50 protein-coding genes (2 of these 50 only partly in view) are annotated in these 57,671 nt (G+C 34.9%); 28 read left to right on the top strand and 22 right to left on the bottom strand.

The genetic code is table 11. From position 1 onward, the window contains the following. On the bottom strand, positions 1-1,489 hold the beginning of the coding sequence (locus ND855_RS02735) for a nitrate reductase (protein WP_265357088.1). The gene continues 2,030 nt to the left of window position 1, outside the view; only the first 1,489 of its 3,519 coding nucleotides appear in the window; the start codon lies at positions 1,487-1,489; its stop codon lies beyond the left edge, outside the window. 419 nt (positions 1,490-1,908) lie between these two features. On the opposite strand from ND855_RS02735, the gene nirB reads away from it, so the two are divergent. The 7 genes from nirB (at position 1,909) to ND855_RS02700 (ending at position 11,525) form a co-directional block, all read left to right on the top strand. Continuing rightward, the gene (gene nirB / locus ND855_RS02730; protein WP_265357087.1) at positions 1,909-4,428 is read left to right on the top strand and encodes a nitrite reductase large subunit NirB; all 2,520 of its coding nucleotides are present in this window, start codon (positions 1,909-1,911) and stop codon (positions 4,426-4,428) included. A 13-nt stretch (positions 4,429-4,441) separates the two neighbouring features. Beyond that, positions 4,442-4,822 carry a nitrite reductase small subunit NirD gene (gene nirD, locus ND855_RS02725; RefSeq protein ID WP_265357086.1) on the top strand — a complete coding sequence of 127 codons (381 nt, stop codon included), beginning with the start codon at positions 4,442-4,444 and terminating at the stop codon, positions 4,820-4,822. Beyond that, on the top strand, positions 4,819-5,610 hold the full coding sequence (cobA, locus tag ND855_RS02720) for a uroporphyrinogen-III C-methyltransferase (RefSeq protein ID WP_265357085.1): 792 nt from the start codon (positions 4,819-4,821) through the stop codon (positions 5,608-5,610). The genes nirD and cobA overlap by 4 nt, the downstream gene beginning before the upstream one ends. Before the next feature lie 9 nt (positions 5,611-5,619). Further along, entirely contained in the window at positions 5,620-6,534 is a 915-nt protein-coding gene (gene moaCB / locus ND855_RS02715) for a bifunctional molybdenum cofactor biosynthesis protein MoaC/MoaB (protein ID WP_265357084.1), read from the top strand. Next, positions 6,531-7,721 (top strand): molybdopterin molybdotransferase MoeA, encoded by a 1,191-nt coding sequence (locus ND855_RS02710; protein WP_265357083.1) that lies wholly within the window; start codon positions 6,531-6,533, stop codon positions 7,719-7,721. The genes moaCB and ND855_RS02710 overlap by 4 nt, the downstream gene beginning before the upstream one ends. Before the next feature lie 198 nt (positions 7,722-7,919). Next, entirely contained in the window at positions 7,920-9,275 is a 1,356-nt protein-coding gene (locus tag ND855_RS02705) for an MFS transporter (RefSeq protein ID WP_265357082.1), read from the top strand. A gap of 93 nt (positions 9,276-9,368) precedes the next feature. Next, positions 9,369-11,525 (top strand): molybdopterin-dependent oxidoreductase, encoded by a 2,157-nt coding sequence (locus ND855_RS02700; protein WP_265357081.1) that lies wholly within the window; start codon positions 9,369-9,371, stop codon positions 11,523-11,525. Here ND855_RS02700 and ND855_RS02695 read toward each other — a convergent pair. Next, positions 11,522-12,598 (bottom strand): HesA/MoeB/ThiF family protein, encoded by a 1,077-nt coding sequence (locus ND855_RS02695; RefSeq protein ID WP_265357080.1) that lies wholly within the window; start codon positions 12,596-12,598, stop codon positions 11,522-11,524. The genes ND855_RS02700 and ND855_RS02695 overlap by 4 nt on opposite strands. A gap of 127 nt (positions 12,599-12,725) precedes the next feature. On the opposite strand from ND855_RS02695, the gene ND855_RS02690 reads away from it, so the two are divergent. From ND855_RS02690 to ND855_RS02670, 5 genes are read left to right on the top strand one after another with little or no spacing between them, the layout of a single operon-like run. Then, entirely contained in the window at positions 12,726-13,667 is a 942-nt protein-coding gene (locus ND855_RS02690) for a GTP 3',8-cyclase MoaA (RefSeq protein WP_265357079.1), read from the top strand. Continuing rightward, a complete protein-coding gene (locus tag ND855_RS02685; protein WP_265357078.1) occupies positions 13,668-13,910 on the top strand; it encodes a MoaD/ThiS family protein in 243 nt (80 codons plus the stop codon). It abuts the gene before it with no gap. A gap of 11 nt (positions 13,911-13,921) precedes the next feature. Next, entirely contained in the window at positions 13,922-14,347 is a 426-nt protein-coding gene (locus ND855_RS02680; RefSeq protein WP_265357077.1) for a molybdenum cofactor biosynthesis protein MoaE, read from the top strand. After that, a complete protein-coding gene (gene mobA, locus ND855_RS02675; RefSeq protein ID WP_265357076.1) occupies positions 14,328-14,960 on the top strand; it encodes a molybdenum cofactor guanylyltransferase in 633 nt (210 codons plus the stop codon). The genes ND855_RS02680 and mobA overlap by 20 nt, the downstream gene beginning before the upstream one ends. Beyond that, the gene (locus ND855_RS02670; protein WP_265357075.1) at positions 14,957-15,547 is read left to right on the top strand and encodes an HAD family hydrolase; all 591 of its coding nucleotides are present in this window, start codon (positions 14,957-14,959) and stop codon (positions 15,545-15,547) included. Before mobA ends, ND855_RS02670 begins: the two co-directional genes overlap by 4 nt. Before the next feature lie 6 nt (positions 15,548-15,553). Here ND855_RS02670 and ND855_RS02665 read toward each other — a convergent pair whose 3' ends face one another. Then, positions 15,554-16,492, bottom strand: a complete 939-nt coding sequence (locus tag ND855_RS02665; protein ID WP_265357074.1) for a sensor histidine kinase — start codon at positions 16,490-16,492, stop codon at positions 15,554-15,556. A 369-nt stretch (positions 16,493-16,861) separates the two neighbouring features. Then, positions 16,862-17,851: a M14 family zinc carboxypeptidase gene (locus tag ND855_RS02660; protein WP_265357073.1), complete on the bottom strand. Its 990-nt coding sequence runs from the start codon at positions 17,849-17,851 to the stop codon at positions 16,862-16,864. 182 nt (positions 17,852-18,033) lie between these two features. On the opposite strand from ND855_RS02660, the gene ND855_RS02655 reads away from it, so the two are divergent. Continuing rightward, complete coding sequence (locus tag ND855_RS02655; RefSeq protein ID WP_322113514.1) at positions 18,034-19,062, top strand: alpha/beta hydrolase; 1,029 nt, start codon at positions 18,034-18,036, stop codon at positions 19,060-19,062. Positions 19,063-19,143: 81 nt separating this feature from the next. Here ND855_RS02655 and ND855_RS02650 read toward each other — a convergent pair whose 3' ends face one another. Continuing rightward, on the bottom strand, positions 19,144-19,524 hold the full coding sequence (locus tag ND855_RS02650; RefSeq protein WP_265357072.1) for a nuclear transport factor 2 family protein: 381 nt from the start codon (positions 19,522-19,524) through the stop codon (positions 19,144-19,146). A gap of 77 nt (positions 19,525-19,601) precedes the next feature. Then, positions 19,602-20,039, bottom strand: a complete 438-nt coding sequence (locus ND855_RS02645) for a MarR family winged helix-turn-helix transcriptional regulator (protein ID WP_265357071.1) — start codon at positions 20,037-20,039, stop codon at positions 19,602-19,604. A gap of 242 nt (positions 20,040-20,281) precedes the next feature. Between ND855_RS02645 and rnk the strand changes: the two genes are divergently transcribed. Continuing rightward, complete coding sequence (gene rnk / locus ND855_RS02640; RefSeq protein WP_265357070.1) at positions 20,282-20,698, top strand: nucleoside diphosphate kinase regulator; 417 nt, start codon at positions 20,282-20,284, stop codon at positions 20,696-20,698. A gap of 35 nt (positions 20,699-20,733) precedes the next feature. On the opposite strand, the gene ND855_RS02635 is transcribed toward rnk, so the two are convergent. Beyond that, positions 20,734-21,354: a glycosyltransferase family protein gene (locus ND855_RS02635; protein WP_265357069.1), complete on the bottom strand. Its 621-nt coding sequence runs from the start codon at positions 21,352-21,354 to the stop codon at positions 20,734-20,736. Between the two features lie 43 nt (positions 21,355-21,397). Further along, positions 21,398-22,168, bottom strand: coding sequence for an OmpA family protein (locus tag ND855_RS02630; RefSeq protein WP_265357068.1), 771 nt, complete (start codon positions 22,166-22,168; stop codon positions 21,398-21,400). 394 nt (positions 22,169-22,562) lie between these two features. On the opposite strand from ND855_RS02630, the gene ND855_RS02625 reads away from it, so the two are divergent. The 4 genes from ND855_RS02625 (at position 22,563) to ND855_RS02610 (ending at position 30,004) form a co-directional block, all read left to right on the top strand. After that, a complete protein-coding gene (locus tag ND855_RS02625) occupies positions 22,563-22,727 on the top strand; it encodes a hypothetical protein (RefSeq protein WP_265357067.1) in 165 nt (54 codons plus the stop codon). Positions 22,728-22,924: 197 nt separating this feature from the next. Continuing rightward, the gene (locus ND855_RS02620; RefSeq protein ID WP_265357066.1) at positions 22,925-24,136 is read left to right on the top strand and encodes an NAD(P)/FAD-dependent oxidoreductase; all 1,212 of its coding nucleotides are present in this window, start codon (positions 22,925-22,927) and stop codon (positions 24,134-24,136) included. 255 nt (positions 24,137-24,391) lie between these two features. Further along, complete coding sequence (locus tag ND855_RS02615) at positions 24,392-26,254, top strand: sensor histidine kinase (RefSeq protein ID WP_265357065.1); 1,863 nt, start codon at positions 24,392-24,394, stop codon at positions 26,252-26,254. A 57-nt stretch (positions 26,255-26,311) separates the two neighbouring features. After that, complete coding sequence (locus tag ND855_RS02610) at positions 26,312-30,004, top strand: LamG-like jellyroll fold domain-containing protein (RefSeq protein ID WP_265357064.1); 3,693 nt, start codon at positions 26,312-26,314, stop codon at positions 30,002-30,004. A gap of 50 nt (positions 30,005-30,054) precedes the next feature. Here the strand turns inward: ND855_RS02610 and ND855_RS02605 are convergent, their stop codons facing one another. Beyond that, on the bottom strand, positions 30,055-30,780 hold the full coding sequence (locus ND855_RS02605; RefSeq protein WP_265357063.1) for a DUF4386 domain-containing protein: 726 nt from the start codon (positions 30,778-30,780) through the stop codon (positions 30,055-30,057). Between the two features lie 9 nt (positions 30,781-30,789). Beyond that, positions 30,790-31,272, bottom strand: a complete 483-nt coding sequence (locus tag ND855_RS02600; RefSeq protein WP_265357062.1) for a hypothetical protein — start codon at positions 31,270-31,272, stop codon at positions 30,790-30,792. Positions 31,273-31,394: 122 nt separating this feature from the next. On the opposite strand from ND855_RS02600, the gene ND855_RS02595 reads away from it, so the two are divergent. Further along, entirely contained in the window at positions 31,395-32,483 is a 1,089-nt protein-coding gene (locus ND855_RS02595) for a helix-turn-helix domain-containing protein (protein ID WP_265357061.1), read from the top strand. 58 nt (positions 32,484-32,541) lie between these two features. Here ND855_RS02595 and ND855_RS02590 read toward each other — a convergent pair whose 3' ends face one another. Both ND855_RS02590 and ND855_RS02585 read right to left on the bottom strand, forming a co-directional pair. Then, positions 32,542-33,678, bottom strand: coding sequence for an MFS transporter (locus ND855_RS02590; protein ID WP_265357060.1), 1,137 nt, complete (start codon positions 33,676-33,678; stop codon positions 32,542-32,544). A 17-nt stretch (positions 33,679-33,695) separates the two neighbouring features. Then, positions 33,696-34,196 (bottom strand): DUF2938 domain-containing protein, encoded by a 501-nt coding sequence (locus ND855_RS02585; RefSeq protein ID WP_265357059.1) that lies wholly within the window; start codon positions 34,194-34,196, stop codon positions 33,696-33,698. A gap of 155 nt (positions 34,197-34,351) precedes the next feature. Here ND855_RS02585 and ND855_RS02580 point away from each other — a divergent pair, with 155 nt between their 5' ends. Continuing rightward, positions 34,352-34,945 carry an ArsR/SmtB family transcription factor gene (locus tag ND855_RS02580; protein WP_265357058.1) on the top strand — a complete coding sequence of 198 codons (594 nt, stop codon included), beginning with the start codon at positions 34,352-34,354 and terminating at the stop codon, positions 34,943-34,945. A gap of 76 nt (positions 34,946-35,021) precedes the next feature. Here the strand turns inward: ND855_RS02580 and ND855_RS02575 are convergent, their stop codons facing one another. The 4 genes from ND855_RS02575 to ND855_RS02560 form a co-directional block, all read right to left on the bottom strand. After that, the gene (locus ND855_RS02575) at positions 35,022-35,285 is read right to left on the bottom strand and encodes an RNA recognition motif domain-containing protein (protein WP_100716636.1); all 264 of its coding nucleotides are present in this window, start codon (positions 35,283-35,285) and stop codon (positions 35,022-35,024) included. 260 nt (positions 35,286-35,545) lie between these two features. Beyond that, positions 35,546-37,426 (bottom strand): 7TM-DISM domain-containing protein, encoded by a 1,881-nt coding sequence (locus ND855_RS02570; protein WP_265357057.1) that lies wholly within the window; start codon positions 37,424-37,426, stop codon positions 35,546-35,548. Between the two features lie 32 nt (positions 37,427-37,458). Continuing rightward, positions 37,459-38,118, bottom strand: coding sequence for a response regulator transcription factor (locus ND855_RS02565; protein ID WP_265357056.1), 660 nt, complete (start codon positions 38,116-38,118; stop codon positions 37,459-37,461). Further along, the gene (locus ND855_RS02560; RefSeq protein ID WP_265357055.1) at positions 38,108-41,719 is read right to left on the bottom strand and encodes an adenylate/guanylate cyclase domain-containing protein; all 3,612 of its coding nucleotides are present in this window, start codon (positions 41,717-41,719) and stop codon (positions 38,108-38,110) included. The genes ND855_RS02565 and ND855_RS02560 overlap by 11 nt, the downstream gene beginning before the upstream one ends. Before the next feature lie 196 nt (positions 41,720-41,915). Here ND855_RS02560 and ND855_RS02555 point away from each other — a divergent pair, with 196 nt between their 5' ends. Then, positions 41,916-43,445 (top strand): hypothetical protein, encoded by a 1,530-nt coding sequence (locus ND855_RS02555; RefSeq protein ID WP_265357054.1) that lies wholly within the window; start codon positions 41,916-41,918, stop codon positions 43,443-43,445. Positions 43,446-43,616: 171 nt separating this feature from the next. Then, entirely contained in the window at positions 43,617-45,875 is a 2,259-nt protein-coding gene (locus ND855_RS02550; protein WP_265357053.1) for a fatty acid desaturase, read from the top strand. Between the two features lie 33 nt (positions 45,876-45,908). Here the strand turns inward: ND855_RS02550 and ND855_RS02545 are convergent, their stop codons facing one another. Further along, a complete protein-coding gene (locus ND855_RS02545; RefSeq protein ID WP_265357052.1) occupies positions 45,909-46,475 on the bottom strand; it encodes a TetR/AcrR family transcriptional regulator in 567 nt (188 codons plus the stop codon). A gap of 312 nt (positions 46,476-46,787) precedes the next feature. Here ND855_RS02545 and ND855_RS02540 point away from each other — a divergent pair, with 312 nt between their 5' ends. Next, entirely contained in the window at positions 46,788-48,272 is a 1,485-nt protein-coding gene (locus ND855_RS02540; protein WP_265357051.1) for an NADP-dependent isocitrate dehydrogenase, read from the top strand. Positions 48,273-48,345: 73 nt separating this feature from the next. On the opposite strand, the gene ND855_RS02535 is transcribed toward ND855_RS02540, so the two are convergent. Then, positions 48,346-48,942: a hypothetical protein gene (locus ND855_RS02535; RefSeq protein ID WP_265357050.1), complete on the bottom strand. Its 597-nt coding sequence runs from the start codon at positions 48,940-48,942 to the stop codon at positions 48,346-48,348. Positions 48,943-49,114: 172 nt separating this feature from the next. Between ND855_RS02535 and ND855_RS02530 the strand changes: the two genes are divergently transcribed. Beyond that, positions 49,115-50,332, top strand: coding sequence for an FAD-binding domain-containing protein (locus ND855_RS02530; protein ID WP_265357049.1), 1,218 nt, complete (start codon positions 49,115-49,117; stop codon positions 50,330-50,332). 3 nt (positions 50,333-50,335) lie between these two features. Here the strand turns inward: ND855_RS02530 and lsa20 are convergent, their stop codons facing one another. From lsa20 to ND855_RS02515, 3 genes are all read right to left on the bottom strand, one after another. Then, positions 50,336-50,944 carry an LIC11469 family lipoprotein adhesin Lsa20 gene (lsa20, locus tag ND855_RS02525; RefSeq protein ID WP_265357048.1) on the bottom strand — a complete coding sequence of 203 codons (609 nt, stop codon included), beginning with the start codon at positions 50,942-50,944 and terminating at the stop codon, positions 50,336-50,338. A gap of 23 nt (positions 50,945-50,967) precedes the next feature. Next, a complete protein-coding gene (locus tag ND855_RS02520; protein ID WP_265357047.1) occupies positions 50,968-52,440 on the bottom strand; it encodes an NADase-type glycan-binding domain-containing protein in 1,473 nt (490 codons plus the stop codon). 64 nt (positions 52,441-52,504) lie between these two features. Then, entirely contained in the window at positions 52,505-53,416 is a 912-nt protein-coding gene (locus ND855_RS02515; RefSeq protein ID WP_265357046.1) for a thioredoxin domain-containing protein, read from the bottom strand. 102 nt (positions 53,417-53,518) lie between these two features. On the opposite strand from ND855_RS02515, the gene ND855_RS02510 reads away from it, so the two are divergent. The 3 genes from ND855_RS02510 to ND855_RS02500 all read left to right on the top strand — a co-directional run bounded on the left by ND855_RS02510 (position 53,519) and on the right by ND855_RS02500 (position 55,531). Further along, on the top strand, positions 53,519-54,016 hold the full coding sequence (locus ND855_RS02510; RefSeq protein ID WP_265357045.1) for a DUF3592 domain-containing protein: 498 nt from the start codon (positions 53,519-53,521) through the stop codon (positions 54,014-54,016). A gap of 100 nt (positions 54,017-54,116) precedes the next feature. After that, positions 54,117-54,932 (top strand): ankyrin repeat domain-containing protein, encoded by an 816-nt coding sequence (locus ND855_RS02505; protein WP_265357044.1) that lies wholly within the window; start codon positions 54,117-54,119, stop codon positions 54,930-54,932. Between the two features lie 215 nt (positions 54,933-55,147). Further along, positions 55,148-55,531: a hypothetical protein gene (locus ND855_RS02500; protein WP_265357043.1), complete on the top strand. Its 384-nt coding sequence runs from the start codon at positions 55,148-55,150 to the stop codon at positions 55,529-55,531. A gap of 83 nt (positions 55,532-55,614) precedes the next feature. On the opposite strand, the gene ND855_RS02495 is transcribed toward ND855_RS02500, so the two are convergent. Next, positions 55,615-56,283: a DUF2461 domain-containing protein gene (locus tag ND855_RS02495; RefSeq protein WP_265357042.1), complete on the bottom strand. Its 669-nt coding sequence runs from the start codon at positions 56,281-56,283 to the stop codon at positions 55,615-55,617. Between the two features lie 532 nt (positions 56,284-56,815). On the opposite strand from ND855_RS02495, the gene ND855_RS02490 reads away from it, so the two are divergent. After that, positions 56,816-57,671, top strand: partial view of an Lcl domain-containing protein gene (locus ND855_RS02490; protein WP_265357041.1) — the 5' portion only. Its footprint extends 545 nt past the window's final position; the window shows 856 of its 1,401 coding nt (coding positions 1-856); the start codon lies at positions 56,816-56,818; its stop codon lies beyond the right edge, outside the window.

Below are 57,671 nucleotides of genomic sequence, written 5' to 3'. Positions count from 1 at the left end.
CAAACCCCATCCTGGTTGCAAATTTTTGGATGATCCAAGTATCAGCCATCGCTTCGCCAGGAGGTTCTATAATTTTGGATAAGTAAGTCACTCTACGATCTGAATTTGTCATTGTACCTTGTTTTTCTGCCCATCCTGCTGCTGGTAAAACATAGTCTGCATATGGGATGGCCGCAGAACTCATCGAGATATCCTGTACAATTACAAGTTCTGCCTCACGTAACCCTTGTTCTACCATCCTAGCATCTGGCAAACTCGTAGTTGGATTTGTGCATACGATCCAAACTGCTTTCATTTTACCTGTTTTTAGGTTTTCAAACATTTCAACTGCAGTAAAACCTGGTTTACTTTGGATTGTATCTTCAGCGATGTTCCAGAATCTTTCTACTTCCTTCCGATGAAGAGGATTACTCAGGTCACGGTGTGCAGGTAATAAATTACAAAGGCCTCCTACTTCTCTTCCACCCATTGCATTTGGTTGGCCAGTTAAAGAAAATGGACCTGATCCTGGTTTTCCGATTTTGCCTGTGATCAGAGATAAATTGAGCAAAGCTAAATTTTTATTCACACCAATCACACTTTGATTCAAACCCATTGCCCATAATGACAAAAATCCTTTTGCCTCATGGATGTACTTGGCTGCCAACTCGATCTCTAACAAAGGAATGCCACAGGTATTGGCAGCTTCTTGTAAATCAAACGTTCTTAGAAAAATACTTAACCCATCAAAACCTTCTGTGTGAGATTCGATAAATTCATGATCAATCCAATTGTTATCGATTAAAATTTTGGCAATTGCGTGGAAGAGATAAATATCAGTCCCAGGATGGATTTGTAAATGTAAATCAGCATCCTCGCAAGTATCAGTTTTTCTAGGATCTACAACTATGAGTTTTGTATTGGGAAAATTCTTTTTTTGTGCTTCTATCCTTCTAAATAAAATCGGATGGCACCAAGCTGGGTTTGCACCCGCAATGAGGAAACAATCCGCAAGTTCAATGTCTTCATAAGAAACTGGCACACTATCTTCACCTAACGCCATCTTATATCCCACAACGGCAGAACTCATACAAAGCCTAGAGTTTGTATCGATGTTATTACTTCCGATAAACCCTTTGATCAACTTATTGATAATATAATATTCTTCTGTTAATAATTGACCTGATACATAAAACCCAACTGAATCTGGACCATGTGCTCTGATGATTTGTTTGAACTTATCACTGATTGCATCCAATGCCTCATCCCAGGAAATTCTAGAGAGATCCGAAGTTCTGTTTACCCTCTGCATCGGAGTCAAAATCCGATCACTTCGATCCATCACAGTGTAATGTAGGTTTCTCCCTTTCGAACAAAGTAAACCCAAATTGGCTGGATGGTCTTTGTCCCCTTCGATTCGAATTTCATTTTTTTCTAATTTTTCGACAAGGACACCACAACCAACACCACAATAAGAACAAGTAGAAGGATAGGTTTCTGTAGTTTGCACAAAAGAAAGTCAGCAATATTTATGCCAAATGCTGAAAATTTCATAAAAATGCTTATTCAAAGAAGAATATTCTTAAAATCTCATTAAACCCCAACCAATTGGAACAGTCCTCGGCAGAATCAAACGATCATATCGTACGCATTGTACACATTTTGCTACTAGATTCATGAAACAATCTAACTCCAAATCCGAAACTCTCGAATCATTCGGCCAAAAAAGGAGATTGTTTTTCCTTCGTTTATAATGGAATTCGAATATTCTAACAAATTATGGACATTTTGTATAAATAACTTACGAATCTTCTCTCATTTAGGCTTTTTTTAAACTAGATGCCTTTCTTAGGTACACTTCGTGCATGAATGGATAGTAAGTTATCGTGATCGGTAACTTTAGTTTCGATTCTTGGATTAGGTACAGTCATGATCAAGCGGAAGTTAGTTGTTATTGGAAATGGAATGGTGGGTCACAGATTCTGTGAAAAACTCGTGGAATATGGTGGGACTGACAAATTTGAAATTACAGTGCTCGGTGAAGAACCAAGACGCGCTTATGATCGTGTACATCTTTCGGAATACTTTGCCAACCGTTCTGCCGATACATTGTATCTTTCTGCCCCTGATTGGTATAGAAGTAACGGAATCAAATTATTATTATCAGAACCTGCTGTATCATTGGATACCGTACGTAGAAAACTGGTCACAAGTTTAGGAACGGAATTAGAATTTGATGAATTGATTTTTGCTACTGGTTCGTCTCCATTTATTCCACCTCTCGAAGGTTTAGACAAAGAAGGAGTTTTTGTATACCGAACCATTGAAGACTTAGAAGAAACATTAGAATACAGTAAAAAAATAAAAAAGGCAGCAGTGCTTGGTGGAGGTTTGCTAGGTTTAGAAGCAGCGAAGGCACTTGTTGATTTAGGAAAAGAAACTCATGTCATCGAATTTGCACCAAGACTTATGCCACGCCAATTGGACGATGGTGGAGCTGCCATCTTAAAATCAAAAATTGAAGAAATTGGTGTTGAAATCCATTTAAACAAACAAACAGAAAGAGTTTTGGGAGACAAAAAAATTGAAGGTTTTGCTTTTAAAGATGGGGGAACTTTAGATTTCGATTTATTAATTGTGTCAGCGGGGATTCGTCCAAGAGATGAATTGGCAAAAGAAGCAGGTATCACAGTTGGTGAACGCGGTGGTATCATTGTTGATGATGGCATGGGAACCAATGTCTATGGAATTTATGCCATCGGTGAAGTTGCACTCCACAGAAACTTTATCTACGGTCTTGTGGCTCCTGGTTATGAGATGGCAGAAACATTGGCGTTTAATCTATGCAGTCCAGGGAATAAACCAAAGGTATATTCTGGATCCGATCTCTCCACTAAACTAAAGTTAATTGGTGTGGAAGTGGCTTCATTTGGAGATGCACTAGGACAAAATGAACATTTACCAATCGTGTTTAAAAATCCAAGGAGTGGAGTTTATAAAAAACTTGTTATATCTCCTGATGGAAAGTATTTACTCGGAGGAATCCTTGTTGGGGATGCAAAGGCGTACGGTAATTTATTATCTTTTTATCTCAACAAAATGGAATTACCGGAAGAACCAGAAACATTAATTGTTGGATCTGTCTCTTCTGAAAATCTTTTTGGAGCTGATACCCTTCCTGATGAAGCAAAAATTTGTTCCTGCAATAATGTATCCAAAGGAGATATCTTAACGGCAATCCGAGAGAAGGAATGTTTCGATATCACAAGTCTTAAAAATTGTTCCAAAGCAGGGAGTGGTTGTGGTGGCTGTTTGCCCCAAGTGAATTCTATACTCAAAGCAGAATTAAAAACACAAGGAAAAGTAGTAACAGAACACCTTTGCGAACACTTTAAATTTTCAAGAAAAGAACTTTACCAAGTCATCAAAGTAAAATCATTAAAATCGTTTCCAGATGCGATCAAAGAAATAGGGAAAGGGAATGGTTGTGAAATTTGTAAACCAGCAGTTGCTTCCATCATTGCTAGTATTTGGAATGAACCGATTTTAAAACACAGAGAAATCCAAGACACAAACGATAAGTATTTAGCCAACATCCAAAGAGGTGGTACATATTCAGTAGTACCAAGGATTCCAGGTGGAGAAATTACTCCGGATAAACTCATAGTCATTGGCGATGTTGCAAAAAAGTACAATTTGTACTGTAAAATCACTGGTGGGCAAAGAATTGATTTATTAGGTGCAAGGATTGACCAACTTCCTTCTATCTGGAAAGATTTGGTGGAACATGGATTCGAAAGTGGACATGCCTATGGAAAATCAATGCGGACAGTTAAAAGTTGCGTTGGTTCTACTTGGTGTCGATTCGGAGTTCAAGACAGTACATCGTTTGCCATAAAACTAGAGGAACGTTACAAAGGAATACGTGCACCACATAAATTAAAATGTGGGGTATCTGGTTGTATTCGTGAATGTGCAGAAGCTCGTGGAAAAGATTTTGGAATCATCGCAACCGAAAGAGGATGGAATTTATACATCGGTGGGAATGGTGGTGTCAATCCAAAACATGCAATTCTCTTTGCAGAAGATTTGGATGAAGATACATGCATCAAGTACATTGATCGTTATATGATGTTTTATATCAGAACAGCTGATAAATTAATGAGAACTTCAACATGGCTAGAACAATTAGAAGGTGGAATTGAGTATTTAAAAGACGTCGTGATCAACGATCGTCTTGGTACCAATTCACAGTTAGATGAAGAAATGAAACATCTAGTAAATACCTATCATTGCGAATGGAAAGATGTTGTTGAAGATCCTGAAAAACAAAAAAAATTCAAACACTTTGTCAATAGTAGCGAAACAGATCCAAACATACAATTCACAGAAGAACGTGGACAAATTAGACCAGTAGATTGGATTGAAAAAGACCTCGTAAAATCATAAAGGAGACGATATCATGTTAGCAAATCAAAGTACAAAAGAAAAAGTATTCATTGGTCCAGTTTCAGACTTTGAAAAAGAAGGTGGAGTCAGTGCAAAAATCGGGAACAAACAAATTGCCATTTTTTACTTTGAGTCAAGAAATGAATGGTATGCTTGTGATAATGCATGCCCCCACACCGGTGATATGGTTTTATCTAGAGGTTTACTTGGAGATAGCAATGGAGAAGCAAAAGTTGTTTGCCCACTTCACAAACGGAACTTTTCACTTCAATCAGGTGAGTGTTTGAATGACGAAAACTTAAAAATTAATTTATACAATGTCATTCTAGAAAATGGTTCTGTTTATTTAGAAATGGAATCAACCCTGCTTCGTGAGCTTGGTGTCTCATCATGAAAGCCACTTTTCCAAATGAAAAACGTGGTAAGGTATTCCTTGTGGGAGCTGGACCTGGAGACCCAGAGTTACTCACCATCAAAGCATTAAAAATTCTTCGAAAAGCAGATATTGTTTTTTATGATGATTTGGTTTCACCTCGGATCTTAGGAGTGTGTAGGAAAAGGATTCAGATGGTTTATGTAGGAAAACGATCGGGAATTCATAGTTGTCTACAAGATGAAATCAATCAAAAACTCATCCAAGCAACTCATGATCATAATACTATTGTTAGATTAAAAGGAGGGGATCCTTTAATTTTTGGTAGAGTTGGAGAAGAAGTTGCATCCCTTCTCCAAGAAGGAATCCAATGTGAAATAGTTGCAGGTATCACAGCAGCTTCGGGTGTTGCAGCTTCACTTGGATTTCCTTTAACACATAGAGATTATGCAAGGGAAATTTTATTTTTATCAGGCCACAAAAAAGACGGAGTCAATTCTGATTCCTTTCAGAACGTAAACTGTATCGGGAAAACCATTATCATTTATATGGGTTTAAATTCGCTTGGAACGATTGTTTCCGAACTGATCAATTCAGGGAATCCAAAAGATACAAAAATGGCTGTGATTCAAAATGCCACCTTAGAATCAGAACGAGTTTTTACAGGGAATCTGGAAACAATGGAGACCATTGTAGAAGAAAACAATGTGAAGTCACCTGCGATCATCGTCGTTGGAGAGATTGTTCGATTATATGAAGAATTAAAAACATTAAAAAATGGCTGTGCTTCAATTCTATCTCCAATATAAGGGATAGGAATGAACGATATCACGGGAAAAAGAACCACACTCCGGTATGCAGAAGCCGAAGGTTTTGTCTACTGCCAAAAAGAAACTATACAAAGGATCAAATCAAATACTTTACCTAAAGGTGATTTGTTTGGAGTGGCAAAAGCAGCGGCTCTGTTAGGCGCAAAAAAAACATCAGAACTCATTCCACATTGCCATCCTGTTCCCATTGATTCTTTTTCGATCCAATTTGAAATCATTGAAGATAAAAATGCAGTTCGTATCACAACCCAAGCGAAATCCATAGGAAAAACAGGAATCGAAATGGAAGCATTAACAGGTGTGACTGTGGCAACACTTGTAATTTATGATCTATTAAAACCGATTGATAAATCATTAGAAATTTCAAATGTTCGGCTCTTGGAGAAAAAAGGTGGGAAAACCGACAAACAAATTTCAAAGTTTGCAGATGGTTCAACTGCAAAGATATTAGTGTGTTCGGACTCATGTTTTTCTGGAAAAAAAGAAGATGGATCTGGTAAAATCATCGCCGAACTTCTAAATAACGAAGGTGTTCAAGTTTTAGAAATCAAAATTGTACCCGATGAACCAAAAGAAATTGAACAAACTATATCTACTTGGACAAAAGAAAAAATAGATCTTATCATTACCACTGGAGGAACGGGTCTTGGCCCAAGAGATAACACAACCGATACCATCCAACCAATGTTTGAAAAAGAAATTCCAGGTATTGCAGAAACCATGAGATCCTTCGGACAAGATAGAACTCCTTTTGCCATGTTATCAAGATCAGTTGCAGGTAGTATTGGAAAAACGGTTATTATCGCAGTACCTGGGAGTAGCAACGGAGCACGAGAGAGTATAACAGCAATTTTACCAGCTGTTTTCCATGCAAAAAAAATGATGAGAGGGGAAGGTCATTGATCTCCTATTCAGAAGCAATCGATTTGATACTCAATGAATCAAAATCCTTTGGTTCAGAACTTATACCACTTAACCATGCATTAGGTAGAGTTTTGTCTGAAGAAATTTTTGCAGATCGCGATTATCCACCTTTTCATCGTTCTGCGATGGATGGATTCGCAATTTCTTACAAAGAATATTCGAAAGGAAAACAATTTCAGTATAATAGAGAACTACACGCAGGTTTCACCCTTTCTAAACTTCCGAATGAGTCGGTGATCCGCATTATGACTGGTGCCCCAGTCCCGGACGGGTACGATGTTGTGATCAAAATAGAAGATGCCAACCTTTCAGAAACAAATGGGATTCGATACGTCTCCTTTCCAATGGAACAGGTATTTCAATGGCAAAATATCGCAAAACAAGGTGAAGATGCAAAAAAAGGGGATTCGCTCCTATCGATTGGAACTCAACTACGTCTTTCTGAAATTTCTTTGCTCGCGAGTGTAGGTAAAGCGAATGTTTCTGTGTTTTCGTTCCCTAAAGTACGAATCATTTCAACAGGGAATGAAGTTGTTCCTATACATGAAAATCCACTTCCCCATCAAATCCGTGATTCAAATTCAGTAACGATTTCGACCTCGTTATTAAAATTCGGAATCATCCCCGATCAAATTACTCATGTACCTGATGATCAAATCCAAATGGAAAGCACCATAAAAGATGGATTGGAATCCGATGTATTAATTTTATCTGGTGGTGTTTCGATGGGAGAAAAAGATTTAGTCCCTAATTTACTAACGAAGTTAGGAGTGAAGAATATCTTTCACAAAACTGCCATTAAACCGGGAAAACCAATTTGGTTTGGCAAAAAAGATAACACGATTGTTTTTGGGCTTCCCGGTAATCCCTTTAGTGTACAAACATGTTTTCGCATTTTTATCGATCCTTATTTGAGAGCTTCATTTTCTCAACAACGAGAATCAAGTTTGAAGTTCCCAGTCCTTGATTCAAAAAAGAAAAAACATAACCTAACAGAGTTTTTTCCCGTTCAATTGGTAACAAAAGAAAAAACATATTTGGTTTCTATTCCCTTTAATGGAAGCGGAGATATCAAAGCAGGTAGAAACTCAGATGGACTTGGCATCTTTCCAAGTGAATCAAAAGAATTGAACTCCGAACAAGTAATCGAGTTTTTGCCTTGGTAAATTAAATCTCATCAAATTGTACGTTCCGTACACATATATTTCGTATTTTATACAATTCTTATTTTCTTAAGTGATTCATCTCCTTTCTCATTCTTTATGCTTAAAAAACACTAGTTTTTAAGCTTTTTACAAGCCATACCAAAATGGACATTTGGTACACTTTTTGCAAAGTAATCTTACATAAGGAGAATCATTCCCGTGACGATTACACCTCATGCGAAAGCAACTAAGATCGATTTATTCAGTTTCAATACTCCCCAAATGAGGACATTCCACCTCACTTGGATTGCATTTTTTCTATGTTTTTTTGGATGGTTTGGAATTGCACCACTTATGGTTTATGTCAGAGAAGAACTTTCTCTCACTAAAGCACAAATAGGAAATATCATTATTGCCTCTGTTGCAATAACAATATTTATGCGACTATTAATTGGATGGTTATGTGATAAAATTGGACCAAGAATCGCATACACTTTTTTGTTAATTTTCGGATCTATTCCCGTTATGTCCATAGGACTAGCTGACAGTTATTTATCAATTCTACTTTTACGTTTGGCAATCGGTGCTATAGGAGCATCATTTGTGATCACTCAGTATCATACATCGGTTATGTTTGCACCTAACATTATTGGTACAGCTAATGCTACAACCGCTGGTTGGGGAAATTTAGGTGGTGGTGTGACACAGATGGTAATGCCAATTATATTTGGCTTTTTTGTCGCATTTGGATTTACGACTGGTGTTTCATGGAGACTTGCCATGGTAGTTCCTGGAATAGCATTATTTGTAATGGGAATTATTTATTACTTCGGTACCCAAGATACACCTGGTGGAAATTTTAAAGACATCAAAGAATCGTATCCTACATTCCAAGGTGGTAAAAAAAATACACTATCTAACTTTCTTTTGGTGATAAATGACTCTAGAGTTTGGCTATTATTTTTAGCATATGGAGCTTGTTTCGGAATTGAACTAACAATTAACAACATTGCAGCTTTGTATTACGTAGATCAGTTTAAATTAACTCCAGCTACAGCAGGACTTATCGCAGGACTTTTCGGTTTAATGAATCTCTTTGCAAGAACGTTAGGTGGAGTTTTTGGAGATAAATTTGGTATCAAATGGGGATTACGTGGGCGAGTGATCTGGTTATCTGCGGCTCTTGCTGGTGAAGGAATTTGTTTGATCTTGTTTTCTCAAATGACATCACTTATCCTTGCTATCTCTTCCATGATTGTTTTCAGTTTATTTGTGCAGATGTCAGAAGGTGCAACATTTTCTGTAGTTCCCTTTGTTAACAAAAAAGCAATCGGTGCTGTATCAGGTATTGTTGGTGCTGGTGGGAACGTGGGGGCAGTATCAGCCGGATTTTTGTTCCGAGGAGAAGTCAGTTACCAAAATGCACTCTTAATCATAGGTGTGATCGTAACTGTCTCTTCCTTTTTTGCCTTATTAGTTCGATTCACAATGGAAGAAGAGAAAGAAGTTGGCGAAGAAATGAACCAAATCATACCGCAGGGAGAGAAAAAAGCGGAATTGGCAACAGCAAACTAACTTCAAAAGCGAACCCAATTTTTGATTGAGAGACAAATTTAAACTTGTCTCTCAAAAATTTCTTTTCTAAACTTTTTGTCTTAGGAGAGAAATATGGATCAAACACATTATCGTTCCTGTAATTTATGTGAGGCCATGTGCGGGCTCCAAATCGAAATCAAAAATGGGATCATTCAAAATTTTAAAGGTGACTCTCTTGATCAGTTCAGTAGAGGGCATATTTGCCCAAAAGGTCCCGAACTAAAAAGTTTATACGAAGATCCTGATCGAATTAAATTCCCTCTCAAAAGAACTAAATCAGGTTGGGAAAAAGTTTCTTGGGTAGAGGCACTTTCCGATATCGCAAAACAAATTGTAGAACTACAATCAAGGTATGGGAATGATGTTGTTGCCATCTACAATGGAAATCCAAATGTTCATAATTATGGTTCGATGTTATATGGACAAAGATTTGTCAGTCGGATCAAAACAAAAAATAATTTCTCTGCAACTTCAGTTGACCAACTTCCCCACCAACTTCTTTCCTATTTGATGTTCGGTCATCAATTACTTGTACCAATCCCAGACATTGATCGCACTGTATACTTTCTTATTTTAGGCGGAAATCCATTTGCATCTAATGGTAGCTTGATGACAGTTCCAGATGTTAAAAAAAGATTAAAAGCAATCCAAGACAGAGGTGGAAAATATGTAGTAATAGACCCAAGAAAAACGGAAACAGCAGAACATGCAAACGAACATATTTTTATCAAACCAGGAACGGATGTTTTTTTCTTACTTTCACTATTAAACGTAATATTTGATAAAAAACGAAACAAACCAAACGCACTAATCAAAGAGAAAGATTTGAATTCTATAATAAGTTTAGCGAAAGAATTCCATCCAAGTGTTGTTTCTAAAATCACTGGGATACCGATGGATACAATCGAAAAAATTGCGTTGGAGTTTGTGAATGCCTCGTCTGCTGTTTGTTATGGGAGAGTTGGTGTTTCCACACAAGAATTTGGTGCTTTGTGCCAATGGCTGATCAATGTCATCAATATTGTCACTGGAAATTTAGACAAAGAAGGTGGTGCCATGTTTACATTGCCTGCCGTTGATTTAGTAGGAGAAGGCTCGACGATGAGATCTTCACCTGGAAGTTTTAATACTTATCAATCACGAGTGAGAAAACTTCCGGAATTCAACGATGAATTACCTGTCTCAGCTTTAGCGGAAGAAATCTTAACGGAAGGAGAAGGTCAAATTCGAGCATTAGCAACATCAGCTGGGAATCCTGTTTTATCCACTCCTAACGGATCCAAACTTGAAAAAGCATTGTCTCAACTTGATCTAATGATTAGTTTCGATTTTTATATAAACGAAACTACAAAACATGCTCATTATATTTTGCCTCCAACATCTACCCTAGAACATGATCATTACGATTTAATATTCAATGTATTTGCTGTCAGAAATACTTCGCGTTATAACCAACCTTTATTCCCTCCTGAAGAAGGAATGTTGCATGATTGGGAAATTTTCTCCGATTTGACAAAACGAATCGAACTCTTACGTACTGGGAAGGAGTTACCAACTGAGTTGATAAGGACAAAACTAACGCCTGCTAGCATCATTGACCATGCATTAAAATCAGGTCCTTACGGAAGCAAAAATAATACTGAAATTCAGATGAGTTTGGAACTGCTAAAAAATAGTCCTCATGGAATCGATTTAGGACCACTCAAAAAATCATTTCCGGATAGACTTTACACAGAAGATAAAAAAATCCAACTCTATCCTCCTTTATTACAAAATGATATTCCTAGATTAAAAACAAAATTCAATGAACACTTAAATATTGGTCATTCGAATTTTCCATTTTTATTAATTGGAAGAAGGCATTTACGAAATAATAATTCTTGGATGCATAATTTACCCAAACTGATGACAGGTAAACCAAGGTGTACGATGATGGTTCATCCAGATGATGCAAGTTTTTTGGGAATCTCAAATCATGAAGAAGTAATCGTTGAATCAAAAGTTGGAAAGTTACAAATACCAGTCGAAATTACAGATGAATTGATGAAAGGTGTCGTGAGTATTCCCCATGGATTTGGACACAATCGAAGTGGTACAAGCCAGAAGGTTGCAACTCAATTTTCTGGTGTTAGCATCAATGACTTAACAGACGATCAGTCGATTGATGAGTTTTCTGGAAATGCTGCGTTTAGTGGGATACAAGTAAAAATTTTGAAAATTTCAAGTTAGTAAGGTTTGTGATCATTCAAATATTGGGACAATACTTTGCGACCTCCGATCAAAGAATATTTACTTTTAAATTTTGAAAGATAAGAAAGAGCTTTTTTGGAACGAACTCCAGTTTCGCATAAGCAAACAATCGTTTGGTCATATTTCAAATCTGGTAACTTTCCTTTTTCTAATACAGAAAGAGGAAAACAAAATGTTTCAGGTATGGGAGATTGTATAATCTCTTCATTTTCTCTTACATCGAGCAGTGTAACAGAAGTATTTAACTTCAGCCTCAAAAAACCTTCCACATCTATCTCTTGGTTCAACCCTTTGTTTTGAATCTGTTTATGATGACTGCCACAAGCAGTACATTCAGGATTTTTTTCCACTTTTGACTGGTAAAAAGAAAGTGGATTCCATTCTAAAAAATAAACAGAATTGAAATCAATTTGATTCGGATTTAACAAATATTGCAATGCCAAAGAAGCTTGGTAAGTTCCTGCTAATGTTGCCTGAATTCCCAATACACCTCCCTCATTACAACTCAATGTATCACCTTCACTTAAATCCGGAAACAAACAACGATAACATGGTTTCCCGACTCCAGAAAAAATAGCAAATTGAGCACTTGTTTTAAAAACAGAAGCAGTTACAAGAGGAATCTTTTTTGATAAACAAATTTCATTGATTGTATACTTTGATAGGATAGTATCTGTGCAATCCAACACTATATCCCATGTATCCAAAAAATCAATGTTAGACTTCGGATTCAAAAATTCCGAATAAATTTCTATCTGTAACCATGGAACGTGATTTTTAAGTACTTCAGTGGCTACCTCTACCTTTTTTCGACCAATATCTTTCCATGTAAACAATGTTTGCCGATGCAGATTGGAAACATCAACCACATCAAAATCCATTAGACCAATTCGACCGATCCCAGACAATGCAAGTTGCAAAGCAGAAGGACATCCTAAACCACCAACTCCAATGATAAGAACTGAAGATTCGTTCCATTTTTTTTGACCCTCTTGTCCAATTTCAGGAACTAAGGTTTGGCGTTGGAAATATTTTTCTTTATCTGTATTCATAAAAATATTGAACTATAACAAGAGGATACTTAAGAAATATATTTTTATCAAAATTTGGTTTTGATCTGCGGAAAAAAATCAATTTTTCTTTCCAACTAATAATTCCTGTATAAATTCGTTTATAACGATGTCCTTGGATACTAGAAAATTTGAAGTTTTGAGAATTAGTATCTTATCCCATTGTAATTTCGCATGTGTATATTGTGCACCCAAAGAAAAAGAAAATCACAATCCAAAAAAAGCATATAACCAATACCTAAGTCCAGAACTTTTAAATACAAATCTCACACGATTACTCCCACATATCGATATAAAAGAAGTACATTTAACTGGAGGAGAGCCTACCCTCCACAAGGATCTCATCCAATTAATCAAAGTTGTAAAACAACATTCGATAAAACAGATTGCTCTCACCTCAAATGGAAATTTTGACAAAGGACTCATAGAAAAAATGAAGTCCGCTGGTCTTACGAGAATCAATTTTTCATTGGATAGCATATCCCAGAAAGGTTTTGAAACTTTAAGTGATCGGAAAAATCCAGTGTTACAAATTTTAGACCAAATTGAAATAGCCAAAAAAATTGGATTCGATATCAAGATTAATTCCACGATCTTACGTGGATTTAACGATTCCGAAATATTGGATTTATTGGAATGGGCAGGCAAACGATCGATACCCATTCGATTTTTAGAATTTATGAAAATGGGTCCCCTCCATAAAGAACACCCATTGTATTTTTATTCTGCAGAAGAAATTCGAAACCAGATTAAAACAAGATACCAAATTAGAGATTATCCAACCGCACCAGACTCTACCGCACAATATTTTAGTACTGGGGAAGGATATATTTTTGGCATGATTGCCAATCATACAGAACCTTTTTGTGAAGGTTGTAATCGATTACGAATGGACAGTCAGGGTAGAATCTATGGTTGTCTGAGTGATGAAACTTCCTTTGAAATACCAAGTTCTAAAGACGAAATTGAATCTACATTAAACCAAGCTATGTTAACAAAAAAAACTAAATTCATTGGTTCTGAATTATCAATGAAATATATTGGAGGTTAGATGAAGGCAGAAATATTATTTTTTGCAGCGTTAAAGGATTTTTTTACAGCGAAACAAATAACAGAAATTGACGATGATATTTCGGTGACTCAATTAAAAGAATTGTTATGCAAACAAAATCCAAATGCATCAAAAATTATAAATGTAAGTAGGGTTTCAATCAATCAGAAAATTGTAAATGATTTTGATATGATTCCTAAAAACTCGATCATCGCAATTTTACCTCCATCGAGTGGAGGATAATTGATTAATCGATGGAACACATAACAGACAACACAATTGAAATAACGAATATAATACCTTCACTTCCAAATATGGGTGGGTATGTACTTTTCACTGGAATCGTACGTGATATCAATGAAGGTAAAATTGTAACCCATTTAGAATATGAAGCATATTCGGAATTGGCAAATCAAATGATCAATTCCATATTGCAAGATTGTAAACAAAAATGGGTACTTCAATATGCAAATTGTATACACCGACTTGGAAAGTTGATCGTTGGTGAAATTGCAGTGATCGTTTCCACTGGTTCAGTCCATCGAGACGAAGCTTACCTAGCAAACCGATACATTATCGATCGAGTGAAACATGAAGTACCAATTTGGAAAAAAGAATACTACCAAGATGGTAGTTCCGAATGGTCAAAGGGATGTCTACATGACTCAAACCACGAGTGATGTCGTCTTTTTACTCTTGGTTGGTGGGAAAAGTTCCAGGATGGGTGAAGATAAAGCATTTTTGCCAATTGGGAAAAATTCAACCTTCATAAAAACTCTCGCAAAAAAAATTTCAATTTTTAAATTCAATCTCTTTTTATCACTTCGAAAAGAACAACTCCCTCTCTATGAATCATGGTTTCCAAATAACTCTTTTATTTTTGACCAATTTGAAAACATACAAGGACCATTGTGTGGGTTAATTTCGGCACATCATTTCCTAAAATCGAATCACATTCATTACAAAGCAATTTTCACGATTGCAGTGGATACTCCTTCCATCAAATTAAAATCAATCAAACGACTGATTGATAGATATCATGAAAATCCAAATTTATCTGGTGTTTTCTATCAGACGAAAAATGGAATCGAACCATTATGTGCAATTTATAACAAATCAACATTAGAAGAATGGATTCAAGCTTACTATCTCAATCCAAAGATTGAATTATCTTTACAAAAAAAAATAAAGGCTTTAGAAAATACTTCAATCTTTCTAAATTTACCAATGGAAGAAGAAATTTTTTTGCAAAATATTAACTCAAAATCAGACTTTGAATTGTATCATAGATGAAACTTCACCAAAGAAAACAGTTTTGGATTTTTGATATGGATGGCACGTTAACAGTTGCACAACATGATTTTTTAGCGATTAAACAAGAACTCGGTATCCCAACGGATGTTGATATATTAACTTCACTCTCATCCCTTCCACCTAACGTAAAGAAACAAAAAGATATAGAATTAGATAATATCGAATACAAAATTGCACAATTAGCAAAAGCATCACAAGGTTGTTTTGAATTTTTACAAACAATTCACTCACAAACGAAAACATTAGGGATATTAACGCGCAATAATTTTGTAAATTCATTAGAAACATTAAGTGCAGCAGGGATTTCAAGTTTTTTCAATGAACAGAATATTATCTGCCGAGATCGTGCCATTCCAAAACCAAACCCTGATGGAATTTTGTATCTGATGAAACAATGGAATGCAAAACCAGAAGAAACGATAATGATCGGAGACTATATATATGATTTAGAAGCTGGTAAAAGAGCAAATGTTGAGACAATCTACATTGATCCAACTGGATTGTTCCCTTTCCAAAAGGAAGCGAGTTACAAAGTTAGGAAATTAGATGAAATCTTGTATCTATAAGCAAAATTAAATTTTTATCGGATTCATATTTTTGATTGGAAATCTAATTTCGAATGTTAACCCTTTTTGAGTTCCAATCAAAATTGTTCCCTGTAATTGTTTTACTAAATTTCTGACTAACATCAAACCTATACCCTTTTCCTCCGATTCAACATTCATTCCTATTCCATTATCTCGAATAACCAAAACAAATTCCTCTTCCAATTTTCCTAAACTCACTTCAATTATTCCCTTATTTTCTATCGTAAAAGCATGACGAAAACAATTGGAAACCAATTCATTTAAGATCAATCCAATCGGAATAGAACGATCGAGATCCATTTCAAAACCTTCTTCCACTAACTCTCGCAATTCTATATCTACATTTTCTTTCAAATAAGTTATTTTTAAGTTACTTAAGATTAAAGAAAATATTTGATTCAAATTTACATAAAGTAAGTTTGGTGAACCATAAATAATCTTATGAACTGATGCAATAGCTTGAATTCGGTTTTGTATCAAGTTGAGTGATGATGTCAATTTTTCATCTTTTTCAGATTCAATTTGTAAGGCCATAAGCCCAGATATGATTTGTAAGTTATTATTTACTCTATGGTGTATTTCGGTTAGAAGTTTTGACTTTAATTTTAGGTCTGATTTAATTTGGTGTTCATGAGCCAGTCTCGTTTTTTGCTCTTTTTTGATAGAACTGATGTATAGAAAAATCAAAAGAATCATTGCATACAAATCTTTAAAAAAACCTTCATACTCATCAAAATAATCAATCAACAAACCATGTTCAAAAATATTGGAAATATTTACATAACAAGGAATCAAAGCAAGTAGTATCAAAAAAGTCCCTTCCCCGCGAAAAGAAGGTCTTTTCATAAAATAAACAATAATAAAGCAAAATGACACCAAACAAAAGAATAGCGATAAAACATTTAAGAGAACGATTAAATTCATATCAATGTTGGCTAACCAATATTTCTCTTTTCACGCTTACGAAAAAACAAACGGAAGAAAAAAAATAAAATGAATGTTCTAAAAAATTGAAAAAATCGTGGAAATAATATCCTTCGAGAACTGTAAAAACATTACTGAACCAAATCAAAAGAAATGCTGTGAATAAAAAATTATATTTTGGAATTAGCTGAAGGATCAATAGTCTTGAAATAATTAAGATACCAATGCTATCGAAAATCAGATTTAGTACTTCACTTAATTGATACATTGGCTTCACCCAAAGAAATTAATTTCCTTAGCTGGGTAAATTTACCAGAAAATCAAAAAAAGGTAAAGTGAATAATTACAAAATTCGGAACATAATTTTATCTAGTATATGTCCGAAGGGTTCATTTTTGCAAGCCGTATAACATCGGATAAAAATTTCCGATGGCTGATGATTGATTTTTGTTTTAATTCGCGTGTTGGATTAAAAATACCTCTTTTGCGAAATATTTTCAATGGATCTAAATTGATATCCGACCATGTACCAATTTCCAATGTTAGGGGGAGAAAATGCCTAGAAATAGGAGATTGTGTCTCTTTTATATTTGATTGGAATTTATCATACAATCGATCCCAAAGATCACCATGGCTTGTATAAGTTTCACTTTGTGGCCCAAATCGATATAAGAAATGATTTAAATGATTTGTAAAATTTGAACCAATTTTCTGAAATAAATCTTCATCAGCACATGGTTCATGTGTACTCGCATAAGGCCACCATACATGATCCACAGTACCAAAACCAGAATGAATATCTACAACTGGGATTAATTGATTTTCAGCTTTAAGAAAATATTCCTTGAAGTATCGATCTAAAACCCTTGACTCAGTTTGTAACACCTTACCACGATAATACGGAAAAAAATTTGAATACTTATGCCCCCCAAAAAAAAATGGAGCTTTAACCGCTTCTACACCTGAATTTCGCATCAAATCGACACCCTTTGGGTTCGAACGTCTTTTTAAAGCAACTCCACCTGGATTTAGTACTGGAATGCAAACAATTCCAACTTCACCATTTTTGATTTCATGATACAAAACAGAATTTTTACGTGCAAAAAGATCATCCAAAAAATCTAATAACACCCGAATGCCAATGGTCTCTAAACCATGAACGCCTGCTATAAGACCTGAAACATTACTTTTAATGGCTTTCGGTTTTCCAATTTCCAAAACATAAATTGGGAACCTAAATCCTTCCTCCGTTTTAGAAGAGAAGCCATATTGTTTTAATCTAACAAGTTTACCACCCAACTTAACAATTTTTAGGATTCTGTTTTCATAACGATTTAATCTTTTTATACCACGTAACATTAATTTTTGCCTCGAATCAAATCAAATGAATTGTAAAACCAAATCTCGTTTGTATCTATGATTCAACATTTTACAACGACTCCATTTCTAAAATTCGAATATTACGATTACTGTTACATTTTGATTACAATTTTTCCATTCTATGATTGTGTTCTCAAAATGAAGGAAATTAAAACATTGAAATGAAATTTGGTCCACCAAATTCTATCATACGGAAACAGGTTTCATTCAAATCGATTATGACAAAAAAAAATACCAACCAAAAGGTAAGTCCCAAAAAACCAAGTAGATTTCGGGAAGATAATATCCTAGTGAATCATACTTCCCTTCATGTCGGAGTTTGGCCAGGAAGAAAAAAGACTGTCATTTGTTTACATGGATTGTCTGGAAATCTACATTCGATGGAGTCATTTGCAAACTTACTTTCAAAAGCAGGTCACAAAGTTATCTCCTACGACTTAAAAGGTAGAGGTCATTCAGACAAACCAAATACTGGCTATGGTTTTATGAATCATATTGAAGACTTAAATCAATTGGTTCAACATTACAAATTAAAGGATTTTATAATTTTAGGACATTCCTTTGGATGTATGATTGCACTTCGTTATGCACTTAAATACCCTAATAAAATCAGTGGTATGATACTCATAGATGGAGGTGGTCTTTTAACAGTCAAAAAGAGAATCCAAATCCTAAAGGTGCTCAAACAGTCATTTGATCGCTTGGATGTTGTCTATAGAAGTCAAAATGATTATTTTAATTTGGTAAAAAATTCTCCTTTAGTACCAAAGTGGACAAAGAAAATCCAAGATTACTTTGGAAATGAATTACACCCAATTCAAAATGGTTATGTTTGCCATATGCCAAAATATGTTATGGAAGAAGAACTAAAAGAGATGGGTGGTGCCATTGATTTGAAAACTGTAATGTTACAATTTTTATCTCATCCAATGAAAATGGGCAAACGAATGATACTCAACAAGAGATTGAACTTCGAAACAATTCTTACTCCAACTCTCATTCTAAGAGCTACTAAAATGAATTTGTTTCCTAATGATGATTTATTACCAAAAGATTCATTTGATGAAATGTTAAAAAGAATCCCTAATTCAAAAGGAATGGAAATTGATTCCAATCATTATGGAATTCTATTTGATCAGATTAAAGAAAGAGATAATTCGATTCTCAACTTCATTCAAAAACTGAATTAACGAACCAAACCAATTAGTCATAAAGATTTGATGTTTGATTCGTTAATTTCATTTTCCAACTCTAAAGGAAAAAACAAAGTCTTATATTTTTTTAGCAGATACTAAAGCATGTATGACTTTCCAATCTCCATCGTTCCATAAAAAAGAATATTGGGTGCGAAAGTTCATCACCTTACTTTGTAAGTTTGCTTTCACAACACCAAAATTATCCACAAGATCAATCGAATTGATTTGAACCTCCCTTTCTACACCACCTAACTTTCCATCTTTTAAAGATTGCAGGTATTTCTCTTTATTAGAGACCATAATATCTTCCATCCCACTCACGCTGACATGGTCAGTAAATTGGTCATGAAATGTCTTTTCTAAGGAAAAAACATCCCTCGCATCGATATTACTGATGAAAGTTTTAAACACCTTCTCCAGACTTTCTTTTGTATTCTCATTTTGATTTGTATTCATATATCCCCCTGAACAAAAAATCCGTGTTCTGTAAATCTCACAATTGTTGCTATAGCAACATTTAGACCAAAAAAAATTTAAATCGCTGATTGGTCATAAATTTCATCAATGATCCGTTTGAAGTTATGAAAGTCTTGTTTTGTTAATTTTTTGAACATTCTACTTCTTTCCTTTTCAATTTCAGGAACCAAACGTGTATAAAGATCGATCCCTTTTTTAGTTGGAAATACTTTATGTTTCCTTCTATCATCAGGATCTGGAATGATTTTGATCCAAGCTTTTTTTTCCATATTCCGAAGTGCACGAGCCATAGATGGCCGATCATCAAAATCTCTGCCTAAATCTGATTGGCTACAACCTGGTTGTTTGATGATTTTGACTAATACAAACCACTGTTCAGGGAACAATTCAAGCTCCTGCTCCATCGCAAGCCTCATAAACTGTTTTCTTAAAGCACGAACAGTGCGATAAATTAAGTATGCATATGAGTTTTCTAATTCAAAATCATTTTCCATTTGTTGCTATAGCAACATTACAAATTTCAAAAATCATGTCTAGCAAATTTTTCATAAAAAATAATCACTTTAGACAGTATTTTTCAAAAGAAATCAATTTAAATTACAAAAGAAGATTCAATCGAATTCGAATTGTTTCGAGATTTGTTTGAATGGTTGCAACTGAATTCCGGGAACCTGTTGACAGAACAGAACTCTTATTTAAACTGAAAGTTTTTTTGCACAAAACGAGGAGAATGGTTATGAAAACCCAAAAGAAACTTTCGATTACAAATTTTGATTATATTCGGTTAAAGAATATGATTTCCGAATATTCAAAACGTAACAAAACAAATGCGAATACAGAAGATCTATTAGGGGAAATTGAAAGAGCTCAAAAAGTAGATTCGACAAAAATTCCGGCGAATGTTGTTACAATGAATTCAATTGTTGAAATCAGAAACTTAAATGAGTTAGATTTTGATGAATTCCAATTGGTATTTCCTGAAGTATCCAACACTTCTGAAAGGAAAATTTCAATTTTGGCTCCAATTGCAACTGCTTGTTTAGGATATAAAGTCGGAGATATCATCCAATGGAATGTTCCAAACGGTGTTCAACAATTCCAAATTACAGACGTTAAGTACCAACCAGAAGCAAATGGCCACTTTCATCTGTAATGAAAGGAAAAATTAGTTTGAAATAAAGATTGCGACTACTTCTGGTATATGGCAAACAATAAGGAAGAAGGTAGTCGTAATTTATATCCAATTTTCAATAGAAGATTCTTCACGATTTGAACCACAATTCCATGTTTTAAAAATCGATGGGACGAGGTTAAACTAATATAGGGAAGTAAAATTGGTTTTTGGATTTTCTTAAATTTTTTACTCAATTCTGTATCTTCGAACAAATATTGTAATCTAAGATCAGATATCCAAAGAACACGAGAGAAAAAAATACAATGGTCCAAATATACGATCCCTTCCCATGGAATCCGGACGAAATTTGAATAGCAAGAAATCCATTTTAAAAAAATATGCCGTCGATCAAATTGGTGTGTGAAACCACCCCAAACAATGGTTTTCTCTTTTTTTTTACTTTCATGAATCAAATATTCGATAGCATCACTGTTTAACAAACTTCTTGGATGATGGAATAAAATCATCTCACCTTTCGAACGATGAAAGCCAATGTTAAGTCTTTCTGCGCGAGTAAATGCCTCTTCTTGGTGAACAAGAATGATTTCGACATCCTTTCGGTTTTGAAAATTTGCCAAGGATTCTTTGTAGTAAGTATTTAAATTCACATCGACAGGCACAATGATACTTAACATAAAGAATCTCTTCTGATAAAAATCAAAACAATGGATTTTAGAATCAATTTTTTACCAAATATATGGAGATGGTAGAATGAGAATCAGCGTGTTTTTCAGGATTCGAAGTTCTAATTTTCCCATCTGCTATCAATGATTGAATTCTATTTTCATCAATTGATTCTTTTGTAAGGATTTGTTTGATTTCATCAAATCTTCGTTTTACTAACCTCGATTGATAAGCGATATCTCCTGAAGTATATGATTTTCCAACCAAAACTATTTTGAAACTGATTTCCGATTTAAGAACTTCTCTAGTGAATGAAATTAACGTTTCTTTGGATTCTTCAGTTAACGTATGGTCGTCTGGTGGGAAGTTAATTGAGTGGATAGGATTTGGATTTCCATTTGAATACCAAAATGGTAATTTGGATGGAATATTTGGATTGTTATCCTGTGATTGCAATGCCTCTAAAACTAACTTTTTCGGGCAAACCACAAGTCTATCAGTTGATGAATTGAATGAAACTAAAAACCCCAAAGTAGTAAAAATAATATCCCAAGGCTTGGCAAAAGAATTAGTTTCCACTACAAAGATGTCTGTAGGATTGGTATCTTTTTCTTTGTTTAGATTGTGTTCGAAAATAGGTAACAAAAATAACACGCGATAAGTTCTAATTTCTATATTACTATCACACCCATTTGATGGGGAAAGTGGGAGGTGTTTTCGTTTTTCGAGAGGAATTCCGTGCCAAGCACAAGACATAGAAACCAAGGATAAAATGACAGAAAAAACATGAATCTTGAAATTCGCTTTTTTGAAAAGGTTCATCATACGGAAAACTTCCCATTTCGTAAATCCATTGGAAACCATTTTAACACTAACTTGTTTGGTATATTTTAATTTTTATTCGGATACAAACAATGGAAAAATCATTTAAAATTTTGAATGTCCGTTTTAAAATTGAATGATATAGCTAAGGCTGTTGTTTCTGACGGGAGTGGAGGATTTTATCTTGCTTGCAATTTCACATATGCTCTAGGTTTTCAATTTCAGAACGTCGTACAAATAGTACCAAAGTGCAAATTGAATTCCAATTTTTGACCTAACCCAGTTTTACAACTTAACATAGATTAAATGGCTAAAGAAGTCGATATTGCTTTAGAAAAACTTTAGTGTACGATCAAAACTCTGCATTTGCATTAGATTCAAATGGAACATTGTTAGCATGGAATCCAATTTTTTCAATCAATTCGCTTATCTTTCCTATGCCACTGCCTTTTCGTTAGATGGTCTTTTTACGAATGTTGTTGGGTCATTCAATCAAAATTTAGCAAATTCCCAAAAGAAAACAGGTGTTACTTTCCATCAAAAACAATATGGAAAATATTGAATCATTGCTGGAAATATAACAGAACGTGGTTACGAACCCTTTAGTGGATACCATCGCATTGAATTACCAAAATTTTAATGAGTCTAATTATTAAATATAATTCGAAATTGATTTAAAATTAGAATTAAAACTTATATTTCTCTCGAATTTAAAGTCATATAGGATACCCTGTATTCTATATGACAAAAGGAGAGGATATGAAACGGATCGTAGTATTAGGAAGTAATTTTGCGGGTGTAACTGCAGCAATCTCAACAAAAAGAAAACTTGGTAATTCAGTCGAAGTGATTGTCATTTCACCTGCTGCCAATTTTTTATATGTTCCTTCTCTCATTTGGGTTCCCTTCGGAATCCGAAAAGTAAAAGACATTACGTTCCCCGTGGAACCGATGTTAGCAAAAAAGGGTGTGAGGTTCATTCATGATCGAGGAACAAAAGTGATCCCTGATCGAAATGTTGTACTCACTGAAAAACATGGTGAAGTCACATATGACTATTTAGTCGTAGCAACTGGTGCTTCTCTTAACTTTGATATTTTGCCAAATCTAAATCCAAAAGAAAATTTGATTCAATGTATCGTCACACCTGAACTTGCAGAAAAATCAGCACAAGCATTCGAAGAGATTGTAAAAAATCCAGGTCCAGTGGTTGTCGCAGCCACCCAAGGGGCAAGTTGTATGGGAGCGGCATATGAATATTTATTCAATTTAGACAAATACCTCAGGAAAAGAGGAGTTCGTAATCAAGTTGATATCACTTGGGTAACACCTGAACCATTTTTAGGCCATTTTGGAATTGGTGGAATTGTTGGTGGTCAAAAAATGTTAGAAATTTTTATGAAATTATATGGGATCAAATGGTTTACCAATGCAACGATTCAAAAAATTGAAAAGGAAAAAATTACGTTAGGTGATTCAACGGAGATTCCATACAAAATGTCGATGATGATACCTCCATTTTTAGGAGCAGATGTCATGAAAAACTCTCCTGAACTTGTAGATGAAAAAGGCTTTGTTGTTACGAATGAAGGTTACCAACACATCAAGTATAAAAATGTTTATGCAGCTGGTCTTGCTGTTGAAGTCATTGCACCATTTAAAAAATGTGCTGCACCTTTTGGAGTACCAAAAACGGGTTTCCCTTCAGATGTTATGGGGAAAATTGTCGCAGAAAATATTAAGAATGATATCCTCGGAAATGGAAAATTTAAAACCATGCCTTTTGGTAAAATCCCAGGTATCTGTATCATGGATGCTGGGAAAAAAGAAGTTTGGATTCTCACCAATCACTTGTTTAAACCCAGACAATTTGAATTGATGATACCCAATATGTTTTATAATATCGGAAAAATTATCTTAGAAAAGTATATGTTATGGAAAAACAAAAAAGGATACGTCCAACTTCCATAAGTTTGAACATAAATATTCCTTTGAAAGGAAAGAACAAAAGCAAAAATGGTCTAGAGAAATCTTTTCTAGACCAAAATGCATTTGAAAATTGGAATTATACTTTTATGTTTTTCTTTTTTGATTACTTGTCATAATAGTGAAGGACAAAGAGAGATTCCTCAAGTTCAAAAAGGTGTCCTAGATCTAACTAACGTTACGTTCAATAACCACTCAATCCTGCCGTTATCTGGGGAATGGGATTTTTATTGGCAAAAATTGATCATAAGCCCGACATCCACTCACTTAGTATCTTCGGTTCAACCGATTCAAAAAAACAATTCCGAAAGTAAACCTGTATTTTTGAAAATTGGGAAACGGTGGAAAGAAATCCATTCGGGTACAGGATTTGCCACCTACCAAGTCAAAATTTTATTCCCCGATACTCCAACTGAAGAGCCATTTGCTGTTCGTTTTTTGCAAACAGGTGGAGCTGCCATGGAAGTATTCATGGATGGGAATCCATCTCTTTCCTTAGGAAAAGTGGGGAAAACGAAAGAGGAAATGATTCCAACTAGAAGTTCTGGTATCATCGTACTTCCTATTGGACAAAAAAAAATCAATTTAACTGTTCATATTTCCAATTATTATCATGACGATGGATCTTTTTGGTATCCTCCAAAAATAGGAAAATATCGAGACATTCAAAATGAATACATCAAAGAGATCACATTAGATTCCCTATTAACAGGTGCCTTGTTTTTTATGGCATTTTATCATTTTTTATTATTCTTTTTCAGAAGAAATCGGTCTCTGATTTTGTTTTTTGGATTGTTCAGTCTCACCACTGCCCTTCATTCCATTTCATTAAATGGAGACATCCTATACCATTTGATTCCCAATGTTCCTTATCGAATTGCTTTTTCTTTATCACTTATCTTTTATTTGGCGATGCCATTTTATCTTTCATTTTTAGCACAATTATACCCAAATCAATTTTCCAAAAAATTCATTCAGATTTTTTCTATTGTTAGTTTCCTATTGTATTTAGCTGTGGTTTTGTTACCAACAGAACTCGGCTCTCAAACAACACTTTTTGGAATCTTTATTACAATCTTAGGATTACTTTATTCTGTTGTTTCTTTAACTATATCTGCTTTCAAAAAACAAGAATTAGCACTTAGTTTATTGATCATCCAAGTATTTTTATTGTTTAGTGCGTTTAACGATACTTTGAATTTATATGGAATATTCCAACATACACTCATTTTGAAATATTCTTATTTATCAACAGTCTTATTCCAATCACTCATACTTGCTTCTTTTTTCACAAAAACATTTATCAAAAATGAGACTTTAAAAAACGAACTCACAAAATTAAATGAATCCCTGGAACAAGCAGTTGTGGCTCGCACTGAAGAATATCGAGAAGCAAAACATATTGCAGAAGAAGCAAATCAATGGAAAGATAAATTTATATCACTTGTAGCACATGACTTACGTTCACCATTGAGCACAGTATACTCTGCACTTACATTAACTTACGACGAAGACACTCCAAAAGAAGAAAAGGATCATATTTCAAAACAAATATTTGTCATTTTGGAAAATGCGATGTCTACCGTTGAACATTTATTAAATCTAAATAGGTTTCAATTGGATAAAGGACAAATCCATTTGGATCTAACTGAAAATAATGTACTCGAATCTGTACACCAAGTCGTTGAATCATTTGCATTGGAACTTCAGAAAAAATCTATTCAAATCGAAATTACAGTTTCCGATTCTGCACAAGTATATGCTGACAAAACGATTCTAAACGAAATCATAAGGAATCTGATTGCGAACGCGATCAAATTCAGTCATCCAAATGGGAAAATCGATGTTAGATTTTCCGAAACTGTTAGTATATCTACTATATTCATACAAGACTACGGAACTGGAATTTCTACTGAACAAAAATCTCGAATATTCACCGATCCCATGTCCTCTCCTGGGACTTTAGGAGAAAAGGGATTTGGCATTGGTTTAAAACTTTGTTTCGAATTAATGAGACTACAAAATGGAAATATAAAAGTAGAATCGGAATTAACACAAGGGAGTCTCTTTTTACTAGAGTTTCCAAAAAGAAATCGAACTTGATAAATTCTTGATTATTTCTCGAGGCATCGGATACTTTTGTAGAACAGGAGAAATCTAATGAGACGTATTATTTTATTACCGTTTCTTTTTTCTCTTGTTACTTGTTCGTTTCCACAATTGTCAAGAAGTCCCTTAGACTATTTGGCTTTCCTTCGTGTTTTCACTGGTTTAGGTCAAACTTTAGGGGGAGCTGTTTCAGGACTAAGATCTGGAACTTCAGTAACACTCACCAATGGAAACGATTCAATCACCATTACAGCTGATGGAAATTTTACTTTCCCCACACGTTTAACCTCTGGCCAAAGTTATGATGTTGGTTTAACGACAAATGGAGTTGGGATCACTTGTTCCTTAACCAACGGTAAGGGGGTTGCCCAAAATTCCCAAATAACAAACGTTAGTGTAACTTGTGGGATAGGTGCCGGCTTTTATGAAGTTGGAGTCAACGTTTCAGGGATCAGTGGATCGATTTCTGTTCAAAATAATGCAGCGGAAACTCTCACTATATCATCAAATGGACTTACTAAATTTTCTACTTTGCAACTAACTGGATCCAATTATGCGGTCACAATCACTTCACAACCTGCAGGAACCGTTTGTACTTTTGATAACCCATTATTAGCTTTTGGTACGATTGCAGCTACGAACGTAACAATCTTCATCACGTGTATCAATGGTTACATTGTTGGTGGAAATTTGTTTTCTTCTACTAGCAGTGATTTAGGAACAAATTTAATCAATCGAAAGACATATATCAGGACATTTGTTGGTTCCTTCCCCACTAACAATGGTGGCACAGGTCCCGCTTCTGGTGTAGCGGTTGCTACAGCTTTGCCAACGGTTGCTAGGTTCACCAATCCAAGTATGTTAACAAGTGATGCTAGTTTTCTTTATGTTGCTGATACTGGCAATGGTGTGATCCGTAAAATTGATAAATCCACAGGTGTAACTACCATTCTTGCAGGAGGAAACACAGGCGGAGGAATCACTTGTCCGGGAACTGTCACAACAAATTGTTTGGACGGAGTCGGAACTGCCGCCCAGTTTAATGGAATTGTTGGGATCACGACAAATGGAAATAATCTATTCGTATTAGAATTAAATGGAAATCGGATTCGCATTGTTAACTTAGCAACTTCTGCTGTTTCCACGTTTGTTGGATCCGGATCAACCGGCGCAGCAGATAATACATCCGGAATCTTAGCATCTTTTTCCAATCCTACTTGGCTCACCTTACATAATGGAATATTTTATATTGTTGACCGAGGAAATTGTACAATTCGTACGGTAGACCCCATCACTTCTGCTGTGGGGACAATTGCTGGAGCTGCCGGTTCTTGCAATTTTGCGAACAATCCAGTTGGTACGAGCGCAAGGTTTGTATCTCCGATTGCCATTGTCGGTTTAGGGAGTTACCTCTATGTAACTGATGTAGGAGTTGGTGGAGGTTATAAAATTAGAAGGATTGCACTCACTGGTACAAATGCTGTTGATACATTGGCGGGAGATGGTGTGCAAGCATCCACTGATGGTTTTGGGACTTCTGCCCAATTTAACGATCCACATGGAATCACAACAGACGGAACGAATTTATTTATATCAGAATGGCTCGGACATAGAATTCGCCATTTAAACTTAAGTAATAATAAAGTCACAACACTTGTAGGAAGTACATCAGGGTATTCCGATAATGCGACTGGGAATGGCTTACTCAATTTCCCAGGGTACATTACAACGGATGGACAAAAAGTTTACATTGCAGACCAAGGGAACCACTCCATTCGATTTTTAGAACCTTCCGAATTAATCCAATATTCATTCGATGGAAATGCTAACGATTCGATCGGAACCAATCACGGTTCACTGATTGGTTCTCCGACACTTACTTCAGATGAAAATGGTCTTTCAAACGGTGCTTATGAATTGAATGGAACATCGGATTACATTGTATCATCAGGACCATTAACGCAAAACACAGATAATATCACTTTCTCCGCTTGGGTACATGCTTCTGCGAATGATGTTAACCAATTCATTCTGTACAATGGACTCGGTCTCAGCAATGGATACGGTCTCAAGTTGGATAATACTGGAAGTTTGAGAATCGACTTAACAGGAACCCTGAGTCCTCCTATTGCAATGAAAGTACCACTCAACCGTTGGGTACATGTTGCAGTACGTAGGTTATCTAACAATTGGCAGATTTTCATCAATGGAAGTTCGACAGGAATTGTATTTTCAACAAGCCCTATCCAACCAAATGCAACAACTACGTTTAAAATTGGAGATGCTGGGACTGGTAATTTCTTTAGAGGAAAAATTTCCAATGTCCATTTTTTCAATGGCGCGTTAGACGATGATTCGATACAATCATTAGCAGTACAAGTTCCAACAGGTTTGATTTCTTATTTCCCTTTGAATGGAAATGGAAAAGATTACGGAAACTTCAAAAATGATCTTACCAATTATGGAGCCGCCAGTACAACAGATCGTTTTGGCATACCCAATTCAGCGTATTATTTTAATGGAGCCTCCTACTTCCAAAAACCAAATCCAAATGGATTACCCACAGGTTTTGTAAGTCGTACCATCTGCGCTTGGTTTAATACTTCTTCTGGTATTGGACAATATATCATCAGTTATGGAACACCAGTTCCAAATACAGGAAATGGTCTTGTCATTGATCCTCCTGAAGTGGGAATGTTTGGATGGTCTGCGGATGCAAAAATATTACACGAAGATTTTGTTAACCAATGGATCCATCTTTGTGGCGTTTTTGATGGTGGAACAAAAAACGTTTCTCTATATGAAAACGGTACCTTAAGACATTCTGAAACACAAAGTGGTTGGTCTACAGGTACGAGCGCAAATTTAGAAATAGGAAAATTAATCACTGCAACTGGGTATTTTTCAGGGGATCTTGATGATATTCGAATTTATGATAGGACCTTATCTGTTGCAGAAATTCGAGCAATTTCAGGACCTTATCCAACACAAGTTAGTTCCTGGAACCAAACGGTTGCTAGTAGTAGTTTAAAATTTTTCTTATTACCAGAAAGTGCAAATATTGGTCCAGGAGGTTGCCTTGGCAGTGTCAATTGTGTCTCCGCTTGGAATGATCGCAGTGGTAACAATTTCCACGTCTACCAAGGCTCAGCCCCTGCACAGCCAGTGTACAATGCGACAGGTATGAATGGAGTACCTGTCATTCGTTTTAATGATGCTTCTGCCAATTATTTGTCCACTTCCTGTTCTACTGAACTCTTATCCACTTCCAATACGATCTTTGCTACTTACAACGACATCGGAATGACTGGCAGTGACGGAATTTTCCACAATGGTGAAAAACTGCTCTATTTACCGGATATTACAACTAACAATCTCTTAAGTTTTTTTGATCTCCAGCTCAATAATCCAAAATTAATTTCAACGGGTGCATTTAACATTCCTTCAGAAAATATCCTTATGTCCTTAGATTTTAATGGAACTACGGGTAGTATTTATAAATTTGGGAACCAAATTGCTTCCTCATCCATACCGAGTGCGGGATATACATGTGGAGTTTATGACTTAAGTATCGGTAGGTTCTTATGGAATTCGGGAATTTATCCGTTCAATGGGGATTATCTTAATGGTCATATAGGAGATATTATCTATTTCAATCAGGTTCTTTCCACAAGTGACAGAGAACTCGTTGAGTGTTATTTATCAGGGAAATACAGAATGAAGGTAGGACATAGATGTCCTTGATGCACCAAATCGGTTAACTCTCTTTAGGTGCAACGAACAATTAAGTGATTTTAAATTACGGCGTTGGATTTCCGTTTTAACATTTGTATTCCTAGTGCAATCATCCAAACCAACCAACACAAACTTCCGACTAACCCTGCAAAGGGGATCTCCTTCACACCAGGGATAACAAGCGAAAATAATTCAAATTGAGCTAGTAAATATAAAAAGGCAGATACCAATCCAAAATGCGAGATCCACTTGGGAAATATTTGGCTTGTACGAAAAACAATTGATACAAGAAACATCCATAAAATTGTAAAAAGTTGGCCTAAGTGTTCACCTATCAAAACACCAAATAGATGGTGAATTGTTTGGAAATTGATGAGAACTGCTTGTCTTAAAACTTCTGAAGAATTAGGGTCAAAGTATATATTTGATAGAATTGGTACAACAAATACCCAACGTAAGAGTCCAATCAATTGGAAAAACAAAGATGTAACACCAAAAATAACGGCGGTTAAAGACAACAATGGATTATATACTTTTGTATTCTGATACAAATGTATATACGCGAAAAAAAGTGGGAGCCCTGAAATTCCAAAGAACCACCATGTCCAAACTATGGAAGAACCACCTTTATGGAATTCTGCCAAAATCAAGTCAGTTGGTTGTCTCAATATATCTGGATATTGAAAATTCATAATTAAAAGTGAATAAGGAATTTGTATAAGAATGGGTATTATGATTAATACCAGTCCAATATAAGGATTCCATTTCATTGTTTCATTTTTCATATTTTACCTCTAAAAAAATTCTGAATAACTAATGCCTGGTGTTGGGTTGAGTTCTGTTGCAGAACCTTCTGCGGAAAGAACAATCAATCCAAATCGAAAACTAAATCCTCTCCATATCATAAAACGGTACCCAAGTTCAACCATAATTGTATCTTTCCTTTGGTATTCCAAATTCACACCTTTCCCATATGATAAATACGTATAAAACGAGGAAGGCTGATTTGAATCCAATCCAAGATCCTTTGGTAAAAACCAATAACCAATCCCTATTTTATAAAACTCAGTTGTGATCCCTGGATCAAAATTGGTTACATAATATCCAGCATGAACAGAGTATTGGCCCTTTCTATATTCTCCACCGATGGAAGGAGCGCGAAATAAATTAACTGAAAATTCCTCATTGGAGAATTTTGAATTCCCTAAGATAGCATCTGCGAAAAGAAAAAACAAACATAGGTAGTTCAAAATTTTTATTTTGAAGCTTCGAATCATTTCTCTTTTATTGTAAACAAATTCGGTAACTTTGTCGTCTCACCCCATTGGATGGAACTTCTCTTTTTTAAAAAAAATCTGTATATCCAAATGCAAAGTCTTATGATAGAATCAAACAAACAATGATAGGATCTATTTTATTAAGTGCAGGCTTCATCCAGTCATTGTTATTGGGATTGTATTTTTTTTTCCAAGGGAAGGATAAAAGACAATACAGTATGCATTTATCTTTTTTCTTTTTTTTTCTTTCTCTCTCCATGGCCTGCAACCTAATTTATTTTTCAGGAAATTTAAATGAATTCCCACATTTAATCAAATTGGGATATTTTTTCGGATTTTGTATCGCTCCTATTTTTTCATTTGTCGTAACTCGGTATTTTCTGATTCCAAAGGAACGTATTGATTGGGAAGGATTCACGTTATTGGTTCCTATTCTGTTTTTGCTTTACGAAGCTCCTTTTTTCTTAATGAGTGGAGGAGACAAAATTGTATCTCTTACAAAGATTCAATCGAATGAAATATTTAGTGAAACTAATTTATTTCAATTATTAATCTTATTATTTTCATTCTTCGTTTTCTTAAGAACATACTTTCGGTTTAAAATGGAAATGGGCCAATTTTCAAAAGATCTGTATTGGGAAGGTCGGATATTTGCAAATTATCTTTTACTATTACTCATTTGGCTTTGTTTTTGTATTTTGATTTGTATCATTTTACCAGGCAAAACCTCTGAATCGATTTCGAATCTAGGGTTTTCCATTTGGATCCTTGGGTTTGCATGGCATAGGGTTTATATGGATAAAAAAGAATCCCATGATTTTCCAAATCAACAATTTGAAACAGTAAAATACCAAAAGTCGTATCTACCTGAAATACAAATGATGGAATATGGGAAACAATTGGAGAGTTTACTCGAAGACAAAGAATTATTATTCGATGGTGATTTAAATCTTTCCTTCCTTGCCAATAAACTTGGAATTTCTTCTCATTCGACATCTCAAGTATGTAACAGATATTTTGGCAAAAGTTTGATCGAAATCATCCAAGAAAAAAGAATTGAACATGCAAAAAATGCATTAAAACATTCAGATGAAACAATTTTAAGAATTGGATTTGATGTTGGTTTTAATTCTAAAAATTCATTTATAAGAGTGTTTAAAGAATTAACTCACCTTACTCCATCTGAGTATCGTAAAAAACATAAATCTTAGTCGAAACAATTTTGAAATTGATACTATCATTTCGACTAAGAAATAAAATTGTGAAAGTTTAAATCCTCGATTCCTTCAAACTTAATGCAATGGAAAAAGAGAAAATACAAGCAATCATACCAAATGCAAACACTGCAGCATAACCAAAATGATCCGCAACAAATCCTGCAAGTGGCCCAGTCACTCCCAATGCAAGATCAAAGAAAGCAACATAAGCACCTAATGCAACTCCGCGAAATTGTGGTTCCATGTTTTTAACTGCTTCTACACCGAATGCAGGGAAAACAAGTGAGTATCCAAATCCTGTCAATGCTGCACCTATAAACGCTATATAAGCTTGATTTGCCTGCCATAATAAGATCTGTCCAATAATTGCGACAAATGAAAAGATGAGAGCGATTTTTTTCCCTCCATATACATCAACTGTTCCAGCAAAAAAGATCCGAGATAGAACATAGGCTGTTCCAAATATCGCCATCACCCATTGTGCATTTTCCCATCCTCTTTCTTTGAAGAGTAAGGTACTAAATCCAGCAATCCCAGCGAAAGATACGGCTGCAAAAAGTAATCCAAAACCATGTTTCCATACTTTAGGAATCACTTGGTAAAATGGAATTCGTACTTTACTAGCGGGAGGGATAGCAGGTACAGAAATAGAAATGAGTCCAGCAATTACAGGAAAAAGAATCGCTAACATAATTCCACCCTGGAATCCTAATTGTTGTACCATAAAATATCCCAAAGGGGCAGAAATGGCAATTGCTCCATACATTGCCATTCCACTCCAAGCCATCACACGGCCTGCGTTAGCTGGTCCAGCCAAACCAACTCCCCAAGAAAGAGCACCAGTGATTAGTAAACTTTCTGAGTAACCTAAGATGATTCTACCAATAAAAAGTGTGATAAGCCCCGTAATTCCAGGTATCAATAGAGGACCTAAACTTACAATACCTGAGAATACTGCAAAGAATAATCCCCTCGTGACTGCTACTTTTGGCCCTTTTAGATCCGAGATGGATCCTGAGTGGTGACGAAACAGTAATGTCACTATTGATTGAGTTCCAAGTAGAATTCCAAGCCAAACATCACTATACCCTAAAGTATTTCTGATAAAACCTGGAAGTGTTGCAATAGGAATTCCAACAGAGAAAAATCCAAAGAGAACAATTGACGCGATGATGATTATATATTTCATATACATTCCTTAATTTTTTAACGAAAATAAACATGTGTTAGAAGTGCACTTCCGTATAAACCAAGTCCATAAACAGTATGGATTGCAATATTTCGAAGTCTAACTTGAAACGGTTTTGGAGTTTTTGAAGCTGCTATCCCAATACCCATAGCAGGTTGCATCAAAAACCATGGTGCAAGTATGGTCAGTACTCCCAAAAGAACAGGTTCCTTGATGGAAGGATTTTCTAACCAATTTACTCCCCAAATGATGGGTAACCAACTAGCAAAAAAAATTCCGATCGCATAATGTGAGATCCATCCAATTTTTATTTCTCCCGGTATCACCTGAGAATTCCCAATTGGTGTATGGAAAAATTTACCTTTTGCACAATGTCCAACCCATCTACCCAAAAGGCCGAGGTCTAAGGAGTTCACTTTCAATGTCTTTTGTAAAAAAAACCTCCATAGATCCATAGCCATCGTAGCGCCAACTCCAATCAAAATTGTCTGAATTGTGATACCTATCAGGTGATCCATGACAACCTCCTTATCAATAAATGATTCTATCATTCAATTATTTTATTGAATGATAGAATGTCTATAGTTTTTTACAAAAATCTAAAAACTCTTGCCAGAAAGGGAAAGATTGATTTTTTAAGATTGGTATGAGAAGTTTGGAAACAATTCCCCGTATGAGCGAAATCGCGAATATGCTTGGTAATGAATCACGTTTAATTTTGCTTCAGCTCCTTGCAGAAGGGGAAAAATCTGTAGAAATTCTTTCTGAAGAATCGGGAATTCCAGTTGCTAACACTTCACAACACCTCCAAGCTCTAAAAAAAGCAAATCTTGTCATTACAAGGCGAGATGGAAAAAGAATACTGTATCGTTGGGAATCTGGTCCGATGAAGGAACTATTTCTAGCATTAGAAAAATTTGCAATCTATAGCACTGCCCAAGATGACCATTCAAACTTAAAATTTAAAGGCAGAAACTCCGAGTTATCAACCTCTGAATTACAAAAAAAAATGAAAAAGGGAGGAATCCTTCTCATTGATGTCCGCTCAAAAGAAGAGTACAAAAAAGGACATATACCAGAAGCAATAAACATTCCTTACAATGAATTGGAAACGTATAAATTCCCCAAAAACAAAGAGCTGATTGTTTACTGCCGAGGACCTTTGTGTTTATTGTCTGTGAATGCGCTGAATTTTTTGCAATCTCGTGAACTGAGTGTTACACGGTATGGTGGAGGGTATCGGAATTGGGAATCAGGAGAAAATTAAGAGGAACAAATCTATAAACAATTTTCTAATTAATAGAATTTTGGTGATAAACTTGTTCCGCTTCGTTATACTAGAATTAGTTCCAGTTGTTTGTTTTCGGTTTTGCAATATTCACTTTCATTTCGCGATTGAGAATATTTTTTCCGTTTAAATCGCTGATAGCTTTGTCAGCTTCATTACGATCTTTCATTTCGATAAAACCAAAACCTTTTGATCCGCCAGTGTACTGGTCAGTGATGATTTTAGCAGAAGAAACAGAACCGTGAACTGAAAAAAGTTCGTTTAGCTTTGATTCCGTCATTTCGTAAGAGAGGTTACCTACATAGATATTTGTTGACATGTGATGTCCTTATTAAGTTTTATTTGACTCTGAAATTTTAATGGATTAGAAACAACTTTCCTTTACGGAAATTAGGTAAAAACACAACGAAAATGCAGGGGAAAACTAATAAAAGAGATCAGAATGCAAAAAAGTGAGGACTACTTAGTGGTTAAAAAAACGATAATATTTTGAATCTGTTACCAAGTTAATTCTAGTCCTAATTAATAGCAACCTTATTTAGCTTTTTTTCATTTAACAAAAGTTTTTTGACTCTTATTCTACTGGATTGAACGATTTTGAAGGCTTTCTGAAGGAAAATGAATTTTAAGATGATAAAATTCATCCAAAATTTCAACTGTAAGCTTACCTTTTAACTGATTTAATCTTTGATTGATACTTTTTAACTCTAAATTCTGATTGGGAGGTTCGATCGATTGATTTAGAACATTTCGTTGGTAAACATGGAATTCACCTCCAATCAAATCCAAATTCCAAATCGAATCTCCCATTCCATATTTAATGTCATTTGTACAGACTTCATATAATAAATAAAAAAGATTCAGAAAAGAATTTTGATTATTCCCTATAATCTTAACCTGATTAAAATATTTAATAAATTCATCGGAAGTCGAAAATTCAAATTCTCTTCCTACATCTGAATACCTTCGTAACAAAGTTAAGTGTAAACCTGTTACAAAATTTTCAAATATTAGACTAAGATCTTCTATATAAAGAAGTTGATTTCGCAATGAATGAATTGTAGAGACCACCCGATTGTATACAATATCTAATTCGGAATTGATTTCTGTTTGTGTCTGAGTTGAATTCTTTTTTTTCTCCAAATATACTTTTAAATCAGTTAGATTAGCTCCCAATTGATCGTGAACCATTAATTGTAACTCGGCTCGTTGTTTAGACAATGCATTAATTGACTCTTCATACAAATGCCTTTCAATATTTGCTCTTGATTCAATTGCATAAGCAAAATATTTACTTAAAGAAGCAGATTGAAATCCAACATAGAACAAGTAACCACTAATTAAATATAATCCACCTTGCACACCATAGTAATTCATAGATATGGCCATAAAACAAAATATGCCAAGAGTAAATAACGCAAGTGCCATAAAATAAAGACCATGTGCCTCTTTTCTAAATCGATACAATAAATAAATCGAGTACCCCATAAACAAGGAAAGGTACACAAGAATATAAACAAAATTTAAATATGTTTGAATCGTTCGCGGTGCCAAAGGCGTAAATAAGGCAATAAAAGCGCCAAAATAAAAAGTATAATTGATGATCAAATTTCGATTTGATTTGAAGAGTTCGTTTAAAAACATCATTGAAAACAAAAAAGTGATAATGTTTAAATAGTGTAACAAAATCGATTGGAATAAAAAACTTTGAACAGGGAAAAAATATTCATATAACTTTGAATTTAAAAACGGAATTCTTACTAAAAAAGTAATACATACAATCGCAAAATATAGGAATGCAAATTGTTTGGTATTCTGAAAATAAAAAAACAAATGGTATAAGGCCGATGCAAATATCAAACCAAACACAAATATTTCCACCATCAAATTCTTATTTTTAAAGAATTGAATTTGTTTGGGAGATGCGATTAAAAATCCACTCCTTGGCCCTCCATGGTAAAAATCTTGGTTTGCAATTTGTAATACAACATCCAATTCGATATTGTCAGTTATAATATCAATCGTTGAGTTTGTTCGATCTGGAATCACTTCCTTTGGATTTGTGGAAACCTTTCCTTTTTCTTGTACCAATCTTCCATTGATAAAAACTTTAGAAGAAGTATGCAAATGTGAAAAATAAATAACTAAATGTTTTGAAGATTTTTCTTTCTGAATTTTAATTCGTTTTCGATAGGTAGCGTAACCCTTTTCAGAGTATGTTTGATTACCAAAACGTAAAAGTGTCCATGGCCGAAACTCAACAATGTGAGGTTTCAACGAGGATTGGTTTGAATCGAAATCATTCGGGTTAAGTAATTGATTCCAATAAAACTCCCAATGGGACGACAAATTGATTGGGATTGAATTTTCCCAATCGGTTCCTGACAAATCAATATAGGAATCGATCTGATTATTATTTGGCAATTTTTGATAACAGTTCAATTGAAATGATATTGCCAAAATTACAAAAATCCATCTTACAATCTTTACCATTACAAAATTGAATATTCCTGCACCTTCATGGCCAACTCAGATCGATTATGAACTTGTAATTTTCGATAAATTGATTTTACATAACCTTGAACTGTGTGTTCGCTTAAGCTTAAAAATTTTGAAACAAGAGGTATTGTTTTTCCTTTTACTAATAATTCTAATATTTGTTTTTCACGGTCAGTTAAATAAACTTTCGGTTTATCGATTGGTTTTCTAAAACTAGAAAAAACTCTTAAGGCAATAGTGGGAGTGATATAAGCACCACCCTCTAACAATACATCGATGATACTTTGAATTTGCCCAAGTTCGGATTTTAAAAGATAACCCAATGCTCCATTTTTAATCGAATTAAATATCATTTCATCTGAATTCATATTCGTTAGCATAATCACTTTAATGTTTTCGTTTTTTTCCGATAGAATCTTTACAACTTCGATCCCATTGATCCCCGGCAACATGATATCTAAAAACAAAATATCAATACTTTTGTGTCGTGGATCTCGGAGTAACATCTCCCCTGTTTGCCAAGTAAGAATCTCAGAAACATTATTTATTACGGAAATACGTTCTTTTAATTCACCCAAAAAGTATTCGTCATTTTCTAAGATTCCAATTTTGATTTTGTCTTTCTCTTCAGGTAAATCCGATTTAAGCGACATTTTCTGTTGTACCTGCTAATGTTTCGTAATACTTCCAAAAATGTTCATTGGGAGTTCTTTGGTCTTCCGAGAGGGAAAATTCTTTTTTTAACCCAATGACATAAAACATCTCCACCTCCCCTTTATTTTTGGCATTGACCTTTCCTCTGAATTCGCAATCAAATACATACTTTATCATATCATAAGTTGTTCCACTGACATTAATTTTTCCTGGTGTCCCTGAAGATTCCATACGAGAGGCGGTGTTGACAGTATCACCCCAAACATCATATGCAAATTTCTTTTCGCCAATTACTCCAGCAACAAGTGGACCAGAATGGATACCCAAACGTAATTCCCAAAATGGAAGCCCTTGGTCTGCCTTGATTTGTTTCATCAAATTCATAAATGCCTGGATTTCCAAGGCAGCTAATACTGAATCAATTGCATGTGTCTGATTTAGTTTTGGAATTCCACCAGCGCACATATAACTATCTCCAATTGTTTTTAATTTTTCAAGTTTGTATCGTTCTGTGATTTTATCAAACTGGACAAAACAAGCATCTAGTTCTCGGATTAGTTCCTGTGGAGACAATACTTCGGCAATTTGAGTAAATCCTTTAAAATCAGTAAACATTACACTTACATTTTCATATAAGATTGGTTCGGTGGCACCTTTTTCTTTAAGCTCTTGTGCAATATCATTTGGTAAGATATTGAGGAGCAATTTTTCGTTTTTCCTTCGCTCTTCCTCGGCGATATTTCTGGAAACTTCCAGTTCTTTAAATAATGTCGAACCGTAGATAATCCCTGCTAATTGTTCAGCAAGAATTGACAACTTCGATAAATCTTCTACAGATAAATCTAAGGTTCTATCAGAATTTGATAAATCGAGTATACCTACCACTTCACCATTTAAAATCATGGGTATAAAAATAAAAGCTTGGATGTTACAAATTTCTTGAACCCACTTGTCATCTTCAGAGAGCCAACGTTCAAAATTCCCAATTCGATCAGGTATATAAATTGGTTTTTTTCTTCTAAGAGATAATTCATGAGCTCCTTGTCCTCCTTTAACAGGAATCCTCATCTCATATATTCTTTTTTTTTGAAATTCGGTGACATTATCTGGTACTTCCATGTCAACGAATCGCAAATATTTTTTTTCTCCATCCGCAACCAATAATGAATAATACATGATGTTAAAATTTTCTTTTACATACTTATGTACCTTTTTCATGATTAAATGGATGTCCATTTTTTCATTTAAATCTTTAATCAAACCATTTAAAGAAAGGATATCTCTCTTTTGTTTTTCTGTTTCACGAAGAAGATGTACCCTTTGGATGACACCTGCAACTTGAGCACAAAGTTGTTCGATCGATCTTGCTTCTGACTTTGTTATGTTCAATCGTTCCATAAAATTGGAGAATAATATGAGACCGATCGTTTCATTATTTAAAACTAAAGGTACGTGCAAAAACGAAGTTGCTCTTGCTTTTTCACTAATTTTTCTATCGATATCAAATTCAAATCGTTTGATTTGAGGTATTAACATAATTTTTTTTCGTTTCCAAACTAAGTAGGCGATCCCTCCAGATTCGTTTAAAGGAATTCTTAAATCATTAGCGAAGGCTCTTTGTTCTTCTGTTGCTTCTATAAATGTTTCTGCATGTACACTTCTGATCTCCTGATTTTTTTCATCCAACAAAAACAACCAAGTAGCTAAAATTCCATATTTTTGGTTCACATATTCTGCAATCGCACTGATGATTTTAGGCAATTCAAATTCTGAGTTGATCAAATTTGTGAAGTGGTTAATCGTTTCAATCTCTTTTTTGGATTCTTCCGATTGGATGAGAGCCTTGTCTGTTTTCATTTTTTCTTCTGCCAAGGCATGTATGGTTTGGTCTAACTTCATCGCAGTAGATCTTAAAAACACAAAGGATACAAGGTAAAATGCAAGGGCAATAGGTGAAGCTACAAACAGTGCATGGGAAATCGCAATATTTGTTGGAAACACATTCATAAGATTTAATACATAAAACGACATTGAGATAGGAACAAAAAATAAAATCATTAGAGAAACTCGGTTTCCAATCATCGTAGCTTGACCTGATGTAGGAATTGCTTCTAGTTTAATGATAAATAAAGAAATGAAAAAAGCAGGTATACACTGCAATTCGCCAAATGTGTACAAAGGGATTCCCATTGTCGCCGGCAAATTGAGTAAAATCATAAAATCAGCAGATAATAAAATAACAACAATGTAATTTGCCAATGAATTGTGAGTTTCTTTTTTAATCTGTTTCCAATCGATCAAAAAGAGAGTAATTCCCACCAATCCTAAAATACCGAATGCATTAAGTCCAATTCCACCAGCTGAAATTTTGCCAAAACTATACTCATAAAATCCAGTAAAAAAATAGGGAGTCCAAAGTACGATGGACAATACGAACGATCCAACATCTATCCACCTTACAAATTTTGGAGATTTTTTTCCATATAAAGCATAACTAAATCTTAAATGGATACCAGGCGTAAAAACAAACAAGGTATAAAAAATTTGTTCGATCCTTCTTGTGGCAATGAATGGAATGTCAAATTTAAGAATCACCATTACAATTGTAAATGCACCCGCTAAGAAAAATGAAATAGATGCTAACATATTCAATTTTTTATCAGGATTACTACCTGCTATATAGATCGCTAAACCAAACACCATGACACTAGAAATGAGTGGAACTAAAAAATATGGCCGCAAGTATGACGTTAGTTGCTCTTTGGGACTAAGGAAAATGGCAATGATGAATGCAATCAAAATAAGAACAGTCGTGATAAATCCAGACAAAAAGTAGAATAAACCTCTTTGTCTAAACAACAGGTCATTTAAATTCAAAAAATCTGATCGAAAAATTCCATATCCTAAAATCGATAATGGAATAAATGCAAAACTACTCATGGGAAAAACTGGATAACCAACTAAACTCAACAAATTGGTGATGAGAAAAAAACTACATATGTGCAGTCCCAAAAACATTAGTTTCTTTGATTCAAAATCTTCTTTATTTTTTGCCCAAAAATGAAGTGAGGTAGGAGTGTATATAAATAGATAATTAAATACTAAAACGATGCCCCATACTTTGAGAGGGAGTTCGGCAATTGGATATTTTCCAAAGGTATATAAAAAATACCCATCACTAAAATCATAATGAGTCAATAGTCCGTAATACGCGAATGCAAAGGTTAACATTGATACGATACCGGATAGGATCAAATAACGATAATGTTGGTTGGTAAGATAATATGTTAAAAATGAAGCTGCAGGTGATAAGAAGACAACTCCAAAGTATCCCAAACGATTCCAATATAATAATGTAGGTTGGTCTTGGACTAAAGAACGTATACAGAGCACTAACCCAAGAGAAGCAAACGAAAAAGAAAAACAAATAAAACTAATTAAGAGTTTTCGGTTGTCGGAACGTTTGATCGCAATTAGTCCAAGAGAAGTAAGTGTTAATCCAACAAACATCGTAAAAAAATTGGGAACGGCCCACGGAAGTTTATGCCAAAAGTATTCAATCGTAGAGGGATGATTCGATAGTTCAGGTAGGGGGATCATGAAAGCCTCAATTGGTTATAACAGTTTTGCCCGCAAAACAAATGATTTTGCGAAGAATCTGTCAGAGCCTTTCAAAAATCCTTCCTTTGGAAATTAATATTTTATCGAATGATCCCCCCTATTTAGGGGGTTTTTATTCAGTGGATGATTAGAAACTGCTTTTCTAAAATTTACCATTCTTTAAAGTTTTGTTTCCATGAGAACAAAACGACTTACTTGGTTCCTACTTATATTATTACTTATTTCGCATACAGACACTATGCCTAAATCGAGTGGTAATCTATTTTCAGAAAAGGAAGAAGATATGGGAATCGAATCACAAGAAAAAACCATTCAAGTCTTAGGTGAGTCCAAAACCATTCGTGTCCTTTACAAACCAGAAGGAAAAAAGAGCCAATTTGCTACCCTAATTCTCGAAACATCTGCAGCTTATATTCCAAAATTAGCTGAGTATCTACAAGCAGCCCCAAGAGCAAAAGTCTTAACAATCAAAGATATAAAGGACAGTTCAACAGCAAGAAACGAAGGATCAATCGCTTATGTTCCATTTGCGTTCCCTGATCCAGAACTTCCCATACCAGCACCCCTCCTCTATCATGAAATTGGGCATTGGTGGTTTGGACAAGAACCTAGATGGGTAGCCGAAGGTGTGAGTAGTTTTTTACCAGTTGCAATGGAAAAAAGTGGATACCATTCGATTGGAATATTAGAAATTCATAAAGTGAATTCTTGGTGGGGTTTCAGACAACCTTTACCAAAAATTGATTTCCCCCTGAATGACACTTCGTACCCAGATTCAATCGTTGCAAAAGATTTCTCAATTTATTATGAAAAAACTTTTAAAATTCAATACATGATTTATTTGGAATTAGGTGGAGATAAGTATCGGAAATTCTTAATGTCTCTCATGGATCCCACTCATAAATCTTGGCATGATTATTTCATCGCTCCCTCGAAAATCATATCTGAAGAAAAAACAAAAGGGGTCATCTCACTCTTACGAAAACAAAAAGAGATGGATTGGAACCAATTTTTATCAGGATGGGTACAACGTAAAGGTTACCAAACAAAAACTAAGGCACTACTGCAAGACCAAGATGGAGATTCTATTGTTGACTATGAAGAAATTGTAAATCAAACCAAGACAACTGATTGGGATAGTGATAAAGATGGATTGGGTGATTTTGCTGAGTACAGTTTGGGTACAAATCCAAATGAAAAAAACGAGTCAGCAGATTTTCAAAATCGAATTAAAAATTACGGAATCATTTTCGATGGAATGGATGACGATTGGGCTTTTTTAGACGTTGTCACTCTCATACAACCAAAACTTCCCGGCCAAAAAATTCCAATTGTGGAATTTCGTTATTTTATAAAAGACAATTTATTATATGGAATGATTCGCTCAGACAAACCATACACTGAATACATTTCAAAAGAAAAAGATCTTTATTTCTTCTTGGCCGACAATTCCAAAAACAAAGAACGAGTTGGATTTGGATTCAAAATGCATCCGAACGATGTGTACGGTTGGGAATACGAAAGAAAAGAAGGAAGGAAACGGTATGTGTGGGGAAAAGTCGGTTTTGTCTTTGAATTTCAAATTGATGTCAGTGACCATCCCGATCGAGAATTGGTACTTTTACCACTCATCAATGGTGTGAGTGGAGCTTCCCGCGGCCATTGGGACTATGGCAATCCGATTGTAATTCCCCTTAGGCAATAAGGTTCCGCGGTTGGAATTGAAAAACGATCGCGATTCTCCAGAATCATATGGAATTTAATGTTTGACACAATTGACTTATTTTATTTATAACGAACGTGCGATATAAAATGTGGTTTACCTTCATTTGCCAAAATTGGCATTTTGATCTCACCACAGAGAAAGGAGTTGCTTATGTTTCTCTTAAACCAAATGGGCAAACAAAAAGATGGGGAAATTCGTATACCCTCCCCCAATTCCAGAAAAGTAACAATTAATGGAACCACAATTGAAACCTTGCCAAATGAAAACATTCTGAGTGCAGCACTAAGGCAAGGGATTGATTTTCCACATAGTTGCCGGGTTGGTGGTTGTGCGACTTGTAAGTGTCAACTAGTAGATGGGAAGGTGAAAGAACTCACTGAAACTAGCTATTTATTGTCTGATGAAGAATTGGATGAACGGTACATCCTTGCTTGCCAAAGTATTCCACAAACTGATGTTAGAGTCCAAGTAGAAAACAAAAACTCTTATTCAGGGACCGTTATACAACAAAAAGTATTAACTGACGAGATCTGCGAAATCTCCATCCAATTGGATACAAAACTTTATTTCCAAGCTGGTCAATATGTTTCTCTTTCGATTGAAGGTATGGACGCAGAAAGAAATTACTCCATTGCAAATGCACCCAATCAAAAACAGATCGTAAAGTTTATTGTCCGCAAAGTTCCCAATGGAAAATTATCAAATTATATATTGAATGAAAATTTACTTGGGAAAAAAGCAATACTCAAAGGTCCATTTGGCAATTTTTATCTAAGAGATTCCAAAAAACCAATTCTAATGGTTGTTGGAGGTAGTGGCCTTGCACCAATACTTGCTATGTTAGAGGAAGGTATTTTGAAAGGCACCAAACGACCGCTCACATTACTTTTTGGTGCACGTAAAAAAGAAGATTTATACAAGTTAAGTGAAATCAAAAAAATTCAAAAAGTTTGGAAAGGAAAATTTACCTTTGTTCCTATACTTTCCGAAGAACCAATAGGTAAAACATGGAAAGGAGAAAGAGGTCTTGTCACATCAAAAATCAAAGACTACCTAACAAGCTTATCTGAAGTTTATTTATGTGGACCACCACCAATGGTTGATTCTGCGACAAATGAATTGCTAAAATTGGGTATTCAAAAACAGTCAATTTTTGCCGATCGATTTACAACCATTGATCATAGTCTTAGTTTGCAGATAGATGACAAAAACACTAGATCCAAAGCTGGATTGTTTGATTATCTAAAATTCTTTTTGTTTCATGTTGTAGGGCTATCATCGGTTGTGAGTATCCTTATGGGAGGATATTATACTACCATTGGATTTTTTTCTTTACTCTTATTTTATCTAGTTGGAGATGCAATTTCTGGTGATGACAAGCGTATTCCGAATTATACAAAACCAGAAATTCTTACATTTCAACTCTGGATGGCATTACCAATCTTAATTCTTATCTTTTTTTGTTCCATTTGGACAGTGAGTCCCACTGATACTTTTGGTTTTGGTACTTGGTTAACACAAATAATCGGATATGATTTTAATTTTGCAAAATTGAATACATCACCCCTTGTCCATGTTTATGCGATTATTTTTACGGGTTTGATGATTGGACTCATAGGAACCATTACCGCACATGAATTAACGCATCGAACTTGGGACCCTATCTCCATGTTCATTGGTCGTTGGTTATTGGCATTCAGTTTTGATACAATCTTTTCGATTGAACATGTGTACGGACACCATCGTTATGTATCCACAACAGAAGATCCAGCCACAGCTCCTCGCGGAAGGAATGTGTATTATCATATCCTCGCTTCGACCATCAAAGGCAATATCAGTGCTTGGAATATTGAACGAAAACGTTTGAAACGTAAAAATGTTCCTACTTTATCATACCACAATGCTTTCCTAAGAGGACATCTGATGAGTGTTTGTTTGGTAGTGATAGCGTATTCACTTGGCGGAACCCCTGGCATGTTCTTTTTTATCCTTTCTGGATTATTTGGAAAAAGCCTTCTTGAAATTGTAAATTATATGGAACATTATGGAATGGTTCGATTGCCAGAAGAGCCTGTACAACCAAGACATTCTTGGAACACAAACAAAAGAATTAGTTCTTGGACCATGTTTAACTTAACACGGCACTCCCACCACCACGCACAAGGAGAAGTTCCTTACCAAAATTTAAGACCTTATCCCAATGCACCTATGATGATCAGTGGTTATTTGACAACGATAGTGATCGCACTCATACCACCTTTATGGAATTATCTGATGATTCCCAAAGTTAAGGAATGGGACCAAAAGTTTGCAAGCCCAGAAGAATTGGAACTCATAAAAATCGCAAATCGAAACAGTGGGAACTCAGCGTTTCTAAATTCTAATCAAAATCAATCACTCTTGCAATAAAAAGGATAAACTAGAAAAAAAGATTAAAATGAATTACAATTGTTTGGAATCCCAAGTGAGTAAATCACCTACATACCTTAATCCTTCAAACAAATCAATCCAAGGGGTGTGTTCGTCTCCCTTGGATTTTAAAAATAGAACTCCTACAAAAAAAGCAAGGAAGGCTTTACCACCCTTCCCTTCTGTTTCTTTTGGAAAAAATCGATTGAGTGCATTTTCATAGGCAATAAAAGAATCTTCTACCAATTGTACCAGTTCTTTAGATTCTGAATGTTGTCTTTTGATATCAACTGCGAGTAACATCAAATTCAAAAAATGTCCTTCTTTCCCTGAGACGAAATTCATGATGTCAATGATACTCGTTGTTTCTTCTGATAACTTTTGGATTGCTTCTGCATCTGTCATCACCAGATGTTTTACCATTGAAGCAAACAAAGCTTCTTTGGTTGGGAAATAATGATACAAAGTTCCAGTTGAAACTCCCAGTTCTTTTGCAAGTTCCCTCATCGAAACAGAAGCTACCCCTTTGGAGACAAAGATTGGTAGGGATTTGGAAAGTAACTCCATTCGATACAAATTATGATCTACAATCTTTGGCATAAAGACCACCTAAGTTAATCTCACAATCAATTTTCCATGGAGATATAACCATTTCCAATGGCCTTCAAAAATCGACGAGACAACAGGGTTATTTTAATTCTATGCCAAAGAACTTCAAGCGAGAATCTTTTCATAAAAAATTATCGCTTATCAATACTTCGTTCAACACGAAGGCACATTCAAAATGGATTATGTAACGTTTAGTTTCAAAAGTTCATTTCAAATAGAATTTTTTTTGTCAAATTTCGATTCCAATAAGGTCTAATATACGAACTGTAATTCACGTATTAAATTACATTCTAGGAGCAGAATATGCCTACAACCATGAAAGAATCAAATATCAATGGAATAGAAGAGAACAAAGAAGCCGTCGTCACTTTAATTGAAGGAGATGGAATTGGACCAGAGATCATCCAACAAACAATCCGTATTTTGAATGAAGCTAAATCTGGATTACAATTTGAAAAAGTCGAAGCTGGTTCCTCCGTTTATTTATCAGGAATACTCTCTGGAATTGCAGAAAATGCTTGGGATACAATTCGTAAATACCCAACCATCTTAAAAGGTCCGATTACCACTCCTAGAGGGAAAGGATACAAAAGTCTAAATGTAACCATTCGTAAAACATTAGGTTTATATGCAAATGTAAGACCTGCAAAAACATATGATCCCTTTATTGCAACGAATCATCCCAATACTGATATAGTCATCATTCGAGAAAATGAAGAAGATACATATGCAGGAATTGAACACCGCCAAACACGTGAAGTCACTCAATGTTTAAAATTGATCACTGTCCCTGGTACAGAGAAAATTGTGCGATATGCATTTGAATTCGCAAGATCTAATGGAAGAAAAAAAATCACATGTATGGTAAAAGACAACATCATGAAAATTACGGATGGATTGTTTGCCAATATCTTCCAAACAGTTGCGAAAGAATATCCTGAGATTGAAGCAGAAAGTATGATCATTGATATTGGTGCAGCATTACTCGCCAATCGACCTCAGAAATTTGATGTGATTCTTGCTCCAAATTTATACGGTGATATCCTCTCGGATATTGCAGCAGAAGTCACAGGTTCTGTTGGTATGTGTGGATCAGCAAACATTGGTGACTTTGTGTCGATGTTCGAAGCTGTCCATGGAAGTGCTCCAGATATAGCTGGAAAGAATATTGCCAATCCAACTGCAGTGATTAAAGCAACTGTAATGATGTTAACACATCTAGGCAAAACGGAAAAAGCAAAACTCATTAGGAATGCAGTATTAAAAACAATTGAGGATGGTTTTCGAACTGCTGATGTATTTCAAAATCAAAAGAATACAACACTAGTTGGAACAAAAGAGTATGCAGATGCAATCATTGATAGGCTTGGAAAAAATCCGGAAGTACTCTCTGCAAGTGAACTCGTCAAACCAAAAACATTCATGCTGAGTTTATCAACTCAAAGAGAAAAAAAAGAATTAGTTGGAGTTGATATTTTCCTAGATATACCAAATGATCGTGATCCAAATGTTTTAGGAAAAAATATTGAGGTCATCACAGAAAACTTTTTACATTTGAAAATGATCACAAACCGAGGAGTTAAAGTATATCCAAAAGGACAAAAAGAAACGTTTTTAACTGATCATTTTCGTTGTCGATTCATCTCACCAAACGGTGGAAAAATCCAACATAAAGATATTACAGCTGTTCTAACCTTACTCGAATCAAAGGGATATGATTTTATCAAAACAGAAAATCTGTATGAATTTGATGGAGTTGCTGGTTATTCTTTAGGACAAGGAGAATAAGTAAAATTAACTATCTCATTCGTAATGGAAACCTTAAGTCACAACTGATGGTGACTTAAGGGATCGGAATCTTCTATTTTTTTGATTCGAATTGTTTTTCTAAAGGTAAAAAAACATCACGATTGATTCCTAAAGGCATATAAAACTGAATATGATCTACAAATTTTGCGGAACCACCATACACTTCAATTGCGACTGATGTTTTCCCGGACTCACTTGAGAGTATTTCTTGAAACTTCGGATAAACTTTTGTAGGAGCAAGGAAGTATGAGAATACATTCTTAAATGGAAACGTGGTCGTTAGGCAATCAGATTGTGGAATCTGGAAGGTAACAAATTTTGATTGAATTGATTTGATTTGGTTTTCCGTAAGTCCCGTCATACGACATCCCAAAATTGATCTTAAGTTTTCGGGAGGAGTGCCCGGTGGATCCAAATAAATTGCCAAACTATTACATTCAGTAATACCAATTGATTCCCATTCCTTTTGGAATTTTTCCCAGCTCTGATTTAAATTTTGGTAGGGACCTTTATGAGTGTATATGAATACGTTTACTGGTCCGAAGGATTGGTGTTTCACTTCAATAGTTTTAAATCCACCCATATATGCATAAAATGAAATACCTATTAGGATAAGTATTCCAATTACGATGCCAATTCTTTTCATCATTATCATTTGATTCCCTTTTCTATTTCAACGTTTTGTTGCAAATGGAACGAATATTGCAAAAGTTGATATTGGATTTTTTTTATTTTTTGTCAATAAATTTAGAAAGTTATTTTTTAGTTCTGTCTAATCAGTGTTCGTATCTCTGATAGAACTTTGGGAATCCATAAAACATTTGAAAGTTTCTTTTCCAACAGATCCAATCTCCATCCAAAAAAGAATCCAATCAATCGATCCAATTAAGTATGGCAGTTCAAGAAACTATATTGATGGAGCAGTATCTTTATTATCACCTTACATCGCGAGAGGTTATATTTCCACCAAACAAATCTTTGAACATGTGTCTTGCCTAGGACACAAACCATATCAAATCACAAAATTTGTTCAAGAATTAACATGGCGTGATTATTTTCAGCAAGTTTGGCGAAATAAGGGCGAACTCCTTTTCCAAGATTTAAAACAACCACAACCCGGGACTAGACATTTTAAAATTCCGAAATCAATTCTGAATGGTCATGTCCAAACTGGGATCCCAGGGATAAACCGAGAGTTACTCGATTTTTACGAAACGGGTTATCTTCACAATCATGTTAGAATGTATATTGCATCTCTAGTTTGTAATATTGGAGGTGCTTACTGGAAAAAACCTTCAGAATGGATGTATTATCATTTGTTAGATGCTGATGCAGCAAGTAACACTTGTAGCTGGCAGTGGGTTTCTGGTTCATTTAGTTCAAAAAAATATATAGCCAACCAAGAAAACATTAACAAATACCTAAAAACGAATGACCATTTTACCTATTTAGATCGTAGTTACGAAGAAATTCCAAAATTTGATTTTTGTCCCGAGGAATTGGAGGAATTATTTGATTGGGATTTAACAAATGTTTACCGAGAAACTGAAAAGTGGATCGAATCAAAAATTTCGAACCAAAATCCAGAGGATCGAATCTATTCTCACTCCTATCCCAATTTCCCTTTAGATTTGGATCCCTCGTTACCAGTGTTATTATATGATTTTTATAATCTAGATCCAAATTGGAAAAAAAACATTCGAGCAAATCGTATTTTTATGTTACGCCCTCATTTTTTTAGAAAGTTTCCATCGTCACCCAAAACTATGGATTTTATATTCGCTCTAGCAAAGAATATACCGAAAATCAAATTTTTTTGGGGTGAATGGGAAGATCTATTACACCAATTAAACTCAGCTCGGCCTGAAATTTATTGGAAAGAACATCCAACTAACAAAGAATATATTGGAAATGAAGAGGGAAGAGATTGGATTTTTCCTGAAGTTTCTGGATACTATCCTTCTTTTTTTACGTATTGGAAAAAATGTGAAAAAATATGGGATCGTAAAAATTTATCAAACCAACCAAGTTTGTTTTAAGAATCAATCCATCTCACTAGGGAGCGATTTACTTGCACTTTTCTCAAACTGTAACATTCTTTCTTTCGTAATTCCAATTAAGTTGTGAGTTAAAACTAATGTATCTCCCAAAAAGTCAGGAGCAAGACGGATTTCAACAACTCTGTACCAAGTTTCCTTAGGTGGAATAGAAAAAGCATGGTTCACACATAAACATTTGAATTTAAAACCAAAACTATGTTCTACGGGCATCGCGGAATGTGGTGCTGCGAAAAAATAGGCTGGTTTATCTGTTGGATTTTTCATTACCAATAAAAATTGTTTTTTAGAGCCGGGTTTTAAGACCAATTGCCCATCAGGAATCAAGTCTCCGAAAGGTGCACGTTTACCATCTTGCACAGTACCAGTTGTCCAAAGAGCTAAGGCTTGTGCTCCTCCAGGTTCTCTAATTTCCATTTCTAAAGGTAAGGAAGTGTATGCCCATCTAACATCAATTTTTACTTTGTTAGATGGAATGGGATTGGTAACAACAACTTCATTGTGTTCATGAATCGGTGAAACTACTTTTTCCTCACAGGAGTGAAACAAAAGTATCAAACCGAATACAATAAAAAAGGAAAGTCGTTGTTTCATCCTAATAAATCCGAATCCCTCTACTATTCTAAATTTAATTCCAATGTTGAGAAATCTAAATTATCAGTTTTTTTAGAATTGATCAGATAAAATTGTTTCCCTTTCACTTGTAACGTAACAAATTCTTGAAAAATTTTCTCAGTATTATTTGGATCTGGATTTTTCACTAAGTTACAATCCCTTCCACATCCGTTACAATCTCCACCACCATAATCTAAAAAGTTTGTAAACGTTTGTTTTCGCAAAAATCCAAAGATACGAAGTTGGATTTTTCCAGGATTCATCTCTTTTACTTCATAATTTCCTAATCCATAAAACCGATTTGAACTTTCCTCTCCGGCATCATAATTTGTTCTTGCAGTTGAACCTTCTAAAAAGAAAGTCCCATCCGAACGCAAACGAATTGTCCAATCAGAAGAGGTAGGCGGATCCATATTCTCTTCCATCGCCACTTGGTTCTCTGCTCCTGCAGGTTGGTCTACAACTGCTTCATCACCTGAAACCGCATAAACTTCTCTACCAGTTAAACCTCGATTTAAGACCATACGTAGTGAAGATTTTGAAAATGAATCAAAATTCTTTGCAGCGGTATCTTTGGATTTTGGAAGAGTATCCATTGCAAACCAATCACCATCATGACCAAAACGAAGTTCGGATAACACAATCCCTTTCTCTGTCAAACCAGGATAAATCTCTTCCACTTTCATTGTAAGTTTTTTACCTTTAAAGGTTGAAGGCAGTTGGATTTCTTGGCTACCCATTGTATCTTCTACATTGATTTTAGCAGAATAACCATCATCACCAGTTAATAAAAATGCTTTAACTCTACCATTTTTAATACAGTGAACATCAGACCTTTGGTAACCATTCCAAATTTTAATGACAGAAATTTTTTTCGTATCCGCAAAATCAAAGTTAAATGATACTCCAACTCCGCCTTTAACAGATGCATATCCATTCTCATATTTAGAATCAAATAAATTCATAACAGAATAAGTTGGCTCAGGTGAAGCAGTCTCAGATGCAGTTACTGTTCCCGATACAATTTCTGGTGTATAAGTTCGATACGCTTTTTTGGCATCATCGTAAAATTTGACAGCCTTTATACATATATTTTGGTTTCTTTGAAAATTCAAAGTCACCGATCTTGCCTGCACAACTGGATCAAAAATAACTTCCGAGTTCGATTTTTCGATGTCCGTACTTGCATACACTTCGTCGAAGTTTACATAAGCGGCGACTCGGTCTTTAAATTGTCCATTACAAGATTCGATTGATACTTTAGTTAATGGGAATGCATTGTCTGCATAAAAATGTAACTTAACAAATTCTGCACCTGGCTCAGCTTTCCATTCCTTGCCATCTAACACTAAGAAGGGGAGACCATTCTCCATAGATGTGGATGTCACCATTGAAAAATGGAGTTTTTTCCCACAATTGACTGTGAATGTTACCATTAAAATCAAAACAAAAAATAGACTGGATTTGAGTTTCATTATTGGTCCTTTGAAAATGTGGATTTAAAAGAACCCATTGTACGGAAAAAAGGCAAGAAATTTTTTAGGGACTCGTATCTTTTAATACCCTTTCCCAAGTATCTTGGTTTAATGCACCAACAATCCATTTACCATTCACCCAAAAAGTAGGGATTGAAGTGACTCCAAGTTTTTTTGCTTCTTCCCAGTCCTTTTTGACTAGGTCTAGGTATTTTTGAGTTTCTCTTTGGGAATCGCATTCAGACCAAACACTCGATTGGTTGGGTATTGGAATTTCAGTTTTGATCATAGTTTTCGCATTGGCATAAAGGTTTTGCATATGCTCTGTAAAATGAACTGGGTCTTTATCCCACAAACAACGCGAAACAACGAGAGGTGCTAAACTTTGGTTTGTATCACCATCCAGTGGAAAATCTTTATGGATATAATGAATTTGATTTTTGTATTTCGAAAGAAGTTTTTGTGTATGAGGGAAGGTTTCCTTACAAAAGCCACATATATAATCGCTCCATTCAACAATCACCCATTTCGAATTAGGTTGGCCAAATTGAGGTGAGAATTTACTATTTATTTTTGATAGTAAACTTATCTTTGATTGGATTATTGGTTTTTGTTTTATACTTATATTCGATTTTTGGAAGATACGACTCCAAACAATTCGTATGCGAATCATTTCGCGCAATCGATCAATTGCATCTGTATCCTGTATAGAACTTCGTAATTGTTTTTTCTCTGATCCCCAGTAATGATTGATGTCCGTTTCAGAAACAAGTTTTCTCTCAGTTTCCTTCCATTCTTGTAATGTAATTCCAAGGGACTTTGCTTTCTCATTCAATTGGTTTAAGTGAATCTCTGATGAAAGTGTTTCCTTGATTGATTCCTCAGAAGGTAAGGATTCTGGTAGATACCGGTTTTCCGGCAATGGTTCGGAACAGGAAAAAAAGAAATAAAATAAAATGACTATGGGCACATTCATAATTCTAAGATCTGTAGCAAATAGTCTCAAGTATTTTTGTATGATGAAAATTGATTTTTTGATTGAAAGAGGCAGTTGTGTCCTTTTTGATGAGTCTCTTGTATGAAAATTAAAATCTTATCGCGCATATTACAGTTATTAGCTCTGTACCTCTTCTTTACATCAATTTATGCGAGTTTAGGCAAAATCATCACCATTCAATCTGGAACCAAAATTTTTGGTATAGTGGAATCATCCTATAAAGAAAAAGATTATACCACACAAACGGGTAACAAACGTTACGGGACCACTCACTATACCATAAGACCAATTATCAAATACCAAGTGAATGGAGAAACTTATGAAATTCATGGAAAAATTTTAGGTGAAGTGGGCAATCAATACCAAATTGGACAACATGTTCCCTTGTATCTTTCTGAAAACCAACCTGATTATGCTATTATCAACTCCTTTTACGAATTATGGTATGATCCTTTGAGAACGATACTCTTCAGCATAGGATTGTTTTTAATAGGAACTTTCTTCGGAAAAATTCTTTCGAAAATAAAAACATCAATACTGAATTTATTTAATCCACAATCGCATTTGGATCAATTTTAAACGTCCGATGGTTTCAAAAATGTTTCCATTTAAAAAAATTCGAATTGGAATCCTACTCTTTTGCTTCATTCCTAATTCAATTTTTAGCCAAAGTAAAGATATGGTTAAATTAGAATGGTATCACTATATCCTCCTTTCTCCTGTCCTCGTCATTGATGCAGTTAGGAAAGGTTACCAAAGTATTGGAAACCAAATCGACAACATCCGTGAATTCCAAAGTTTACCTGAATTACACAAAGCAGTCATTCAATCCGATTTAGATAAGATTAAAAAAATTGTTTCTGCTGGAGCAAACCTAGAGGCAAAAGACAAAAATGGAGAAACTGCGTTATTCTATGCTCTCGATAGAAACCGAGTGAATATCGCGCGCTATTTAATTCAAAAAAAAGCAGATGTGAATGTTTTCAATATTCATGGACGTCATTTAATCCATCCAGCCATTAAATACAACCAATATGATTTGATCAAACTTATGTTTGCTCAAGGATTAAAACCAAATTTTGATGGGAGTGGCCCTACAACCTTAACTCTAACGACAAATCTTAATCCTAACAATTTTAAATTCATCCAACTCTTTGTTGATGAAGGTGTCAACATCAATGCATTGGATAAAAACCACTACTCAGCTCTTATGTATTTAACAATGATCGAAAATCCAAATCTAGAAATTGTTTCTTATTTGATTAGCAAAAAAGCGGATGTCAATGCCAAAGACAGTTCTGGTAGATCCATCCTTCGTTTACTCATCGAAAAAAGATCTCAAAATTTAGCTTTAGTGAAACTCCTATTAAAAAATGGTGCAGACATTCATTCCAAAGACAATGAAGGACAATCAATTTTCGATTTTATCAATCAGTTCTATGATGATCCCAAAACCAATGATATCGTCCTGTATTTAAAAATGATAAAAAAGTAGACCGCTAGAAAACAAACAAATCGCTCGATTCACAGAAAGTGAATCCTCAAGACAATCTAACTTTAAATTGGTGAATCAGATAAAGTTACCTTACTTTGTCCATTCGAGAACGAAAAATTCCAAAGTTCATTTTAAAGGAAAATCTTCTCAGGTTTCATAAAAAATATTCTAGCTTAATAGAATAAATATGCTCTCTTTGGTCCGAGGTATTTCTAATGAAATTGATTTTTTCAAATATCAAATGGATCATGATAGTCTCTGGACTCATCACATGTTCAATGATTTTGTCTGCATTACATCCTAACCTAGGTCTAACATTGACTTTCGGAGAAACAATGGATGGAAACTTAGCAAACATCATCGTACGCAATTGGGGAGCACTCATCGCAATCGTAGGTGGAATGTTAGTCTATGGAGCATATCATGAACAAAATCGTAATTTAGTTCTAGTTGTTGCTTCGATTAGTAAAAGTATCTTTATACTTTTAAATTTAGTTTATGGACAAGCTTATTTGGCTAAATCAAGCCCCGCTTTGGTTTTTGATTCTTTATTGGTGATTATCTTTGTTTCCTATTTAGCTTCTAAATCTTCAAAGTAATCATCCGTCTTACTTCCACCAATTTTTTGCAAAAGAACCATCGATCATTGTGCCTCACATTCAAAACTGAGCACATTGGTCCCTTATTTTCGATTCATAGCTTGGTCCAAAAATTGATTCAGTGGATACACAAACCGAAACAATTTCACAAGATCTTCACTGCTCAGTTTAGAAGTTAAATCTACATTCTTTAAATTTTTCGCCACTGCAAACCCCTTATACTTGAGGATTTCGATCATAGGATGGTCTTTGGTAAAACCTCTTGGAACCGTTTTCACTTTCTCTGCATAAAATTCTTTTCCAAATGTATCATAAAATTTTGGATCATTTATAATTTTAAGAAAACCTTTAGAATCATTAGCAATTCGGTCCCGGATTTTATACAATGATTGTGCATCTGGTTGGTAACAACCTCCACCTAACAAAGAACCATTTGGCTTTAAATGAAGGTAATACCCAGTTCCATCAATTTTCCGATTCCCTCCTTTCATAAAAATCCCAAAGTGTGTTTTATACGGACTTTTATCCTTGGAAAATCGAACATCTTTATAGATTCGAAAGATACAAGACTTTGGATCTATACCTTTCACAGAACTGTCAAATTTTTCAATCCCTGATAACAAGGCACCAGTGAAGGACAATAGTTCTTTTTGAATTTCGTCAAATCTCGGTTTGTTCTCTAAAAACCAATCTCTCTGATTATTGTTTTTAAGTTCCGATAAAAATTTAAAAACTTCATTACTTAACTTCATATCAATTAAACAAATCCCTTATATTCATATTTGTCATTGGAAGGAAATCCAAAAATATGACCTGAAACAAACTGTTTCGTATATTCTCTTCAATTCAAAGAAGATCCCTGTTTCACTTCAAGCAAAACATAGATCACTTTTGAGCACAAAAAATGCGATCCTTAGTCAATGGAGTTCGAAACGAAATTGTAGAACTCCCACGAAAAGCAAGAAACCTTACTGAAAATTGGCCCTAAATTCAAGGTTCATTGGAAGAGATTCAAAAATTAACAGATTCAATTCCTACCTTAACCATTGTTTGCAGAATCTCCTGTTTTCTGGCGGAAAGTTTACACAAGGGATTCACAATCCTTACATTGAAAAGGTAGCTAACTTCACCACCTTTCTCCAAATTAAGTCAATAATTTATTGATTTTTGATAGCCTGAAATAAAATTCCTGTATCGCAAAAGATCGGAAGTTTTCCGTTTTAGCAATAAAATCGAATACTGAAAGAATAGATTGAAACGATTTTCATACGGGAGACGAAGTTCATGAAAAATTCAAATTTTATCTCCAAAATGAAAATTCAATGTTTCCTTCATTTTCTCCTTGTAACATCTCTATCGTATTGTAAAAATCCAAGTTTAGAAAATCCATGTGATCCCAACCATTCCGATTATTATGAAATCCTACTTTCTAAAATTTTTTCAGGGAACACGAGTAACCACTGCGGTGTAAATATCAACAAAGTATTTGCGCCTATTTTTTTCCCAAGTCCTGGCCATTATACGGAACCTAATTTTATCACCATCACAACTTTTACGCCTGGTGCTACCATATACATCACAACAGATGGAACACCACCTAGTATTCTTTCAACACCTTACCTTTCATCCTCTTCCATTTGGAGACTTGCAGGACAGAGGATCCGCGCGATTGCAATCAAAGTAGGCATGGAAGATAGTGCCATCTCCGAAGGAACATATTCAATCCTTCCATTAAAAACAGGACAAACTACGTCATACACAGTTGGTGATGATGCATCTATTGGTTCAGGTCTCCCTATCAATTATGCAGAACCAAAAGTAGATCAAAACTTCCCAAATGATTACACAACGTTTGACCAAAGTACAGGTATTATATGGAAAACATGTTCCGAAGGATTATCGGGGCCAACATGTGCAATCAATAGTCCAGGTGTGACAACGGGAGCTTTATCAACTTTAGCTACTTCTTGTTTATCACTTAACTCTGCTAATTCGGGGAAAGGATATTCTGGTTATACTTCATGGCGGTTACCAACAATGCGAGAGCTCCTAAGTACCAACGATGCAAGCAAAACTTCCGTCACTATTCATAATACAACAGCTCTGCCAGGAACAGTAAACTATGCTTATTGGGCATCAA

The sequence above is a fragment of the Leptospira paudalimensis genome, from assembly GCF_026151345.1.
Taxonomy (GTDB): Bacteria; Spirochaetota; Leptospiria; order Leptospirales; family Leptospiraceae; genus Leptospira_A; species Leptospira_A paudalimensis.
The sequence above is the reverse complement of the archived record's forward strand: the minus strand, read 5'-3'. Positions and strand labels throughout refer to the sequence as shown.

Bases quoted from the DNA above. Each gene is read 5' to 3' on its own strand.
- nirB (WP_265357087.1), top strand. From the start codon at position 1,909: ATGATCAAGCGGAAGTTAGTTGTTATTGGAAATGGAATGGTGGGTCAC.
- nirD (WP_265357086.1), top strand. From the start codon at position 4,442: ATGTTAGCAAATCAAAGTACAAAAGAAAAAGTATTCATTGGTCCAGTT.
- cobA (WP_265357085.1), top strand. From the start codon at position 4,819: ATGAAAGCCACTTTTCCAAATGAAAAACGTGGTAAGGTATTCCTTGTG.
- moaCB (WP_265357084.1), top strand. From the start codon at position 5,620: ATGAACGATATCACGGGAAAAAGAACCACACTCCGGTATGCAGAAGCC.
- ND855_RS02700 (WP_265357081.1), top strand. From the start codon at position 9,369: ATGGATCAAACACATTATCGTTCCTGTAATTTATGTGAGGCCATGTGC.
- ND855_RS02695 (WP_265357080.1), bottom strand. From the start codon at position 12,598: ATGAATACAGATAAAGAAAAATATTTCCAACGCCAAACCTTAGTTCCT.
- ND855_RS02690 (WP_265357079.1), top strand. From the start codon at position 12,726: ATGTCCTTGGATACTAGAAAATTTGAAGTTTTGAGAATTAGTATCTTA.
- ND855_RS02685 (WP_265357078.1), top strand. From the start codon at position 13,668: ATGAAGGCAGAAATATTATTTTTTGCAGCGTTAAAGGATTTTTTTACA.
- ND855_RS02680 (WP_265357077.1), top strand. From the start codon at position 13,922: ATGGAACACATAACAGACAACACAATTGAAATAACGAATATAATACCT.
- mobA (WP_265357076.1), top strand. From the start codon at position 14,328: ATGACTCAAACCACGAGTGATGTCGTCTTTTTACTCTTGGTTGGTGGG.
- ND855_RS02670 (WP_265357075.1), top strand. From the start codon at position 14,957: ATGAAACTTCACCAAAGAAAACAGTTTTGGATTTTTGATATGGATGGC.
- ND855_RS02665 (WP_265357074.1), bottom strand. From the start codon at position 16,492: ATGAATTTAATCGTTCTCTTAAATGTTTTATCGCTATTCTTTTGTTTG.
- ND855_RS02660 (WP_265357073.1), bottom strand. From the start codon at position 17,851: ATGTTACGTGGTATAAAAAGATTAAATCGTTATGAAAACAGAATCCTA.
- ND855_RS02655 (WP_322113514.1), top strand. From the start codon at position 18,034: ATGAAATTTGGTCCACCAAATTCTATCATACGGAAACAGGTTTCATTC.
- ND855_RS02650 (WP_265357072.1), bottom strand. From the start codon at position 19,524: ATGAATACAAATCAAAATGAGAATACAAAAGAAAGTCTGGAGAAGGTG.
- ND855_RS02645 (WP_265357071.1), bottom strand. From the start codon at position 20,039: ATGGAAAATGATTTTGAATTAGAAAACTCATATGCATACTTAATTTAT.
- rnk (WP_265357070.1), top strand. From the start codon at position 20,282: ATGAAAACCCAAAAGAAACTTTCGATTACAAATTTTGATTATATTCGG.
- ND855_RS02635 (WP_265357069.1), bottom strand. From the start codon at position 21,354: ATGTTAAGTATCATTGTGCCTGTCGATGTGAATTTAAATACTTACTAC.
- ND855_RS02630 (WP_265357068.1), bottom strand. From the start codon at position 22,168: ATGATGAACCTTTTCAAAAAAGCGAATTTCAAGATTCATGTTTTTTCT.
- ND855_RS02625 (WP_265357067.1), top strand. From the start codon at position 22,563: ATGGAATCCAATTTTTTCAATCAATTCGCTTATCTTTCCTATGCCACT.
- ND855_RS02620 (WP_265357066.1), top strand. From the start codon at position 22,925: ATGAAACGGATCGTAGTATTAGGAAGTAATTTTGCGGGTGTAACTGCA.
- ND855_RS02610 (WP_265357064.1), top strand. From the start codon at position 26,312: ATGAGACGTATTATTTTATTACCGTTTCTTTTTTCTCTTGTTACTTGT.
- ND855_RS02605 (WP_265357063.1), bottom strand. From the start codon at position 30,780: ATGAAAAATGAAACAATGAAATGGAATCCTTATATTGGACTGGTATTA.
- ND855_RS02600 (WP_265357062.1), bottom strand. From the start codon at position 31,272: ATGATTCGAAGCTTCAAAATAAAAATTTTGAACTACCTATGTTTGTTT.
- ND855_RS02595 (WP_265357061.1), top strand. From the start codon at position 31,395: ATGATAGGATCTATTTTATTAAGTGCAGGCTTCATCCAGTCATTGTTA.
- ND855_RS02590 (WP_265357060.1), bottom strand. From the start codon at position 33,678: ATGAAATATATAATCATCATCGCGTCAATTGTTCTCTTTGGATTTTTC.
- ND855_RS02585 (WP_265357059.1), bottom strand. From the start codon at position 34,196: ATGGATCACCTGATAGGTATCACAATTCAGACAATTTTGATTGGAGTT.
- ND855_RS02580 (WP_265357058.1), top strand. From the start codon at position 34,352: ATGAGCGAAATCGCGAATATGCTTGGTAATGAATCACGTTTAATTTTG.
- ND855_RS02575 (WP_100716636.1), bottom strand. From the start codon at position 35,285: ATGTCAACAAATATCTATGTAGGTAACCTCTCTTACGAAATGACGGAA.
- ND855_RS02565 (WP_265357056.1), bottom strand. From the start codon at position 38,118: ATGTCGCTTAAATCGGATTTACCTGAAGAGAAAGACAAAATCAAAATT.
- ND855_RS02560 (WP_265357055.1), bottom strand. From the start codon at position 41,719: ATGATCCCCCTACCTGAACTATCGAATCATCCCTCTACGATTGAATAC.
- ND855_RS02555 (WP_265357054.1), top strand. From the start codon at position 41,916: ATGAGAACAAAACGACTTACTTGGTTCCTACTTATATTATTACTTATT.
- ND855_RS02550 (WP_265357053.1), top strand. From the start codon at position 43,617: ATGTTTCTCTTAAACCAAATGGGCAAACAAAAAGATGGGGAAATTCGT.
- ND855_RS02545 (WP_265357052.1), bottom strand. From the start codon at position 46,475: ATGCCAAAGATTGTAGATCATAATTTGTATCGAATGGAGTTACTTTCC.
- ND855_RS02540 (WP_265357051.1), top strand. From the start codon at position 46,788: ATGCCTACAACCATGAAAGAATCAAATATCAATGGAATAGAAGAGAAC.
- ND855_RS02535 (WP_265357050.1), bottom strand. From the start codon at position 48,942: ATGATGAAAAGAATTGGCATCGTAATTGGAATACTTATCCTAATAGGT.
- lsa20 (WP_265357048.1), bottom strand. From the start codon at position 50,944: ATGAAACAACGACTTTCCTTTTTTATTGTATTCGGTTTGATACTTTTG.
- ND855_RS02520 (WP_265357047.1), bottom strand. From the start codon at position 52,440: ATGAAACTCAAATCCAGTCTATTTTTTGTTTTGATTTTAATGGTAACA.
- ND855_RS02515 (WP_265357046.1), bottom strand. From the start codon at position 53,416: ATGAATGTGCCCATAGTCATTTTATTTTATTTCTTTTTTTCCTGTTCC.
- ND855_RS02510 (WP_265357045.1), top strand. From the start codon at position 53,519: ATGAAAATTAAAATCTTATCGCGCATATTACAGTTATTAGCTCTGTAC.
- ND855_RS02505 (WP_265357044.1), top strand. From the start codon at position 54,117: ATGGTTAAATTAGAATGGTATCACTATATCCTCCTTTCTCCTGTCCTC.
- ND855_RS02500 (WP_265357043.1), top strand. From the start codon at position 55,148: ATGAAATTGATTTTTTCAAATATCAAATGGATCATGATAGTCTCTGGA.
- ND855_RS02495 (WP_265357042.1), bottom strand. From the start codon at position 56,283: ATGAAGTTAAGTAATGAAGTTTTTAAATTTTTATCGGAACTTAAAAAC.